Raw genomic sequence first — 54,324 nt, 5'->3', positions numbered from 1 at the left:
CATCTGCCGCCGCGTGAGGCCGCTGTCGCCGCCTATGTCGACCGGTTGCCGGACGGCGCCGACATCTCCGTGAAGACCCTCGCAAAGGTGCTCCCATACGGGCAGTGCGCGCTGCGGACCGCGTTGAACAACCTTCAGCGGGCCGGGCATCTGCGCCGGGGCAGCGAGCACGTCATCGGTTCGGCCAGCGCGCGCTGGGTGACCCGTACGTTCTTCTCCCGCACGCCTCGCGACGACGCCTGGTGGGCGGGGTTCACCAGGGGCGACGTACCGCCGGAGCAGCAACGGCCCACCCGCTCCCGGGCGTTCGTCCTGCTCGCCGCGCTCGGCCGTGCCGCACCCGCGCTGAGTCTGTCGGCGGCGGACTGTGCGGCGCTGGAGCCGTACGTCACGATGTGGTTCGCCCGGGGCGCCACCGAGGTGCAGCTGCTGCACGCGCCGACTGACGGGTTGCCGGTGCCGGTGCATCACGCGGCGGCGCTGGTCCGCAGTCGCCTGACCGCCAAAATGTCACCCGAACGGGTTGCCCCGCACACCGCACGCACCGTGCTGCGGGTCCTGGAGTGCGCGAAGTGCGGCGCACCGGGGCAGCCGGAGGCGCTGCCAGGCGGCGAGTGCGGACCGTGCCGGGGCGAGCAGGTCCCCGTACCGGCGGGCAGTCGCGGGATCCCGGCCGGCGAGGTCCGTGACCGGATGGCGGAGGTGCGGGCGGCGATGGTCTCCCGATCCGGGAGGACACGGACATGACGGTTCAGCTCACGCGCGCCAAAAGCGGGGCACGATGGTGGGGAGGAGGCGACGCCATGACCCCCAGCACCGCTGATCACGCACAGATGTCCGTCGAGGAGTTCGAGCAGCTCGCCCGGTCCGCTCCCGAGACCGTGACGCTCGAATTCATCAACGGAAAGCTGGAGGTCAAGCCGGTGCCGGACCAGATCCACGGGGCCATCGTCATGTGGCTGCTCCGGCAGTGCATGCAGCACCGCCCCGAGCTGGCCCTCTACCCGGAGCAGGGCCTTCAGGTGGAGACGTATCGGGGAGGGCGCGCCCGGGCGGACGGTGCTCTCGCACCCCTCGACCACTTCGTCGGCCAGACCGGTGAATGGGCGGCACCGGACGGCGTCCTGATGACCGTGGAGGTCACGTCGCACGACTCGGACACCGACCGGCGCGACCGCGTCGAGAAGCGCGACGGCTACGCCGCCGCCGGAATCCCTGTGTACCTGCTCATCGACCGTGACGCGGAAAAGCTGGTGGTCTACACGGACCCGCACAAGGGCGAGTACCGGAACCGCACCTCGCACGCGTACGGAGACGCAGTCGCGCTCCCTGCCCCGGTCGACATCACCCTGGACACCGACAAACTCAAGGACTACGCACTCTGAACTCCCCCGGCGTCAGGACCCGCCGACCGCGTGGACGGTGCCGTCACACCGCCCGGCGAGGATCCGGCCCCGCCGAAGGGGCGGGTGGAGCGGCACATGGCCTCGGCCCTCACCGCCCGATCACGCCGTAGGACCGCACCCGGTCCGGACACGACGTCGGCCCCCGGGACCAGATGGTCCCGGGGGCCGACGTATGTGCACTTACCGATCCGTCAGGATCAGAAGTCCATGTCACCGCCCGGCATGCCGCCCGGAGCGGCCGCAGAGGCCTTCTCCGGCTTGTCGGCGATGACGGCCTCGGTGGTCAGGAACAGTGCGGCGATCGACGCGGCGTTCTGCAGAGCGGAGCGCGTGACCTTCGCCGGGTCGATGATGCCCTCGGCGATCATGTCGACGTACTCGCCGGTCGCGGCGTTCAGACCGTGACCGACGGCCAGGTTGCGCACCTTCTCGACGACGACGCCGCCCTCGAGACCACCATTGACGGCGATCTGCTTGAGCGGGGCCTCCAGCGCCAGCTTGACGGCGTTGGCGCCGGTCGCCTCGTCACCCGAGAGCTCCAGCTTCTCGAAGACGGCGGAAGCCTGCAGCAGCGCCACGCCACCACCGGCGACGATGCCCTCCTCGACGGCCGCCTTCGCGTTGCGAACGGCGTCCTCGATGCGGTGCTTGCGCTCCTTGAGCTCGACCTCGGTCGCGGCACCGGCCTTGATGACGGCCACGCCGCCGGCCAGCTTCGCCAGGCGCTCCTGGAGCTTCTCGCGGTCGTAGTCCGAGTCGGAGTTCTCGATCTCGGCACGGATCTGGTTGACGCGACCCTGAACCTGGTCGGTGTCACCGGCGCCGTCGACGATCGTCGTCTCGTCCTTGGTGATGACGACCTTGCGGGCACGGCCCAGCAGGTCCAGGCCGGCGTTCTCCAGCTTGAGACCGACCTCCTCGGAGATGACGGTGCCACCGGTGAGGATGGCGATGTCGCCGAGCATGGCCTTGCGGCGGTCACCGAAGCCCGGGGCCTTGACGGCGACGGACTTGAAGGTGCCACGGATCTTGTTGACGACCAGGGTCGACAGGGCCTCGCCCTCGACATCCTCGGCGATGATCAGCAGCGGCTTGCCGGACTGCATGACCTTCTCCAGCAGCGGAAGGAGGTCCTTCACGTTGCTGACCTTGGAGTTGACGATCAGGATGTACGGGTCGTCCAGGGACGACTCCATGCGCTCCATGTCGGTGGCGAAGTACGCCGAGATGTAGCCCTTGTCGAAGCGCATACCCTCGGTGAGCTCCAGCTCCAGACCGAAGGTCTGGGACTCCTCGACGGTGATGACGCCTTCCTTGCCGACCTTGTCCATCGCCTCGGCGATGAGCTCGCCGATCTGGGTGTCGGCGGCGGAGATGGAGGCCGTCGAAGCGATCTGCTCCTTGGTCTCCACGTCCTTGGCCTGCTCCAGCAGAGCGGCGGAGACGGCCTCGACGGCCTTCTCGATGCCCCGCTTGAGGGCCATCGGGTTCGCACCCGCGGCGACGTTGCGGAGGCCCTCACGGACGAGTGCCTGGGCGAGAACGGTGGCGGTGGTCGTACCGTCGCCGGCGACGTCGTCCGTCTTCTTGGCGACTTCCTTGACCAGCTCTGCGCCGATCTTCTCGTACGGGTCCTCGAGCTCGATCTCCTTGGCGATGGAGACACCATCGTTGGTGATCGTGGGTGCGCCCCACTTCTTCTCAAGGACGACGTTCCGGCCCTTGGGGCCGAGGGTCACCTTGACGGCGTCGGCGAGCTGGTTCATCCCGCGCTCGAGGCCGCGCCGCGCTTCCTCGTCGAACGCGATGATCTTGGCCATGTGAAGTGGTCCTCCCGGACAGGGGTGGATTGCTCCGGACCGTGTGGCGCCCGCGACGGACGGCCTGCGTGCCTGACGGTTCCTTGCCCCGCCGGGCCTGCGGGCCTCACCGACCCGGTCCTTCTGTCACTCTCAACGTCAGAGTGCTAACGCCCAATGATTAGCACTCGACCCCTGCGAGTGCAAGCGCCCCCTTCGAGTTCGTGGATGGCGCCGGACCGTGGTGGCACGGTCGCGGGCGGGCTCCGGGACGCCTCCGGGACGCGTGAAGGGTCCGTCCCCCGGGGGGTACGGACCCTTCGTGCGTGAGTAGTGTCGTTGGCCGACCGCGCCGAGCTCAGCCGACGGCGAGCTTGACCATGTCCGCCTGCGGCCCCTTCTGGCCCTGCGAGATTTCGAATTCAACTCGCTGACCCTCTTCGAGGGTGCGGTACCCGTCCATCTGGATCGCGCTGTAGTGGACGAAAACATCCGCACCACCGTCGACCGCGATGAAGCCGTACCCCTTCTCCGCGTTGAACCACTTGACGGTGCCCTGAGCCATGCCTAACTCCCCTATTACTGGCCCTTGCACAGGACCGCACTTCGCGGACCCGGGTCAGAACTCACCCTCCGACAGGAGAGGGTGCGTGCGCCGGAACGCGTCGACCGCGGCCGAATGTATCTGCCCAACTGCCCTCTGCAACAGGTCAATCGGACGAGAATTCTGGGCATCGCCGAACGCCCGAATATGAGGAATTTATGCGATTCCAGGGCAACTCGGGCCGGACAAAGGCCACTTACGGCGCAAGGAGTTCGAACACTTTGGCTGCATCTTGTCGCGGGCGGGCGCATTCTCATATGCGGTCGGCACGGGCAGCGGAGGGGACTTCCCCACTGTACCGCGCTCAACCATGCAGAATTGCCCCCTCCGCTTAGCTTGCAGAGGGGGCAATTCCGGTAACACGTCGAAGTCGGCCGCAGGGCCGACCACGGGTCAGCAGCCGCCCGCGACCGCGGGGATGATGGAGATGCCCGCGCCGTCCGGGGTGGCCGTCTCCAGGCCGCCCTCGAAGCGCACGTCGTCGTCGTTGACGTACACGTTGACGAAGCGGCGGAGCTTGCCCTGGTCGTCCAGGACACGCGCGGCGATGCCCGGGTGGTTCCGCTCCAGCGACTCGATGACCTGGGAGAGGGTCGACCCCTCGGCCGGGACCTCGGCCTGGCCGCCCGTGTAGGTGCGCAGGATGGTGGGGATACGGACCTTGACGCTCATGTGGGTGTGCCTTCCTTACGTCTCGGGTGGTCGGGTCAGCTGCCGGCGAGGCCGGCGTCGCGGAACGCGTCCAGGCTGGGCCGGATGGTCGCGGTCGGGCCGGTCGTCGGGGCGACCGCGTCCAGCGTCTTCAGACCGTCACCGGTGTTCAGGACGACCGTGGTGAGCGTCGGGTCCAGCAGACCCGCCTCGATCAGCTTCCTCGTCACGCCGACCGTCACGCCGCCCGCCGTCTCGGCGAAGATGCCCTCGGTGCGGGCCAGCAGCTTGATCGCGTCGACGATCTGCCCGTCGTCGACGTCCTCGACGGCGCCGCCGGTGCGACGGGCGATGTCCAGGACGTACGGGCCGTCGGCCGGGTTGCCGATCGCCAGGGACTTGGCGATCGTGTTCGGCTTCTGCGGGCGCACGACGTCGTGACCGGCCTTGAAGGCCGTGGAGACCGGGGAGCAGCCCTCGGCCTGGGCGCCGAAGATCTTGTACGGCCTGTCCTCGACGAGGCCGAGGTCGATCAGCTCCCGAAGCCCCTTGTCGATCTTCGTGAGCTGCGAGCCGGACGCGATCGGGATGACGAGCTGATCGGGCAGCCGCCAGCCGAGCTGCTCGCAGATCTCGTACGCGAGCGTCTTGGAACCCTCGCCGTAGTACGGGCGCAGGTTGACGTTGACGAAACCCCAGCCCTCACCGAGCGGGTCGCCGATGAGCTCCGAGCAGAAGCGGTTGACGTCGTCGTAGTTGCCCTCGATGCCGACCAGCTCACCGCCGTACACCGCGGCCATGACGACCTTGCCCTGCTCCAGGTCGTGCGGGATGAACACGCAGGACCGGAAGCCGGCCCGGGCGGCGGCCGCGCCCACCGCACCGGCGAGGTTGCCGGTGGAGGAGCAGGAGAGAGTGGTGAATCCGAAGGCGCGGGCGGCCTCGACGGCGATCGCGACGACGCGGTCCTTGAAGGAGTGCGTCGGGTTGCCGGAGTCGTCCTTGACGTACAGACCGCCGGTGACGCCCAGTTCACGGGCGAGGTTGTCGGCCTTGACCAGCTTGGTGAAGCCGGGGTTGATGTTGGGCTTGTCCGCGACATCGGCGGGGACGGGCAGCAGCGGCGCGTAGCGCCAGATGTTGTCCGGTCCGGCCTCGATGCGCTTCTTCAGCTCGTCCGGGGAGCCGCTCGGCAGGTCGTACGCCACTTCGAGCGGCCCGAAACAGGACGCGCAGGCGAAAAGGGGACCGAGCTCGAAACGCTCTCCGCACTCGCGGCAGGAAAGTGCCGCTGCGGGGCCGAGGTCGACGGCGCCGGTGGAAGAATCGGTGCTTACTGCAACAGTCTGCGCAGCCATGATGGCGAGGCCCTTTCTCCTCATCTTCCTCGCGACGCATTTCGCCACGAGACGGAATTGGCACCTTCCCCACCTGACCTCGCGGTCGGCGGGAGGGTTGCCGGGACTTCAACGGGCCGTTCCCTCAGTCCCTCTGGATGAGCGCTATGGCACTGGATCACCGATCCAGGCATTTATTGGCGGAGGACCCCGACATGCGACGGTCATCCGCGTTGTTCAAGACTGTAACCGAAGCATCGGACGGTTGAGATGGCCGTCCGAACCGCGAGATGGATCACATACAGGGAGTGTCGACCGTGCTGGAAGAGGTCGAACGCTGGCTGGCCAGGCGTTCCTGGTCGGCAGCCGACCGCCCGCTGGACCGGCTCGTCGCCGCCAAGGGCCGGGATCCGCGGCGCGGCAGCGTGAGCGTGGTGCTGCCCGCCCTGAACGAGGAGGCGACGGTCGGCGCCATCGTCGAGACGATCCGGGTCGAGCTGATGGAGAAGGTGCGGCTGGTCGACGAGCTGCTGGTGATCGACTCCGGCTCGACGGACGGCACGGCGGAAGTCGCCCGGAAGGCGGGCGCCCGGGTGGTGCACCGCGACGCGATACTCCCCCGTGTACCCGCGCTCCCCGGCAAGGGCGAGGTCCTGTGGCGCTCGCTCCTGGTCACCAGCGGTGACATCGTCTGCTTCATAGACGCCGACCTGAGGGACTTCTCCGCGGACTTCGTCTCCGGCATCGTCGGCCCGCTGCTCACCGACCCCGGGGTGCAGTTCGTCAAGGCGATGTACGACCGCCCCCTGGGCGACACCGCGGGTCAGGGCGGCCGCGTCACGGAACTGGTGGCCCGCCCGCTGCTCAATCTGCACTGGCCACAACTGGCCGGCTTCGTCCAGCCGCTCGGCGGCGAGTACGCGGTGCGGCGCTCCCTGCTGGAGCGGCTGCCGTTTCCGGTCGGCTACGGGGTGGAACTGGGCCTGCTGGTGGACGCACTGCACACGGTGGGGCTGGACGCGCTGGCGCAGGTCGACGTCGGGGTCAGGAAACACCGCCACCAGGACGGACAGGCGCTGGGCCGGATGGCGGCCGCGATCTACCGGACCGCGCAACTGCGTCTCTCCCGGGGTCACCTGGTGCGGCCTGCGCTCACCCAGTTCGAGCGGGGCGAGGACGGATTCGTACCGCTCACGCATCCGGTGGACACGGAGGAACGGCCGCCGATGTGTGAGATCAGCGAATACGTTTCGCGCCGCGCCGCCTGACGTGGCCTGACTTCGCACGTTTGGGCGGTTCGCGATCGGGCTAGATTCCGCAACATGGTCTCCGAGCACGCGATCACGTCCGCCGCCCAGGTACTCGTCGCGTCCAACCGCGGCCCCGTCTCGTACGCGCTGCGCGCGGACGGTTCGATCGACGCCAGACGGGGCGGCGGCGGACTCGTCTCCGGACTGAGCGCGGTCGAGGACAAGCTGTGGGTCTGCGCGGCGCTCGGAGACGGGGACAGAGAGGCCGTCCGGCGCAAAATCGCCGAGCCGGGTGTACGGATGCTCGACATCGACGCCGCGGTCCACGCCGACGCGTACAACGGCATCGCGAACTCGGTGCTCTGGTTCGTCCACCACATGCTGTACCAGACGCCGCTGGATCCGGTCTTCGACGCGGAGTTCCGCCGGCAGTGGGCGTCGTTCGAAACGTACAACCGGGCCTTCGCGCAGGCGCTCGCCGAGGAGGCGGGCGAGGGCGCGGCGGTGCTGGTGCAGGACTACCACCTGGCCCTGGTCCCGGGCATGCTCCGTGAGCTGCGGCCCGACCTGCGGATCGGTCACTTCTCGCACACCCCGTGGGCCCCGGTCGACTACTACCGGCTGCTGCCCGACGACATCGCGGAGCAGTTGCTGCGCGGCATGCTCGGCGCGGACCGGGCGGGCTTCCTGACCCGGCGCTGGGCGGACGCGTTCATCGCCTGCTGCACGGAGATCCTGGGCGGCACGGGCCGGACGAGGATCGGTGTGCACGGCCTGGGCGCGGACCCGGACTTCCTGCGCCGCCGCGCGCACGAGGCGGACGTGGACGAGCGGATGGCGGTGCTGCGGGAGCAGGTGGGCGGCACCGGCCGGAAGACGATCGTGCGGGTGGACCGTACGGAGCTGTCCAAGAACATCGTGCGCGGGCTGCTGGCGTACCGGGAGCTGCTGAACACCCGCCCGCAGTGGCGCGAGCGGGTGGTGCATGTGGCGTTCGCATACCCGTCCCGGCAGGACCTGGCGGTGTACCGGGAGTACACGGCCGAGGTGCAGCGGCTGGCGGAGGACATCAACTCAGCTTACGGGACGCCCGATTGGACCCCGGTCCTGCTCCATGTGCACGACGACTTCGCACGCTCGCTGGGGGCGTACCGGCTGGCGGACGTGGCGCTCGTCAACCCGATCCGCGACGGCATGAACCTCGTCGCCAAGGAGGTCCCGGTGGTCTCCGACGCGGGCTGCGCGCTGGTGCTGTCGCGGGAGGCGGGGGCGTACGAGGAGCTGGGCGCCGACGCGATCGTGGTGAACCCGTACGACGTGTCCGCGACGGCGGCCGCCCTGCACGAGGCGCTGACACTGCCGGACGAGGAACGGGCGGAGCGCTCGAAGCGGCTGGCCGCTGCGGCGACGACGCTGCCGCCGCAGCAGTGGTTCCTGGAGCAGCTGGAGGCGCTGCGGCAGGAGTGACGCGGCCCGTCACACCTCGGGGGGATCCGACCGGAGACGGTGCGCCAAGGCCGAGAGGAACTCCACGACGGCTCCCGGGCCCGGCAGCAACAGGTCGGCGCGCTCGGCCAGTTCGGGCACTTCGGCGCTGCCGCTGCAGACCAGCAGGCCGGGGACGCCGTCGGGGCCATCGGCGCGGAGCTTCTCCACGGCCGCATAGGCCGTGAGGTCGCCCAGGTCGTCGCCGGCGAAGAGAACGGACTGGGCGTCCGTCTGCCGTACGAACTCCGTGAGCGCCACACCCTTGTCCATGCCGGGCGGTCGCAACTCCAGTACGAGACGGCCGGGTTCGACGATGAGCCCGTGCCGGGCGGCGAGCTCGCCGAGCGGGCCGCGCAGCGCGTCGAACGCGGCCTGCGGGTCGGAGGCGCGGCGGGTGTGGACGGCGAGCGCCCGGCCCTTCTCCTCGATCCAGGTACCGCGCCAGGAGCCGACCTGTTCGATCAGGCCCGGGAGTTCGGCGCGGGCCGCGGCGACGCCGGGGTGCGGGGCGGGGGCGTGGACGGTGCCGGAGACGGCGTCCCAGCGTTCGGCGCCGTAGTGGCCGAGAACGACGAGGTGGTCGAGGCCGGGGACCCCGGCGAAGCCGCCGTGCCGGACCGCGACGTCGGCCGGGCGGCCGGTGATCACGGCGACGGAGGCGACCTTCGGAGCGAGCGCGGCCAGGGCCGGGACGGCGCCGGGGTGGGCGCGGGCCTGTTCCGGGTCCGGGACGATCTCGGCGAGGGTGCCGTCGAAATCGAGGGCGACGACCGCGCGGTCGGGGCGGGCGAGGAGAGCGGCGAGGCCTTCGCGGCCGGCCGGGGTGGTGGGGGTCGGCAGAGGCTGTTCCGGAGTGCTGCCCATGGATCGAGGGTATCGGGGGTGGTGCGGTGCGGCTACGGCCGGCGACCGCGGCCAGCCTGTTCCCTTGCCGCCCCTTCCCGGAACCGGGGGCTCTGCCCCCGGACCCCCGCTCCTCGATCGCCGGAGGGGCTGGATGCACGGCGCCGCCGCAAGGTCACCGCCGCCCCCGCCGAGCCTCCCGGATCCGTCGCAACCGGTTCACCGTCACCGGGTCCTCCTCCAGTGCCCGCCGGTCGTCCAGGAGCGCGTTCAGCAGCTGGTAGTAACGCGTCGGCGAGATGCCCAGGCCCTCCCGGATCTCCCGCTCCTTCGCCCCCGGGCCGGGCCACGAGCGCCGTTCCACGGCCAGGACCGCACGCTCCCGGTCGGAGAGCCCGGTGCCGGGGTGGCCGGCGGGGCTGTCGGCAGGGGGCTCCGCTTCGGCGGAGCCGTCGTCGGGGGCAGTCATATGAGCCAACATATCGCCCGCCTCCGAACCCGCTACCCGGCCACCCGCTGCTCCGCGTCCTCCGCCTTCGACGCCTCCGCCGAGATCGAACCGAGCACGGCGGCCGGGTTCTGGTGGCTCCACCTGTGCCGGCGCGCGCGGTGTGGCCGCAGGCGACGCGGTGGAACTTCTCCTGGGTGGTCCGGTTGTCCGCGCTGGTGTGCCCGCAAGGGAGCAGTGATCCCACAGCATCTCGTCGAGTTCCCGCGTCCGACCCGCGGTGGGCCGCATGAGGAACGTGTGCGCACGGATCATCCGGCCCACCCCCTTCCGGTCCAGCTCGCCTCGTGCGGTGGGCCGGCCACGAGCACGAAACCATGCACGGGCATGTGTGCGCGGGTGCGATTCCCCACCCCTCGCCCGATCGAGCGACCCACCGGGCCCACGCCGACACGCTCCGACGACCCCACTGTCGCGCAGCGTGATCCTGACTCCCTGAGCCCGGCAGAGGGCCTGGTCGAAGGCGCGGCCCGGGGCCCGGTCAGGCGCTTTGCCGTGATTTTGTATGGGTGCTCAACAAACAACAATAGTGGACTAGACCTATCGGGGGTCCTCGGGCGAAACTGTCTCCCGTGAAACACGTCATCGCCCTCGATGTGGGCGGCACCGGAATGAAGGCCGCACTGGTCGGGGCCGACGGGACCCTGCTCCACGAGGCTCGGCGCGCGACCGGCAGGGAGCGCGGACCCGACGCCGTCGTGGAGTCGATCCTCGCCTTCGCCGCGGAACTGCGCGCCCACGGAGAGGAACACTTCGGCGAGAGCGCCGTCGCGGCCGGTGTCGCCGTGCCCGGCATCGTCGACGCGGAGAACGGGATCGCGGTCTACGCCTCGAACCTGGGCTGGCGCGACGTCCCCATGCGCACCCTGCTCGGCGAGCGGCTCGGCGGTGTACCCGTCGCGCTCGGCCACGACGTCAGGACCGGCGGCCTCGCCGAGGGCCGGATCGGCGCGGGCAGGGGCGCCGACCGCTTCCTGTTCGTCCCGCTGGGCACCGGCATCGCCGGAGCCATCGGCATCGCGGGCACCATCGAGGCGGGCGCGCACGGGTACGCGGGCGAGATCGGGCACATCGTGGTCCGGCCGGACGGTCCGGACTGCGGGTGCGGACAGCGCGGCTGCCTGGAGACCCTCGCGTCCGCCTCCGCCGTCAGCCGTGCCTGGGCCGCCGCGTCGGGGGACCCGGAGGCCGACGCCGCGGACTGCGCGAAGGCCGTCGAATCGGGCGACCCCGCGGCCGTACGGGTATGGCAGGACGCAGTCGACGCCCTCGCCGCCGGGATGGTCACCGCGCTGACCCTGCTGGACCCACACATGCTCATCATCGGTGGCGGCCTCGCCGAGGCGGGGGAAACCTTGTTCGTACCACTCCGTGCGGGCGTCGAGGAACGTGTCACGTTCCAGAAGCTGCCCGACATCGTCCCGGCGGCCCTCGGGGACACCGCCGGATGCCTGGGTGCAGGACTGCTCGCCTGGGATCTTCTCTCCACGGAGGTATCCGCCTGATGGCCGCACGCGCAGACAGCACGGTTCTCGCCGGGGCCCAGGTGGTTCTTCCCACCGGTACCGTCGAGAACGGCCGGGTGGTCGTCGAGGGCACTCGGATCACCGGGAGTCCGGCGGAGGGCGCTCGCACCATCGATCTGACCGGCCACTGGGTCGTCCCCGGCTTCGTCGACATGCACAACCACGGCGGTGGCGGCGCGTCCTTCACCTCCGGCACCGTGGACGAGGTGCTCACCGGCGTCCGCACCCACCGCGAGCACGGCACCACCACCCTGGTCGCCTCCACCGTCACCGGCGAGATGGACTTCCTCGCCGAGCGGGCCGGCATCCTCTCCGAGCTGGTCGAGCAGGGCGACCTGGCCGGGATCCACTTCGAGGGCCCGTTCATCTCGCCGTGCCGCAAGGGCGCACACAGCGAGAAGCTGCTGCGCCACCCGGACCCGGCCGAGGTCCGCAAGCTGATGGACGCGGCGCGCGGCACCGCGAAGATGTTCACGCTCGCCACCGAACTGCCGGGCGGCATCGAGTCGGTGCGGCTGCTCGCCGAGCACGGCGTGATCGCCGCGATCGGGCACACCGACGCGACGTACGAGCAGACCGTCGAGGCGATCGACGCGGGCGCCACCGTCGCCACCCACCTGTTCAACGCGATGCCGCCGCTCGCCCACCGCGAGCCCGGCCCGATCGCCGCCCTCCTGGAGGACGAGCGGATCACCGTCGAGCTGATCAACGACGGTACGCATCTGCACCCGGCCGCCCTGGAGCTGGCGTACCACCACGCGGGCGCCGCGCGCGTCGCGCTGATCACGGACGCGATGGACGCGGCCGGGTTCGGCGACGGCCTGTACCAGCTGGGCCCGCTCGCCGTCGAGGTCAAGGACGGCGTCGCCCGGCTCGTCGAGGGCAACTCGATCGCGGGTTCCACGCTCACCCTGGACACCGCGTTCCGCCGGGCCGTCACACTCGACCGGATCCCGGTCGAGGACGTCGTCCGGTCCATCTCCGTCAACCCGGCACGGCTGCTCGGCGTGTACGACAAGGTCGGCTCGCTGGACCCGGGCAAGGACGCGGACCTGGTGGTCCTGGACGCGGACTTCGCGCTCAAGGGCGTCATGCGCAAGGGCGAATGGGTCATTGAGCCCGACCTCGGTTGATTTCACCCATTCTTGACAGTGAGCCGAATACGTAACGAAGAGACAGCGGTTGGCCCTGAGGTCTGGGCCGACCGCTTGCTCTTTGGCATGATCGCTTCGTCAACAGCAGGGAAAGCGCGTTCTGGCAAGGGATCCGCGCTCCGGCACGGATCGAAGGGGTGACCGAGGTGATCCTCACGGTCACACTGAACACGGCACTCGACCTGACGTACGGCGTTCCGGCGCTGGTTCCGCGCACCAGCCACCGCGTCGGTGACATCTCCGAACGCCCCGGCGGCAAAGGACTCAACGTCGCCCGGGTACTCTCCGCACTCGGCCACGAGACCGTGGTCACCGGCTTCGCCGGAGGCGCCACCGGAGCCGTACTCCGCGGTCTCCTGGCGGACCTCCCGCCGCGCGACGCACTCGTCCCCGTCGCCGGGAACACCCGCCGCACCATAGCCGTCGTCGACGCGTCCACCGGCGACACCACCCAGCTCAACGAACCCGGCCCGCTCGTCAGCGCCGACGAGTGGGCCGCCTTCCTCGCCACATACGAGAAGCTCCTCGCCGACGCGGACGCGGTCGCACTCTGCGGCAGCCTGCCGCCCGGCATCCACGTCGGCGCCTACGCCGAACTGGTCCGCCTCGCCCGCGCCGCCGAGGCCCCCGTCCTCCTCGACACCAGCGGCGAACCGCTGCGCCGGGGCATCGCCGCCCGCCCCGACCTGATCAAGCCGAACGCCGACGAGCTCGCCCAGCTCACCGGCTCCCGCGACCCGCTGCGCGCCACCCGTGACGCCCGCCGCCGGGGCGCGCACGGCGTGGTCGCCTCGCTCGGCGCGGACGGCATGCTCGCCGTCACACCCGAGGGCACCTGGCGGGCGGCGCCGCCCGACCGGGTCGCGGGCAACCCCACCGGAGCGGGCGACTCCGCGGTGGCCGGGCTGCTGTCCGGACTCGTCGAGGGACTGAGCTGGCCGGACCGCCTGCGCAGGGCTGTGGCACTGTCGACGGCGACGGTGCTGGCACCGGCGGCCGGGGAATTCGACCGGACGGCGTACGAGGAGCTGCTGCCGCGCGTCGGCATCGAGGAACAAGCACCGGCGGTCTGAGCGACGCGGAACCAGCCCGCACCGCGCGCCCGGCACCGTCCCGGACCACCCAGCACCATCCCGCACCACACGAAGCCTCAGGGGTCAGCATGCCGCTCGTCAGCACCGGTGAACTCGTCTCGGCCGCCCAGGCCGACGGACGATCGGTCGCCGCCTTCAACGTCATCACGCTGGAGCACGCGGAGGCCATCGCCGCGGGCGCGGAGCGCGCCGGGGCGCCCGCCGTCCTGCAGATCTCCGAGAACGCCGTGAAGTTCCACGGCGGCCGGCTCTCCGCCATCGCCGCCGCGACCGCCGCCGTCGCCCGCGCCTCCGGTGCGCCGCTCGCGCTCCACCTCGACCACGTCGAGTCCGTGGAACTGCTGCACCAGGCGCACGCCGAGGGCTTCGGCTCGGTGATGTTCGACGCCTCGAAGCTGACCTACGAGGAGAACGTGCGGGCCACGGCCGACGCGGTCGCCTGGGGCCACGAGCGCGGGATCTGGATCGAGGCAGAGCTGGGCCGGGTGGGTGGGAAGGAGGGCGAGACCCCGCTCGACGCCCACGCCCCCGGCGTCCGGACCGACCCGGCCGAGGCCGCCGCCTACGTCGCGGCGACCGGCGTCGACGCGCTGGCCGTCGCGGTCGGCTCCTCGCACGCGATGACGGAGCGCACCGCCGCCCTGGACCACGCCCTGATCGGCCGGCTCCGCGACGCGGTCCCGGTCCCGCTGGTGCTGCACGGCTCCAGCGGTGTCCCGGACGAGGAGATCCGCCGGGCGGTCGCCTCCGGCATGCGCAAGATCAACGTGGGTACGGCGCTGAACACGGCGTTCACCGGCGCGGTGCGCGCGTACCTGGCCGAGAACCCGACGGGCGTCGACCCGCGCACGTACCTCGTCCCGGGCCGCGAGGCGATGGCCACGACGGTGGCGGGGTTCCTGAACCTGATGGGCTGACCTCCTCCGTACACGGAAAAGAACCCGGCCCCCCTCACCCGAAGGTGAGGGGGGCCGGAGTGCGTCCGGGGACGGTCAGCGCTGCACGTGACCGGCCTTCAGCGACAGCTGGTCCAGGTTGGCGTCGCACTGGTCGCCCTCGTTGCACGAGATCATCAGCGTGTTCGGGCCCTTGTTGAGGTTGACGTAGGCGAACGTGGTCGTCCAGCCCTTCTCCAGGTCGCCCTCCGGGGCGTGCGCGAAGTTCGTCATGTTGATCGAGCGGGGAGCCTCGGCGTTCACCGTCAGCGACGTCTTGGCGTCCTTGCCGGGCACGCCGTACGTCACGAACAGCGTGTACTCGCCGGCCGACGGCACGTCGACCGACCAGGTCGCGGACCTGCCGACCTCGTTCAGATTGATGTACTGGCCGTTCGCGCTCTTCGCGCCCTTGATCGAGTTGTCGAGCGTGGCCGTGCCGCCGAGCTTCAGCGTCGCCGCGTCCTGCTTCGGCAGCTCCGCCGGGGCCTCGGAGGACGTGTCGGACTGCTTCGGCTTCGGGGACTCCTCGACCTGACCGGCGGGACCGGCCGAGGTGGAGGCCTCGTTCTTCTTGTTGTTGTCCTTGCCGCTGTTCGTGATCATCGCGACGCCGATGCCGATGAGCACGACCGCGACGACTGCGATCGCACCGATCAGCAGGCCCTTGGTGTTCGGACCGCCGTTGCCGGGACCGCCGCCACGGCCGCGGCCGCCCTGCACCGGGACGTGCGCGGTGGGACCGCCGCCGGGGTACGTCTCGGGGGCGGCGTACTGGGCGTTCGGCCGGCCGTACTGCGCCTGCTGCTGCCCGCCGTACGGCTGCTGCTGCGGCACCTGCTGCCCGTACTGGCGCTCGCCGACCGTCCGCACCTGGTTGTACGAGGTTCTGGGCACGCCGGGCTGCGAGCCGGGACCCGGGTAGCCGTAGCCGCCCTGCCGCGGCGGCTGAGCGCCGGACGCCTGTCCGTCCTCGTACAGGTAGCCGAACGGATCGTCGTCCTCGGGTGTGCTTGCGCCGTTGTTCCCGGCCGTCATCCCTGGGTCACTCCTCACCATGTCGCCAGCCGTCGCCGAATATCGCCAGCCGTCGCCGACCGGCCGAGCCTACCTCGAACGGAGCACACCAAGAATTGCCGTCGGCCTTCGGGGTGCCGTAACGGGACCTGCGGGGAGTACGGGAACAGACCTTCCATGAACGTCAGCCGGCCCTGCGGTGAACCTTCGACCGGGACCGCTTCTCCACATACATCCGCTGGTCGGCGGAGCGCAGCACCTCTTCGGCGGTCATGCCGCAGCCGGCCCAGCCGATCCCGAAACTCGCCCCGACGCGCACCGCACGGCCATCCACCCGAATGGGGGGAATGATGACGTTACGCAACCGTACGGCCAGGTCCGCGGCGTCCGCGGCGCCGAGCCCGTCCGCGAGGACGACGAATTCGTCACCCCCGAGCCGGGCGACGGTGTCGCCGTCACGCACGCAGATGGTCAGCCGCCGGGCTACCTCGATCAGTACGGCGTCGCCGGTGTGGTGCCCGAAGCGGTCGTTGATGGACTTGAAGCCGTCGAGGTCGCAGAAGAGGACCGCGAGTCCCTTCGTCCCGTCGTCCTGCTCACTGTCGGGCGCCACCGCGTGGACATGGTGGTCGTACGGGCCGCCGCCCGCCACCACGTCCGCGTCGAAGCCGTCGGCCCGGAAGCCGTGCGTCCGGGCGTCCTCGACGTCGCCGTACGCCGCGTCCAGCGCCTCCACGGCGGTGGCCGCCGTCGTCGAGTGCGGACGCTCGCAGAGCCGGGCGCTGAGCCGGGCGCGCAGCTCCGCGCTGTTGGGCAGGCCGGTGAGCGCGTCGTGCGAGGCGCGGTGCGCGAGGTGCAGCTCGTGGCGCTTGCGCTCCTCGATGTCCTCCACATGGGTGAGGAGGAAGCGGGGTCCGTCGGCGGTGTCCGCGACGACGGAGTTGCGCAGCGAGACCCAGAGGTAGGTGCCGTCCCGGCGCCCGAGCCGCAGCTCGGCGCGGCCGCCCTCGGCGGACGTGCGCAGCAGGGTGCCGATGTCCTCGGGGTGCACGAGGTCGGCGAAGGAGTGGCGGCGCAGGACGGAGGCGGGGCGGCCGAGGAGCCGGCACAGGGCGTCGTTGGTGCGCAGCAGCCGGCCGTGCTGGTCGCCGCCCATCTCGGCGATGGCCATGCCGCTGGGGGCGTACTCGAAGGCCTGGCGGAAGGATTCCTCGCTGGCCCGGAGCGCCTGCTGCTCCCGTTCGAGCCGGACCAGGGCACGCTGCATGTTTGCTCGGAGCCGGGCGTTGCTGATCGCAATGGCCGACTGGGACGCGTACATCTGGAGAGCCTCGCGGCCCCAGGCGCCGGGGAGGCGGCCGTTGCGCGGGCGGTCGACGGACAGGACGCCGAGGAGGTCCTGGCCGCCGCCGGACGCGTACATCGGGGCGTAGAGCCGGTCCTGCGGATGCCACTCGTCCTCGAAGCGGGGCTCGGGACCCTCGGTGTGCCACTGCGGTACGTCGTCGTCGAGGAGGACCCAGCCGTCGGTGTGCGGTATGAAGCGGAGCTCGTCCCAGCTCTCGCCCATGGAGAGCCTGCGCTCCCAGGAGTCGCGCGAACCGACGCGGCCGGTGATCAGGGCTTCGGCGGCGGCGTTGCCCGCGAACGCGGCGACGACGAGGTCACCGTCGGGACGGACGAGGTTGACGCAGGCCAGCTCGTATCCGAGACCGGCGACGATTCCGTCGGCCACGGTCTGCAGTGTGTCGGCCAGGCTCCGCGCCGTGTTGAGATCGGCGACGGCCTGATGCAGCTGCCGCATCGTCGCTAGACGAACGTACGGCTCCGACTCGGCCTCCATTGTTCGCACTCCCCGAGACCTCGACAGCACTCCAGGTTTCATATCGACGTACTTGTTCGCAGTGCCACCGCCACTGAATCACAGTGAGCTGTGCACCCGGTACACAGGGTCAACAAATATTGCTTCCTGTGACTCAAGTCACAACACGCGGTGAAGGGTACCGAGTCGGCCACGGAAGAGGTCCGTCCTCTTCTTGAACGCAAATCTGTGCGTCGCGCGGCGTCGCGCGTCATTGCATCGTGCCGTGGCGGTCCGACCTCATGGGGCCGGAGTCCTAGGACCCGGCTGGTCCCCTGGCCCGATGCGACCGCACACGGGCAACGACTAGCGTGCCCGTGTGTTGCAGACGAAACCCCCCACCCCGCGGACCGAGCCCATCCCCCATGCTGAAGGGGTGAGCAACGAGGAGTTCCGCGGTGCCCTCGCCCGGCTGGCCGCAGGCGTGGTCCTGATCACCGCCCAGGAGCCGCCGCTCGACGAGAACGGGCGCGGCGAGGACGTGGGGATGACGGCGACCGCCTTCATGTCCGTGTCACTGGACCCGCCCCTGGTCCTGGTGAGCCTGCGCAACGGCTCCCGGATGGACGACCTGCTGGACGAGCAGCCGTTGTGGGCGGTCTCCGTGCTCGCGGAGAGCCAGCGGCACGTCGCGGGACGGTTCGCGATGAAAGGCCGGATCAGCGACCGGCTGCTGTTCGACGACATCCCCTACGTACGGGGAGAGGTGTCGGGCGCGCCACTGGTCGGCGGCGCCCTCGCCACGCTGGAATGCCGCACGGAGCAGCGGGTGCCCGCGGGCGACCACACGCTGGTGATCGGGCGGGTGGTGAGTGCGGCGCTGCCGAGCGCGGACGGGGGGCCGCTGACGTACTTCCGGGGGCGCTACCGGCAGCTGGGCTGACCGGGCGTCACCGGCGCCCGGTCGGGGCCGGAGCGGATCGCTGGTGCGCCCCGGCCGTCACGGCCGGGGCGCCGCCTACCAGTCGCGGCCGGAGCGGCCGCGCTTCGTGTCGCCGCGCTGCTTCTTCTCGCGCAGCCTCCGTTCGTTGATCCCGCGCGGGATCCTGGTCCTGCGGCGCGGCTTGGGGGGCGGCGCGGTGGCTTCGGCCAGCAGGGCGGCGAGACGGACGAGTGCGGTCTCGCGGTTGCGCCACTGGGAGCGGTGCTCCGACGCCCGTACGGTGACCACGCCGCCCACCAGCCGGCTCTCCAGTCTCTGGAGGGCCCGCTCCTTCCACACCTCGGGAAGCGACTCGGTCGCCGCGAGGTCGAAGCGCAGCTCCACCTGGGAGTCGCTGGTGTTGACGTGCTGACCGCCGGGTCCGGAGGACCGCGAGAAACGCCACATGAGTTCGGCCTCCGGCAGGGAGACCGAACCGCGGATGACATGGGGCCCGGACATGACACCCATGTTCCCTGGCCGGGGACCCGTTCGTCACCTCCTTTTGCCGCACCCGGCCGTCGGCCCGGCTGCGAATCGGGTAAAGAAAGTAAAGAGAGCAGGAACCTCTCGGTCCTCCGCCTGCGTTATGACGGGTGACGGTAGCTTCGTGAACGCACGAAGTCCGCACACGACGATGAAAGGGACTTCCCATGGCAGTAAGCCTGTCCAAGGGCGGCAACGTCTCGCTCACCAAGGAGGCCCCGGGCCTGACCGCCGTCACGGTCGGCCTCGGCTGGGACGTCCGTACCACCACCGGCACCGACTTCGACCTCGACGCCTCGGCGATCGCGGTGAACGCGGCGGGAAAGGTCGTCTCCGACGGCCACTTCGTCTTCTTCAACAACAAGTCGACGCCGGACCAGACCATCGTCCACACCGGTGACAACGTCACGGGCCAGGGCGAGGGCGACGACGAGCAGATCAACGTCAACCTGGCGGGCCTCACCGCCGACGTCGACAAGATCGTCTTCCCGGTCTCCATCTACGACGCCGAGACGCGCAGCCAGAACTTCGGCCAGGTGCGCAACGCGTTCATCCGCATCCTCAACCAGGCCGGCGGCGCCGAGATCGCCCGCTACGACCTGAGCGAGGACGCCGCCACCGAGACCGCGATGGTCTTCGGCGAGCTGTACCGCAACGGCGCGGAGTGGAAGTTCCGCGCGGTGGGCCAGGGATACGCCTCGGGTCTGCGCGGCATCGCGCAGGACTTCGGCGTCAACCTCTGACGCAGAGCCCCAGGGCCTGAAGGCCCGAACAGCGGGAGCCCCCGGCCGATTGTTTTCGGCCAGGGGCTCCCGTTCGTCCGTCTGCCGTCGGCCATCCGCCACAGCGCCGACGGCCTTATGACGCATATCGGATGACGATCCCTCGTCAACGGACAAGATCCGGTCAAATCCTTGACGCGCCCCTGCCAATGGGGGCGGCATCGGTGTCACTCTCACCGCACTCCCCTCACGGAGCTCACGGATCGAGTGAAGGAGAACGAGTGAGAACCACTCTGCGTGCCGCCGCCCTTGCCGCAACCGCCGCGATGATCGTCGTCGGCGTACAAACAGGTTCGGCCGGTGCGGCCCAGGACCGCGCGTCCGGGACCACCGCCCTGCCGCTCAGCGCGTCCCAGCGGGTCTCGGCCCTCAAGGAGGCCCAGGCCGGGGCCGCCTCGACCGCCGCGAAGATCAAGCTCGGCGGCAAGGAAAAGCTCGTCGTCCGCGATGTGATCAAGGACGCCGACGGCACGGTTCACACCCGATACGAGCGCACCTACGACGGACTGCCCGTCCTGGGCGGCGACCTCGTCACCCACACCCGTAAGGACGGTTCGCTCAAGGGGGTTTCCAAGGCCACCGGCGCCGCCATCGCCGTCCCGTCGACGACCGCCGCACCCGCCGCCGAGGCCGGTGCGCGGAAGGTGATCTGGGCCGCCACCGGCAAGCCGACGCTCGCGTACGAGAGCGTGGTCAAGGGCGTTCAGGACGACGGGACTCCCAGCGAACGCCACGTCATCACGGACGCCACGAGCGGCAAGGAGCTCTACGCGTACGAGGCCATCGAAACCGGGTCCGGCACCAGCCAGTACAGCGGCACGGTGAACCTGGGCACCACGGCCTCCGGGTCCGGCTACAACCTGACCGACGGCGGTCGCGGCGGCCACAACACGTACGACCTGAACGGCGGCACCGCCGGCACCGGGACCCTCTTCACCGACGCCGACGACATCTGGGGCAACGGTCTCGCGACCAACCGTCAGACCGCCGCCGTCGACGCCCACTACGGCGCCGCCGTGACCTGGGACTTCTACAAGAACGTCCTGGCACGCAACGGCATCGCGGGCGACGGCAAGGCCGCGTACTCCCGGGTCCACTACGGCAACGCGTACGTCAACGCGTTCTGGTCGGACAGCTGCTTCTGCATGACGTACGGCGACGGCTCGGGCAACCTCAAGCCGCTCACCTCGCTGGACGTCGCCGGACACGAGATGAGCCACGGCCTGACCGCGGCCACCGCGAGGCTCAACTACAGCCGCGAGTCCGGCGGTCTCAACGAGGCGACCAGCGACATATTCGGCACCTCGGTCGAGTTCTACGCGGGCAACAGCAGCGACGTCGGCGACTACCTCATCGGCGAGAAGATCGACATCCGCGGCAACGGCACCCCGCTGCGCTACATGGACAAGCCGAGCAAGGACGGCGCCTCCGCCGACTCCTGGTCGAAGACCCTCGGCCGGCTCGACGTCCACTACTCGTCCGGGCCCGCCAACCACTTCTTCTACCTGCTGTCCGAGGGCAGCGGCGCGAAGACCATCAACGGGGTCTCCTACAACTCCCCGACCTCCAACGGCTCCACGATCACGGGGATCGGGCGCGACAAGGCCATTCAGATCTGGTACCGGGCCCTCTCCACCTACATGACGTCGACCACCGACTACGCCGGGGCGCGGACCGCGACCCTGAAGGCGGCGACCGATCTGTACGGGACGGGCAGCGCGGAGTACGCGGCGGTCGCCGCCGCCTGGTCCGGAATCAACGTGAACTAGCCCCCGCCTCTGAGGTTCCCGGAGCCGGTCAGCCCTCCGTGGCGGGCCGGCTCCTGCCGTACAGCCAGGTGTTCCACAGGTCCGTCAGATCCAGACCGGTCGCCTTCTCCACATAGGCGGTGAAGTCGGCCGTCGACGCGGTGCCGTACCGGTGCGCCTTCGTCCAGCCCCTGACGAGGGCGAAGAAACGCTCGTCGTCGTTCACCGCCTGCCGGATTCTGTGGATCACCATCGCCCCGCGCCCGTACACGGGCGACTTCGAGATGTCCGCGGCCGTCGGCGGATCGGCGGGCGGGAAAGCCCAGTTGGCGTCGCTCGCGAAGGCACGGTCGAAGCTGTCCTGGACGGGAACGCCCTCCTTGTCCGCCTCCCACAGCCACTCCGCGTACGTCGCGAAGCCCTCGTTGAGCCACATGTCGCGCCAGCTCTCGGGCGTGACGGAGTCCCCGAACCACTGGTGGGACATCTCATGGACGAGGAGCCCGATGTCCGGCGGGCCGGGGAAGAACGGCCGGTTCTGGGTCTCCAGCGCATACCCGGCGTCGTTCGCGCGGTCGACGATCGCGCCGGTCGAGGAGAACGGATACGGGCCGAAGCGCTCGGCCTCCCACCGCACGACCTCGGGGATCCGGGCCAGGGTCCGGGCGCTCGCCGCCGCCGACTTCGGGTCCACGGCCGTGAACACCTTGATGCCGTCGGGGGTCGTCGACGCCTTCGTGTCGAAGTGCCCGATGGCGAGCGTCGCGAGATAGGTCGCCATGGGCGCGGCGGTGTGCCAGTGGAACGTGGTGGTGCCACCGGAGGTCCTCCGGGACGTCAGCTCGCCGTTGGACACGGCGGTCAGGCCCTTGGGAACGGCGACCGTGAGGTCGTAGGACGCCTTGTCGCTCGGATGGTTGTTGCCGGGGAACCAGGCCATCGCACCGACCGGCTCACCGAGCGCCACCGATCCGTCCGCCGTCCTCAGCCAGCCCTCCTTCGACTTGTCCGGGTCGGTGAGGGTCAGCGGGAAACCGGAGTAGCGGACGACCGTACGGAACGTCCTGCCCTTGTGGAGATGGCTCCCCACCTCGGCGTCGGGGCGCAGCGTCAGTTCGTGGGCCGCCCGGTTGACGGCGGCCGGGCGCCCCTCGACCTGCGCGGACTCGACGGTCAGCCCGGCCAGGTCGAGATTGAAGGCGCTGAGGTCCTGAGTGGCGCGCGCGGTGATCACGGCAGTGCCGCGCAGGTGCTGGGCGGCCGGGTCGACATCGAAGGTGAGGTCGTAGTGGGTGACGTCGTACCCGCCGTTGCCGGCCTTCGGGAAGTACGGGTCGCGCAGACCGGCGGCGCCGGGGGTGCCCTCCACACCGCCGGTGCAGGCGGTGGCGAGGGAGACGACCATGGTGGTGACGAGGGCCAGGATCAGAGCGGTGGGGCGCACACCGGTGATCCTATGTGCGGAATGTCGGTTTGGCGGATCGGCGGATGTTCACCTCGGGTCCTTATTCCGCAGCAGCGCCGCGATCTCCGCGAACCCGCGCCGCTCCGCGTGTTCCAGCGCCGTCACCCCGTCACCGTCCGCCAGACCGGGGGTCGCCCCCGCCGCCAGCAGCAGTTCGACGATCTCCTGGTGCGCCCGGCCGCCGTCGCCCAGGATCACGGCCTCCAGCAGGGCGGTCCAGCCGAGCCGGTTGACGTGGTCGACGTCGATGTCCGTGAGGCGGAGCAGCTCCCGTACGTAACCGGCATGGCCGCGCTCGCTCGCCGGGATCAGCGCGATGCCGCCGAACCGGTTACGGAGCTTCAGGTCGGGACCGGCCGGCAGCAGGGTGCGCAGCATCGCGACGCTGCCGGTGACGCCGGTCGCCAGCCAGGGACTGTCCTCGCGCCGGTCCTGCGCATCGGGGTCCGCGCCCGCCTCGACGAGCAGCCGGGCGAGCTCGACATGGTCGCCGTGGACGGCGAGGAGCAGCGGGGTACGCCCCTCCTCGTCGCGGACGTCGACCCGGACGCCGCCCTCGATCGCGGTGCGTGCGGCATCGGCGTCACTGGTGCGCGCTGCTCGGAGCAGGTCGTGATCGAGGGCGTTCATCCGTGGTCTCTCCTGTGCTGTGGTCGGCTGTGCTACTTCGCGAGTGCGGCGACGCCCGCCTGGGCGAACTTCTCGTCGAGGTCGCCGCTGGGGGCACCGGCCACTCCGATGCCGGCCACCGGTGCACCCTTGACCTGCACCGGGGCGCCGCCCGCGAGGAACAGGGTGCCAGGGATGTCCTTCAGGTTCGGGGCCTGGGCCAGACGGCCGGCGAGCACGGAGGTGGGGGCGTTCCAGGAGACGGCGGTGTACGCCTTCTTCTCGGCGGACTCGTACGCCTGCGGGCCGGAGCCGTCGCCGCGCAGCGTCACGACGGTGTTGCCGTTCCGGTCGACGACGGCGACCGCCACACGCTGGTTCTCCTTCTCGGCGGCGTCGAGGGCGGCGCGCGCGGCCTCGGTGGCGGCGGCCACGGTCAGATGGGTGGTCTGCTGGAGGTTCCGGTTCGCCGTGTCGGCCGTGACGGCGGCGGCAGGGGCGGCGGCCGGGGCGGAAGCGCTCGCGGACACGGCACCGAAGGTTCCGGCACCGAGCGCGGCGGCGGCGACGGCACCGGTGAGGACACGGGTGCGCAGCGACATCCCGTATGCGCAGCCCCCTGCCGACGCTCACCGACCGCGAACGCGACATCCTGGGCCAGCTGTCCCGGGGCCTGGGCAACCGGGACATCGCCCGGGCCCTGTTCATCAGCGAGGCCACGGTCAAGACACACCTGGGCCGCATCTACGGCAAGCTCGGCGTCGACACCCGCGCGGGCGCCGTGTCCGTGGCGAAGGAGCAGCGGCTGCTGCCATGAGCCGGGGCTGCCGCGGCGAGGACCGCCGCGGGCGGCCGGCGCCCGCGGTCGCGGCGGCAGCGGGGCAACCCACCGCTCCGGCGTCGACGCACCCCCGGGCATGACACCATCGAACTGTGCTCGACATCGGCTACTCCCTCTCCCGACGCTTCCCCGATCCCCCGCAGACCGACTACCGCCGCGCGGACGTCCACGCCCTGCGGCACGACCTGTTCTCCGGGGACGTCTACCTCGCGGACACCAAGGCGGACCGCGAAGTATCCACAGCCTGGGGATGGGTGCCCGTACTCGACTTCGCCTGGGCGCTCTGCGACATCGTCGAGCAGATCGACCAGGACCCCCGCGGCAGCCGCTCGCACCGGCGGCAGTTCGCCGAGCTGGACTTCACCGAGTCGTCCGACCGGATGCTCTTCGAGCGCCGCTTCGGCTGGGTCGATGTCGAAGCCGACTGGATGCCCGGCGACGAGCCCCCGCTCACCTTCAGCCACTCCCTGCTGCGCCGCGAGGCCCGCGACTTCCTGCACGACCTGATCGCGGACCTCGCCGACATGCACGAGGGACTCGCCGACAACCCCGCGATCTGGGACCTCCAGGCCCGCTTCCCCCGCGTCTGACGAGCGGGTCCGGCGAAACCGGCTACGCCTCCACCCGCACCCCGATCTGCGCCGCGAACGCCGGGGCCAGTTCCATCAGCTGCGCCGGGCTGATCACCGCCCCCGCCAGTCGCTCCACCCCACGCGCGATGTCGAGTTCGGCGGCCGTCCGCAGGTCCACCGACTCCATCCGTACGGAACTGAAGTCGACCCGCTTCAGCACACAGTCCCGGAACTCCACCCGTACCAGCTGCGCGTCCCCGAAGTCCGGCTCGGACAGCACGCAGCCCTCGAAGACCACGTCCTTCAGCCGTGCCTTGCGCAGATTCAGATAGTCGATCTTCCCGCCGCGCACATGGACCCGCTCCAGCACCGCGCCGTGCAACTGCACCCCGCCGAGGCGCGCGTCCACCACCTCCACATCGCGCAGCGACGCCCCCGCGAGATCGGTGCCCACCCCCCGCACCCCCGTCAGGACCGAGTCGATGAAGCGGGCCCTGATCAGCTCCGTGCGGTCGAACACGCACCCTTCCAGCGCACAGTCCATGAACCGGGCGCCCGGACCCGACTCGTCCGTGAGGTCCGCCCCCTCGAACCGCACACCGTCGTAGTCCCCGTCCGGCTCCAGCCCCTCCCCGTCGTACGGAACGAGCGGCGGCAGCCGCACCTCCGGCCGTCGCGCCGCCGCCACGGCGTCCTTCCCGCCACCACGCCTGCTGTTACGTGCCATGGACCCATCGTGACCCACGCCACTGACAGTGCCCCCGCGCCGATGTCATACCCGAGCCCCTGCGGACGTCACCTCCTCGTCATCGTTCACGACGACGAGGAGTCAGGAACACATGCAGCACATCCACATCATCGGCGGCGGACTCGCCGGGTTCACCGCGGCGATCACAGCCGCCGAGTGGAGGCCGCCGTGCTCGCGCCCGGAACGAACGGCCGGCCGCGGCCGACCCGTCGGGCGCTTGACCTCGAGCGAGGTCGAGGTCGGAGGGTGAACCCCGAAACAGCCGGTCGACCCAGGGAGCCCCGCCATGCACGCCGTCCTCGGCCCGGCGATGGCACAGAAGGCGGGCGGCCTGCGCGTCCTCGAGGAACGCTCGCTCGCCGAAGCCGCCGCGGGCCGCCCGCGTCCCGCCGTCCAGCGCTTCCCGCTCGCCGAGGCGGCCGCCGCCCACCGCGCCCTGGAGACGCGCGGCACGATGGGCAAGGTCGTCCTCGTCCCATAGGAGCGCTCGTCCCATAGGAGCGAAGGTCAGCCGCCGAGCTTCGCCAGCGCCCCGTCCGTCAGCCGGTACACTGTCCACTCGTCCTGCGGCCGCGCGCCCAGCGACTCGTAGAACGCGATGGACGGGGCGTTCCAGTTCAGCACCGACCACTCCAGACGCTCGTACCCCCGCTCCACACAGATCCGCGCCAGCTCCGTCAGCAGCGCCTTGCCGTGCCCGCCACCGCGCCGGCCGGGGCGTACGTACAGGTCCTCCAGGTAGATGCCGTGCACCCCGCGCCACGTCGAGAAGTTCAGGAACCAGAGCGCGAAGCCCACGATCTCCCCGTCCTCGTCCGACTCGGCGATGTGCGCATAAGCGGCGGGCCGCTCACCGAACAACGCCTCATGCAGCTGCTCCTCGGTGGCGTTCGCCTCGTGGAGCGCCTTCTCGTACTCGGCGAGTTCGCGGACCATGGAGTGGATGACAGGGACATCGGCAGCAGTAGCGGTACGAATCATGGGGGCAGCGTAAGCAGCCGCCGCCCACCGGCTTCCCTCTGCCCCCGGCCCAGCAGCTGCCGGGCGATCTCCGCCTGCTCAGGCCCCAAACGGCTCTCCCCGTCCGTCACGTCCCAGATGCTGTTCTGCAGCGCCCGCCCCAGCGTCCAGGCGCGCGCCCGCTCCCGGTCAAGACCGAGGACCTCCGTCATCAGATCGAACCGCCACCGCACCGCCGACGCGTCGAACCGGTTGTGAAGGGCGGGCATCAGATCGAAGCCGGGGTCCCCGGCCAGCGGTTTCGGGTCCAGGGCGACCCACTCGTGCGCCCGGCCCTCCTCCGCCCGTCCCGCCAGGATGTTGTCGTAGTGCAGGTCCCAGTGGAGCAGCCGGTCCCCCGGCTCGCCCGCCACCTCCCGTACCGCCGCCGCACAGTCCACCAGCAGCCGCCGCTCCTCCGCGTCCGCCAGCCCCGCCACCGCCCGCTCCAACCCGTCAAGCATCCGCTCCACGGCATCCCCCAGCCTTCGCAGCCCGTCCGGCGCCGGTACGGATGTCAGCCGGGCCAACAGCCCCGCGAGCACCTCCACCGCCGCCCGCTCGTCCGCCACCGCCGACAGCGGCCGTCGCTCGTCCAGCCGTTCCAGCAGCATCGTGCCGGTCCCGGCGTCGTGGCCGAGCAGTCCCACCGCCCCCGCGCCCGCCTCGCCCCACACGCGCAGGGCGACCGGCTCCCCCGCCGTCTCCTCGTCCGGCTCCTGGAGCTTCAGCGCCGCCCGCCGGCCGTCCGACGTGCGCACCACCGGCAGCACCAGCGCGCACATCCCGTGCATCGCGGCCCCGTCGAGCCGCAGCCCCCACTCGCCCAGGAACCGGTCCGCGAGTCCCGGGAGCGCGGCCAGGAACGCCCGCCCGGCCTCGCCGTCGTACTTGGACCGGGTGGCGATCAGCGCGTCCGGAATGTCAATCACGCACCCGATCGTAGGCCCGTGCGTCAATCGGTTATGCCCCCCAGCAGCCCGGCCCCGCCCACGAACCCGCTCTCCCTCCCGACGCGCACCCTGCGCGCCGTCCGCTTGTGGATCCGGAGCGCGCCCGGCACGTACGTCTGGCTGACGATCCTCTTCGTCACCACCGTCGTGGTGCATCAGATGTCCCCCGACTTCGAGGAGGACTTCCTGCGTCAGCACTCGACCAACATCCACGAACTCGTCCGCGACCCGGTACGCGTCCTCATCTCCAGCGCCTTCTGGATCGACGGCGGCAAGTGGTTCCCGTACGCCTTCCTCTTCACGGTCTTCCACGCCCCCGCCGAACGCTGGCTGGGCACGCTGCGCTGGTTGGCGGTTGCCGCGCTCGCGCACGTGCTGGCCACCCTCGTCAGCGAGGGTGTCCTCGCCTGGGCCGTCCGCCACGGACAGGCACCCGTCTCCGCGGTCAACACCTTGGACGTCGGAGTCAGTTACGCACTCGCGGGCGTCGTCGCCGTTCTCACCTACCACGCCCCCCGACCGTGGCGGTACGTGTACTTCTTCGCCGTCCTCGTCGTCTACGGCGTCCCCCTCGTCACCGGCCGCACCTTCACCGACCTCGGCCACATCACCGCCGTCCTCATCGGCCTCGCCTGCTATCCGCTCACCCTGGGGAGGACGAAACCGCCCCCGCGCAGTAACGTCCCGCCACACAGGAACTCGGCTTCACACGGACAAGCAGGGGCAACATGAGCACCGGCAGCACGGTCAACGGCAGAATATCGTTCTGGTACGCGGACCAAGGCACGCCCGTCCCGCGCGAGCCCCTGCCCGGCGACACCACCACGGACGTCTGCATCGTCGGCGGCGGATACACCGGACTCTGGACGGCGTACTACCTCAAGAAGGCCGTCCCCTTCCTGAACATCACCGTCCTCGAAGCGAAGTTCTGCGGCTACGGCGCCTCCGGCCGCAACGGCGGCTGGCTCTACAACGGCATCGCGGGCCGCGACCGCTACGCGAAACTCCACGGCCACGACGCCGCCGTCCGCCTCCAGAAGGCGATGAACGACACCGTCGACGAGGTCGTACGCGTCGCCGCCGAAGAGAACATCGACGCCGACATCCACCAGGGCGGCGTCCTCGAAGTGGCCTACACACCGGCCCAGCTGGCCCGCCTCAAGGACTTCCACTCCGTCGAGATCGCCTTCGGCGAGACCGACCGGGTCCTGCGCGGCGCCCGCGAAACCGCCGAACGCATCCGCGTCACCGGAGCGGTCGGCTCCACATGGACGCCGCACGGCGCCCGCCTGCATCCGGTCAAACTCGTCAAGGGGCTCGCCGACGCCGTCGAGGCGCTCGGCGTCACCATCCACGAGTCGACCCCCGTCACCGAGATCAAGCCCAAGCACGCCCACACCCCGTACGGCACCGTCCGCGCCCCGTACATCCTGCGCTGCACCGAGGGCTTCACGGCCAACCTCAAGGGCCAGAAGCGCACCTGGCTCCCGATGAACTCCTCGATGATCGCCACCGAACCGCTCCCGAAGCCGGTCTGGGACACCATCGGCTGGGACGGCCGTGAAACCCTCGGCGACACGGCCCACGCCTACATGTACGCCCAGCGCACCGCCGACGACCGCATCGCACTCGGCGGCCGGGGCGTCCCGTACCGCTTCGGCTCAGGTGCCGCCCACTTCAACGACACAGCGCGCACCCAGCCCGCCACCATCGAGGCCCTCCGCGAGATCCTGGTCCGCTTCTTCCCCACCACCGCGGGCGCCCGCATCGACCACGCCTGGTCCGGCGTCCTCGGCGTCCCCCGCGACTGGTGCGCCACGGTCACCCTCGACCGCTCCACCGGACTCGGCTGGGCCGGCGGCTACGTCGGCTCCGGCGTCGCCACCACCAACCTCGCCGCCCGCACCCTGCGCGACCTGATCCAGCAGGACTCCGGTCAGTCGGGTCCCACCGACCTGACCACCCTCCCCTGGGTCAACCACAAGGTCCGCCGCTGGGAGCCGGAACCCTTCCGCTGGATCGGCGTCCACGGCATGTACGCGGCCTACCGCACCGCGGACCGCCGCGAACTCACCTCGGCCGGAGCCACCACCGACCCCATCGCGAAGGTGGCGGACCGGCTGGCTGGACGGCACTGAAAACATTCGTCATGGCCGGTGGTCTGGTAACGGGCCCACCTGCCGTTCGGCCGGCCGACGATAATCAGCGAAGCGCGGGTCGTTGACCCCGCGAAGTCACGCCGGAAGCTCGACCGGGCTCGCCAGACCACCTCGCTGCTGATGGGCGTTCCGTCCGCCGGCCTCGTCGTCGACGCGCGGCTCAACGAACTCGACTACGGACAATTCGAGGGCGGCCCTTTCCTCGACTACGCCGTCTGGCTGGACGCCCATGGAGCCGATGAGCGCCCGCCCGACGCGTCCGAGTCCCAGCGCGAGGGCATCCGGCGGATGCTCACCCGGGGTGCTCTCCGCCGGCGAGCACCCCGGTCCCAGGGTGCTCGTCGGCCACGGACTGATGGTCTCCGTCCTCCTCTGGTACCGCGAGCGCACCGAGGGGGAGCCCATGCCGCTGTTCCTTCCCGAGGCCCCGTACGTCGAACCGATCGCCATCTCCGACGACGAGCTGCCCGTTCTGATCACCGCCCTCCTGGACGATCTCGATTCGGGCATGTGCGAAAAGATCACCGGCGCCGGTGGCACGGCCATATTCCGGATCAGCGAGGGGCAGGCGGTTGCTACCGTCGATTCGGTATCCCCATCCCATTCGCTGGATAAAAAGGATCTTCCTCATGCATGACGCCCGCGCCCTGATCGAAATGGGTGCCGAAGCTGTTCGTCGGCTCGCTCGTCGCGGCTACTCCCTGGACCTGTCCGAGCTGGAGTCCCTCCAGTCCCGGCGTAACCAGAACATCCGCTCTGCCGACGAGCTGCGGGCGGAGTCCAAGCGGGTGGCGAGCGAGGTCCAGCAGACCGCGAAGCAGGGCGGGGACATCGGCAAGCTGAAGGAGCACGCCCGCGAGCTGAAGGACCAGATCCGCGAGATCGAGGCCGGGCAGGAGGAGATCGAGGCCCAGCTCCGTGACCTGCTCCTGAGCATCCCGAACCTGCCGGACGACTCGGCCCCGGACGGTGACTCCGAGGAGTTCGCCATCGAGGTACGGCGCGTCGGCACGCCCCCCGCGTTCACCTTCGAGCCGAAGGACCACGTCGACCTCGGCGAGGCCACCGGCATCCTCGACTTCGCCCGGGCGACGAAGCTGTCCGGCCCCCGCTTCGCGGTGTCGCGCGGGTCCGGCGCGGCCCTGGAGCGCGCCCTGGCCACGCTCTTCCTCGACATCCACACCCGTCGGCACGGGTACGTCGAGCACTCCGTGCCCTTCCTCGTCACGCGCAAGACGATGACCGGCACCGGCCAGCTGCCGAAGTTCGAGGAGGACCTGTTCAAGACAAGCGTGGCCGACCGCGATCTGTTCTTGATCCCGACGGCCGAGGTCCCGCTGACCAACCTCTACGCCGACGAGATCATCCCGCCGGCCGAGCTGCCGCTGGCCATGACCGCCCACACCCCGTGCTTCCGCTCCGAGGCCGGCTCGTACGGCCGGGACACCCGCGGCCTGATCCGCCAGCACCAGTTCGCCAAGGTCGAGATGGTCAAGATCGTCGACCCGGAGACGGCGGACGTCGAGCTGGAGACGATGGTCGGCCACGCCGAGGCGTGCCTGAAGGAGCTCGGCCTCGCCTACCGGGTCATCAAGCTGCCCGCCGGGGACACCGGCTTCTCCGCCCAGCTCACCTACGACATCGAGGTCTGGATCCCGAGCCAGAACACGTACCGGGAGATCTCCTCGGTCTCCAACTTCGGCACCTTCCAGGCCCGCCGCGCCAACATCCGTACCCGAGGCGAGGACGGCAAGCCCAAGCTCGTCGCCACCCTCAACGGCTCCGGCCTGCCCGTCGGCCGCACGCTGGCCGCGCTCCTCGAACAGTGTCAGCAGGAGGACGGCTCGCTCGTCCTTCCCGAATCCCTCTTCCCGTACCTCGGCTTCCGCCGGATCAAGGCGGACGGAACACCGGAGGCATAACGTGCTCGTCGGCGTCTGCGATTTCCCTGGTAGCCACGCCTTTCCGCCCGCCGGCTACGGCGGGATCGAACAATGGCTGTGGGCGGTCGCCGTAGGCGCCCGGGCCGCAGGCGCCGACGTACACCTCCTCGGGCCGGGCTGGCTCGCGGACCTGGAGAACGACTGGGTCCGCAAGCCGGTCCGCCTGGAGGACATCACCCCCGGATCGCTCGCCGAGCGCGACGCCCGCGACACCAAGTACGACCTCTTGGTCGTCGGGCACGAGTACCCCTCGCTGCCCGCCTGGACCCGCACCTGGAACGCGCTGGACTGCGACGTCGCCACCTTCCAGCACTCCCCGGTCTTCCAGCACACCACCACCGCCTTCGACGGCAGGCGCTCCCGGCTGTACTGCTACTCGCCCGAGATGATCGAGCGGTACGCGGGCCACCGGCCGATCCCCGAGTTGGCCGTGCACCTCGGCCTCGACGAGGAGGAACCGCCAGCGACCGCCGGACGCGACCTCGTCTGGCCCGGCCGCGTCGACACCGAAAAGGCCCCCCACCTGGCCGTCCGCGCCGCCCAGATCCTAGGCCGCCGCATCCGCGTCGTCGGCCCGGTGATCAGCCCCAACAGGGGATGCCGCTCGTGTCTGCGCACGTGATCGCTGGCCCCGAGGTGACTCAGGGACGCAGGGTCGTGTCGAGGTAATCCTGCACCGGCTCGAACAGCCCATACGGCACGTACTGCGGGATCTCGGCGTGCGCGACCCAAGCGAGCTCGGCCAGTTTTCCCACTCCGGCCTGGCTCGGCCATGTACGTAGTCGTGCACGAACTGCTCATGCTTCTGCCAGCCGTGCTCGGGGATCCAGTAGCCGGTGCGACCCTTGGCGGGAAGAGTGACGATGGGGGCGTCGACGTCGCCCCACAGCGGGATCCACGACGGTCTCGGCACGGGAATTTCCCGAATCGTGCTGCGGGGGCGCCGTGGCACGGAAGGCGAGCCGCCGGAGGGGTCGATCCTGTAGAGGGGTGTCTGGGGCACCCCAGGCTGATAGCGCTGCTTCGCCGACTCCGGGCACTGCCCTACTCGCCGGTCGGCACGAGGATGGGCGAGCACCTTTCCGCTACGCCTGTCGATCCGTATGACACCGCCGCAGAGCCGACACTGGCCCTTCTCAGTGGGGGAAGTGGGCAAAGCGTTCCCTTCGCGCAGAGAGACTGAACGCTCTGATGGATTCAGGCCCTTCGGACGCAGCAGGCCCAGCGTAGGCGTGAAGTCCATTGATGGGCGTCGAGTTGGAGATGTCGGACTGACGGTGGCCGACAGCGCAGGCAGGCGACGCTTCTCCCCCTATCGACGATGGTGAAGCTGGCGCGCGCCGGGGACGTCGACCTTCGCAGGGCCCTGGGGGTATGGGGATGCCGGGTGGCGGCTTGAGTAGACGCAGTCGTACGGCGGCGGGCGGCTGCGGCACGGGCGTTGGGTGCGGGGTTGCGGCTGGTGTGCTGGATGCGCGTGATCAGGACGCGGTCGGGTTGGCGGGCGGTGGTCAGTTCGCGTTGGGCGGCGGCCTCCTTGAGGAGCTGGTGGGGTTGGTGGCCGCGGGCTTCGGCGTCGGTGAGGACGGTGGCGAGGGCCAGCCAGGTGGGGTCGGTGAGGATGCGGTCGGCAGCCTCAAGGCCGCCCAGGCCGATCTCGACCACGTCCGCGCCCTCCTCGGGCTTGCTGACGCCGACGACCCCGAGGGCGTCCAGCTGATCGCCGAGATGCCGGCCGGGGTCAGCCACGACAAGCTGCCTCTTCCTGACGTGGAGGAGACGAGGCGGCGCCTCAAGGCCGGCCAGGATCTCGTGGGCAGCCTCACCGTGAGCAAGTGGCTGGACCGGTGGCTCGCGGGCAAACGCATCCGGAAGTCGGGCGTCAGCCGCTACGAGACCGACGTGCGCGTGCGCCTCAAGCCCCGTATCGGGGAGCGGCGTCTCGACCGGCTGCGTGTCAGCCACCTGAGCGAGATGTTCACCGCCATCGCCGACGCCAACGCCGAGATCCTGGAGCAGAACGCCCAGCGGCGCGCGGCGGTCGAGGAGTTGGCGGCCATCCCGTGGAAGGGCGCGGAGAACCGTGCTCGCCGCAAGGCCATGAAGGCGGCGATCGATGCCATGCCGCCCTCCCGTCGTGTCACTGGGCCTTCCACACGCCAGCACATCAAGGCCACGCTCCGCGGGCGACCCTCCGCTCACGCATCGCTCACGCAGGCCCTCCTACGGCACCCCAACCACGTGCCCCGCCACGCCCCCTACGCCAGAAAACCCCAGGTCACGGGCTATGTGACCTGGGGTTTCTCCGAGCCCCCTGTCGGATTCGAACCGACGACCTACGCATTACAAGTGCGTTGCTCTGGCCAGCTGAGCTAAGGAGGCATTCCGGAGCAGTGTAACCAATGTCGCGCCCAGCACCGGCAGATAATTTCGCGATCCTCGAACTACTGACAGATTCGAAATGGCCGGGTAGCGTCGCTGAGGATTCACCCAAGTGGACCAGACCACTCCCTACTCGGATCGTCCGGCACGTTCCTGCCGGTGGAGGAGAAGATTCAGCATGGCCAGTGTCACGTTCGACAAGGCGTCCCGCGTCTACCCCGGCTCCACCAAGCCCGCCGTGGACCAGCTCGAGATCGACATCGCGGACGGTGAGTTCCTCGTCCTCGTCGGTCCTTCCGGTTGTGGCAAGTCGACCTCCCTGCGCATGCTCGCGGGTCTCGAGGACGTCAACGGCGGCGCCATCCGCATCGGTGACCGCGACGTCACGCACCTGCCGCCGAAGGACCGGGACATCGCCATGGTGTTCCAGAACTACGCGCTCTACCCGCACATGTCCGTCGCGGACAACATGGGCTTCGCGCTGAAGATCGCCGGTATCAACAAGACCGAGATCCGGGCGAAGGTCGAAGAGGCCGCCAAGATGCTGGACCTCACCGACTACCTGGACCGCAAGCCGAAGGCGCTCTCCGGTGGTCAGCGTCAGCGTGTCGCGATGGGTCGCGCCATCGTGCGTGAGCCGCAGGTCTTCCTCATGGACGAGCCGCTGTCGAACCTCGACGCCAAGCTCCGTGTCTCCACCCGTACGCAGATCGCGTCGCTCCAGCGCCGCCTCGGCATCACGACCGTGTACGTCACGCACGACCAGGTCGAGGCCCTCACCATGGGTGACCGCGTCGCGGTCCTCAAGGACGGTCTGCTGCAGCAGGTCGACTCGCCGCGCAACATGTACGACCGCCCGGCCAACCTCTTCGTCGCCGGCTTCATCGGCTCCCCGGCCATGAACCTGGTCGAGGTCCCGATCACCGACGGTGGCGTGAAGTTCGGCAACAGCGTCGTCCCGGTCTCCCGCGAGGCGCTCACCGCCGCCGCGGGCAAGGGCGACACCACGGTCACGGTCGGCATCCGCCCGGAGCACTTCGACATCGTCGAGCACGGTGGCGCCGCCGCCAAGTCGCTCTCCAAGGACAGCGACGACGCCCCGGCCGGCCTGGCCGTCTCGGTCAATGTCGTCGAGGAGCTGGGCGCCGACGGCTTCGTCTACGGCTCCGCGCGCGTCGGCGGTGCGGACAAGGACCTGGTCGTCCGCGTCGGCGGCCGCGCCGTGCCGGAGAAGGGCACCACGCTGCACGTCGTGCCGCGCCCGGACGAGCTGCACGTCTTCTCGACCTCGACGGGTGAGCGTCTCACCGACTGACGTCACACACGCCGTACGACGGCCCCGCACTCCTCGTGGTGCGGGGCCGTCCGCGTACCGAAGCTCGTGTACGGGTTTGCGCCCGGGTGTCCGGCATCTTCGACAAATACCCTGGTACTTCGGTCATTTCGCCGGCGGTCGTCAACGCGGGATTCGAAAAACATCCTCGAACCATCCCCCGCAGGGGTGACGCAATGTCGCGACATCATCACCGCCCGCTACGCTCGCTGCGTGACCCACACCGCGCGCCGCATCGGCCGAACTCTCGCTCTCGTCCTGCCCGTCGTCATGGTCCTCTCCGGGACTCTCGCGGTCACCCGTGTGCCGTGGGCAGCGCACAACTCCGAGTCGCGGGTACTCACCGCGTCGGCTCGGACCGTATCGACGCACGCCGTGTCGCGCGCCCCGCAGGACGTCCTGCGCGACCGGCTGCTCGCGGAGCTTCAGGAGAAGGACCCCGGTGTCGCGCTGACGGAGCTCCAGCGCGCCGTCGAGGGACGCCCTTCGCTCGCCCGGCACTGCATGTCGATCGCCAGGGCGCTGGGCCGCGCCGCGGTCGAGCAGTACGGTCCGACGCGGGCGCACCGGTTCTCCCGCCCGGTCTGCGACACGTCGTTCGCCTCGGGTGTCGCGCAGTTCAGCTGACCGGCACGGTGCGGGCGCGGCCTATCGTGCCTGGCATGCATACGTATCCGACGCAGGCCGTGATCCTGGCGGGTGGCCAGGGATCGCGGCTGCGCCCGTACACCGATGACCGCCCCAAGCCGATGGTCGAGATCCCGGGCACCGGGACCCCGATCATCGGCCATCAGCTTTCCTGGCTGGCCGCCGAGGGCGTGACCGATGCCGTCGTCTCGTGCGGTCGTCTGGCCGAGGTGCTCCAGGAGTGGCTCGCGGAGGCCGTCCTGCCGCTCCGGGTGACCACGGTGGTGGAGTCGGAGCCGCTGGGCCGCGGCGGCGGCCTGAAGTACGCCGCCGCGCGGCTGCCGGATCCGTCGGAGCCCTGGTACGCCACCAACGGCGACATCTGGACCCGTTTCTCGCTGCGTGAGATGGCCGCGTTCCATGCGGAGCGCGATGCGACCGCCACGCTGGCTCTGGCCCGTCCCCGTATCCCGTGGGGTGCCGTGGAGACGGACGCGTTCGGGCACATCACCGACTTCATCGAGTCGCCGCCGTCCCCGTATCTGATCAACGCGGGTGTGTACGTCTTCTCGCCGGCGTTCACTGCGCTGCTGCCGGAACGCGGCGACCATGAGCGGACGACGTTTCCCCGGCTGGCCCGCGAGCGGCGGCTGGCCGGGTACCCGTTGCCGCTCGGCGCGTACTGGCGGGCCATCGACACGGCGAAGGATCTGGCGGCGGCGGCGAAGGATCTGGACGGCCCGTAGCGCCGCGACAGTACGGCGGGCATGCGCAAGGGGCGGTCACCGGAAACTCCGGTGACCGCGCCTTGCGCATGGCGTGCGGTTCAGCCGAGCAGGCCGCCGATCGGGTTGCGGCCGCCGCCCGAGGTGCTGCCGGACGTCGAGCCTGTGGAGCCGCCGTCGGTCGAACCACCGCCGGTGGAGCCGCCGCCGGTGCCGGTGGAGCCGGAGGAGCTCGGTCCGGCGCTGGTCGTCGGGGGCTGCTGCGGGGTCGTCCGCTGCGGGGACTGCTGCCCGGTGCCCTGCGTCTGGCTGGGCTGTCCGGCGCCGGCGGCCTGGCCGGACTCGCGGACGCTGTCCGTGCCGGGCGTGGACGCCTGCGCGGAGGGCGTGGCCGTAGCGCTGGAGCGCGACGGGGAGGGCTTCTGCCGGGTGGGGCTGTGCGAGGCCCTGCCCTTGCCCGACTCCTGTGGGAGCGGGGAGCCGGGGAGCTGGTTGGTGGGGTTGTCGTTGGGTCCGGGCACGGTGACGACCTCGGAGGAGCGGACGGCGCCGCCGAGCATCGAACCGATGAGCAGGGTGAGCCCGACGACGACGGTGGCGACGGTGGCGCCGCGGCGCAGCACGCGGCGGCGCAGGTCCCAGATGGCGGAGCGCGGGCCGAGCCTGCGCCATGCCTCGCCGGCCAGGCGTCCGTCGACGGAGTAGACGGGGGCGCCTGCGATGACGAGCGGGCTCCACGCCGCGAGGTAGATGATGTCCGGCGTGTCGTAGACGGCGACGGTCCGCCAGCTGACGGTGACCAGCAGAGCGGCGGAGAGCAGGGCGCCGACCGAGGCGGCGACCCGCTGCCAGAGGCCGAGGACGGTGAGGACGCCGACGACGACCTGGAGGAAGGCGACGGTGAGTCCGGCGCCGACCGGGTGCGAGAGTGCGAAGTCCCGCAGCGGTTCGGCGAGTCCCCACGGGTGCAGCGAGGTCAGCCACTTGACCATGGAGCCGCGCTCGCCGCCGTCGAAGTAGACAGGGTCGCAGAGCTTGCCCATGCCTGCGTAGACGGAGATGAAGCCGAGGAACACCCGCATCGGGAGGAGTACGACCCCGAGGTTCATCCGGCGTCCGGGGTAGTACGCGTGCCGGACGCTGTCGGCGCCGTGCCGCTGCGACGTGGTCCCGATGGTCTCGTCGAACTCGTCGTCCTCGTAGGGCTCCTGGTCGTACGGACCGGTGTCGACGGTGTCGTAGGCGCCGACCGCCTGCCGCATCGGGGGCAGCAGCGGGCCTCTGCCGTGGCGGCCGCCGGACCGGTGGGGGGCGGGGATGACGGGGGTGGGCTGGGTTTCGTCCAGGCGCGGGATGACCTGGGTGGCGCCCGAGCCGCCGTCGAACTCGGCGCCGTACGGGCCGTACCCGCCGTCGAGGCCGACCGTGGTGGAGTTCCGTACGGCCTGGAGGAGTCCGGTGGCGCCGGGGTCGCCGGGGGCGGACTTGCCGCTCCACACGACGGGCGAACGCCTGCCGCGCCCTGCCCCGCTGCCGCCCATGGCGGGGACCCCGGCGGCTCCTGCGGGGGCGGCGCCGCGCAGCCGTCCGCGCCGGGCGGGGGCGAGCTGCACCCGGAAGCTGGCGTGGTTGACGATGACCTGCGCTGGGTCGCAGTGCACCTTGGCCATGCTCAGGGCGGGTAGTTCGTCGAACCGAGGCGTTCTGGTGTCCACACTCATCTAACCGAGTGATGTGTGATTAGGACACTGCCTTGACGGCCCCGATGTGTCCGAGACCCGTCAACAGGCCCCGGCGACGCGGGGGCCGGGGTGCACGCGGCGGTCGGCGCCGCCGTGTCCGCCGAGGTCGGAGACCTGCGCCGCCGTCCGGTGGCGCGCCTCCCGGACGGGGCCGGTCCCGGGCCCGTCCGGGAGGCGTTCCGGTCAGCCGCGGCGCCGAGCCGCCTCGTACAGCACGATGCCCGCGGCGACGCCTGCGTTCAGCGACTCCGCGCCGCCCGGCATCGAGATGCGGACCCGGTAGTCACAGGTCTCGCCGACGAGACGTCCGAGGCCCTTGCCCTCACTGCCGATGACGATGACGACCGGACCGCCGAGGGCGTCCAGGTCCTCGACGGTGTGCTCGCCGTCCGCGGCGAGGCCGACGACGGTGATCCCGGCCTTCTGGTAGCCCTCCAGGGCGCGCGTCAGGTTCGTCACCCGGGAGACCGGCGTACGGGCCGCCGTGCCCGCGGAGGACTTCCAGGCGCCCGCCGTCATCCCGGCCGCACGGCGCTCCGGCACGACCACGCCGTGGCCGCCGAACGCGGAGACGGAGCGGACGATCGCACCGAGGTTGCGCGGGTCGGTGACGCCGTCGAGGGCGACGATCAGCGGGTCCTCGCCGTTGTCGTACGCGGCGGCGGTGAGGTCCTCCGGGTGCGCGTACTCGTACGGCGGGACCTGCAGGACGAGGCCCTGGTGGTTCAGGCCGTTCGTCATCCGGTCGAGCTCGGGGCGCGGCGCCTCCATCAGGTTGATGTTGCCGCGCTGGCCGGCGAGCTGGAGCGCGTCGCGCACCCGCTCGTCGTTGTCGATGTACTGCTGGACGTACAGAGTGGTCGCCGGGACGCCGTCGCGCAGCGCCTCGTAGACCGGGTTGCGGCCCACGACCATCTCGGACGTGCCCTTGGCGCCACCGCGCCGCGGGGCGGGCCGACGAACCGCGGCCTGCTTCGCCTGGGCGTTGGCGATCCGGTTCTTCTTGTGTCCCTTGCGGGCGGAGGCGGGCGGCGTCGGTCCCTTGCCTTCGAGACCACGGCGTCGGTTACCGCCGCTGCCGACCTGCATGCCCTTCTTGTTGGACGTGCGGCGGTTCCTGCGCTGGCTGTTCCCGGCCATGACCTACCTGTTTCGTTGCTTCAGACATGCGTATGTAAGTGAAAGTGTGCCGCCCGGGGCGCCGGGCGGCACATGGGCGGACTACTGGCGCGGGCCGAGCGTCCACCGTGGGCCCGTCGGACTGTCCTCGATGACGAGGCCCGACTGGTTGAGCTGGTCGCGGATGGCGTCGGCGGCGGGCCAGTCCTTGCGGTCGCGAGCCGACTGGCGCTGGTCCAGGACGAGGTGTACGAGCGTGTCGACGACCCCGTGCAGATCCTCGCCGCGGCTGCTCTCGCCCGCCCAGTGTTCGTCGAGCGGGTCGAGGCCGAGGACACCGAGCATGGCGCGGACCTCCGCGAGCCTGGCGACTGCCGCTTCCTTGTCGTCGGCGGCGAGCGCGGAGTTGCCCTGACGGACGGTGGTGTGGACGATCGCGAGCGCCTGCGGGACGCCCAGGTCGTCGTCCATCGCCTCGGCGAACGCGGGCGGCACCTCGGAGGCGGCCACGACCTCGCCGCCCGCCTTCTCGATGACCCGCTGGATGAAGCCCTCGATCCGCGCGAACGCGGACTCCGCCTCGCGCAGTGCCTCCTCGCTGTACTCGATCATCGACCGGTAGTGCGGGGTGCCGAGGTAGTAGCGCAGCACGATGGGGCGCCACACCTTGACCATCTCGCTGACGAGCACCGAGTTGCCGAGCGACTTCGACATCTTCTCGCCGGACATGGTGACCCAGCCGTTGTGCACCCAGTACTTCGCGAACTCGTCGCCGTAGGCCTTCGCCTGGGCGATCTCGTTCTCGTGGTGCGGGAAGATCAGGTCGATGCCGCCGCCGTGGATGTCGAAGGCGGTGCCGAGGTATTTGTGCGCCATGGCGGAGCACTCCAGGTGCCAGCCGGGGCGGCCGCGGCCCCACGGGGTCTCCCAGCTGGGCTCGCCCGGCTTGGTCGCCTTCCACATCGCGAAGTCGCGCTGGTCGCGCTTGCCGGTCTCGCCCTCGCCGGACGGCTGGCGCAGGTCGTCCAGGTCCTGGTTGGAGAGCTCCAGGTAGCCGGGGAACGACCGCACGTCGAAGTAGACGTTGCCGTCGGCCTCGTAGGCGTGACCGCGCTCGATCAGGCCGCGCATCATCTCGATCATCTCGGTGATGTGGCCGGTGGCGCGCGGTTCGTAGGTGGGCGGCAGGCAGCCGAGGGCGTCGTAGCCGTCGTTGAACGCGCGCTCGTTCTCGTACCCGATCGACCACCAGGGGCGGCCCTGCTCGGCCGACTTGCTGATGATCTTGTCGTCGATGTCGGTGACGTTCCGGATGAACGTGACGTCGTAGCCGCGGTAGGCGAACCAGCGGCGCATGATGTCGAAGTTCAGCCCGGACCGGATGTGCCCGATGTGCGGGGCGGCCTGCACGGTCGCGCCACAGAGGTAGATCGAGACGCAGCCCGCTGTGAGCGGGACGAAGTCACGGATCTGCCGGGCGCTGGTGTCGTACAGGCGAATAGTCACCCCTCAAGGGTAGTGGGCCCGCACCTGTGCGCAGTGCCCCCTTGGGGTCGGCGGAAAAACTTCGTGTTGTCGGCGCCCGAAACTGGCCACCGTCTTTGTCCTCGATCGCCGGACGGGCTGGATTTTCGGCGCCGCGCCCCGCGGCGGGGCCCCTCCGGGGCGTCTCCTCGGAACCGGCGCGGAAACCGGCAACGCGAGCGAACCCGGCACGTGCGCCAGTCCCTGCGGGGACCCCCCTGCACGGCCCCACCCACGCATCACTCGCGCCCGCGACCCGGCGGTCGTGACAGGAGGGCACACCGGGCCGCTGACGCGCGACGGCCGGTCCGGGGCCGCGCAGGGGAGTCCCCGCAGGCCGACGAACAAAGACCCGGGCTCCCCCGCCTACCCGCCGAACGTTCGTCGTTCGAGGAGACACCCCGGAGGGGCCCCGGACCACCCCCGGGACAGGCGACGGTGCCACCACGGGCCGGACGCACACCTCGAGCCCGTCCGGCGATCAAGGACGGAACCACCCACCCCGGACCGGGGGCACCGCACCACGCGACGCCCAGGAGCCCCGCCCAGGGGCCCCGCACGCGGTCAGCCCACCCGGTAGACCAGCGCCGTCGCGAGCCCCGCGAGCCCCTCCGCACGGCCCGTGAAACCGAGCCCGTCCGATGTGGCGGCCGAGAGCGAGACCGGGGCGCCGACCGCCGCCGACAGCACCTTCTGTGCCTCGTCGCGCCGCTTGCCGATCTTCGGTCGTACGCCGATGACCTGTACGGCGACGTTCCCGATCTCGAACCCCGCGGCCCGTACGATCCGCGCCGCCTCGGTCAGGAGCGTGACGCCCGCGGCGCCGGACCACTCGGGTCGCCCCGTCCCGAAGTGCTGCCCCAGGTCGCCGAGCCCGGCGGCCGAGAACAGCGCGTTGCAGGCGGCGTGCGCGACGACGTCGGCGTCGGAGTGGCCGGCGAGGCCGGGGCCCTCGCCCTCCCAGAGCAGGCCCGCGCACCACAGCTCGCGGCCCTCCTCGAAGGCGTGGATGTCCGTGCCGATGCCGACCTGCGGAATCACCGGCGCGTGCTCAGAACCCATCGTTCGCCCTCCTGCGTGCGAGAACCGCTTCGGCCAGCACCAGGTCGAGCGGTCGGGTCACCTTGAAAGCCTCTTCGTGCCCGGGTACGACCACGACGGGCACCCCGAGCTGTTCGACCATGCCCGCGTCGTCGGTCGCGCCGTCGCCGTCGACGGCGACGGTCTTGTGGGCGCGGACCAGGGTGTCCCGGTCGAAGCCCTGGGGGGTCTGCACGGCGCGCAGCCTGGCCCGTACGGGCGTGCCGAGCACCGGCTCCGGCTCGCCGGGCGTGCCGGGCTCGACCTCCTTGACGGTGTCGGCGAGCGGCAGCGCGGGAACGACGGCGGGCGCACCGTCGCGTACGGCCTCGATCACCGCGTCCACGGTGTCGACCGGCACCAGCGGGCGTGCCGCGTCGTGGACGAGAACGGCGGAGATGTCCTCGGGGAGCGCGTCGAGGCCGAGCCTGACCGATTCCTGGCGGGTGTCGCCGCCCGGCACGACGAGGTAGTCGGTGCGCTCGGGCAGGGCGTGTTCGTCCAGCAGGTTCTTGACCTCGGGCGCGCCGTCCGGCGGAGCGACCACGACGACGAGGGAGACGGACCGGGACGCCGCCATGGCCCGTACCGCGTGGATGAGCATGGGCGTGCCGCTCAGCGCACGGAGCGCCTTGGGGGCGCCCGGGCCGAGCCGTACGCCTCGGCCGGCGGCGGGAATCACCGCGGCGGTGCGGTACGGACGCGATTGATCAGACATCGGTTGCACTCCGAAGCATCAGCATGTTTGTTTCCACGGCCGACATGGGTATGGCCACAAGCGAGCCGGGCGCGACGCCTTGACTTGACCGGGACCCTTTCCGTCATCCGGTCGAGCTCGGGCAAACCGCAGCGGCTGCGCGGGGTGGGCTTCACAAGATCGCGAGCAAAGTATCGATGGGGTAGCCGGATCCGAATCCGGACATGCCGCAGCGCCCGACGACACACCGTGAATACGGCTGGTCAGCGGGCACCGCGGCACATTTATTTGCGACCGGTGCGATCCGGGTCAGGACGCGAGAACCTCGTCGAGCAGAGCCTCGGCCTTGTCTTCGTTCGTGTTCTCCGCGAGAGCGAGCTCACTCACCAGGATCTGGCGAGCCTTGGCGAGCATCCGCTTCTCACCTGCGGAGAGTCCGCGCTCACGCTCACGACGCCACAGGTCGCGCACGACTTCGGCGACCTTGATGACATCGCCGGAGGCGAGCTTCTCCAGATTTGCCTTGTAGCGCCGGGACCAGTTCGTCGGCTCTTCGGCGTACGGTGCGCGCAGCACCTCGAAGACCCGGTCCAGGCCCTCCTGCCCGACTACGTCGCGCACGCCCACGAACTCCGCATTGTCTGCCGGGACACGAACCGTCAAGTCGCCCTGGGCGACCTTGAGCACCAAGTAGGTCTTGTCCACGCCTTTGATCTGGCGAGTTTCGATAGCCTCGATCAGCGCGGCCCCGTGATGGGGATAGACCACGGTGTCGCCAACCTTGAACGTCATGTGACAGGTACCCCTTCCGTGGCTATCAAGAGTAACACGAGAACAGCTTCTCCTGAATGGCGTTTTCGCAGGTCAGGGCATATCTCGGGGCTTGACAACAGCAACACGAACGTGCTGCGGAAGGGATCGGGAAGGCGGTATTCGCAGGTCGGAGCCACTGTGCGGGTGGAGTGAAACACGTGCGTCACATACCCCCGAACCCCCTCCGAAGTGGTCGAACGTCCCGGTTTGCCGGATTCCAGATGGTGAACTTTCCGTACTCCGTTCGGAGATCGATCACCCGTACGGAGGTAAGTGCCGACGGCCAATAAAATTGATCAGCCGCCGGGGTCGCGGAGATTATGCGCAAGGAATGCGTCACGATCGCAGGAATTGATCAAGCCTGTTATGTGAACAGCGTACGAATCGCGGGGGCGGGGCGGTGGGCCGGCGGACCGGGGGCGCGACCGCGGGCACAGGTCGTGATGCCCGGGGGCGGTAGGGGCGGGTCGGGTGCGGGGCGGGGACGGAGGCTCGGTAACCTAAGCCCGCTGACACACCCTTAGGGCGGCTTTACGCCGCTCGCCCCTCCCGTCCGTGAAGTCCGTACGTTCAAGGAGTTGCCGCAGCCGTGAGCCGCAGCCTTCGACGCGGCGCCCTTGCCGCCACTGCCATCGTGATCTCGATCGGCGCACTGTCCGCGTGCGGTGCCGGCAATGACGCGCAGACGCTCGAAATCGAGCCGGACAGCGCTGCCACCACCATCGGTGACATCCAGATCCAGAACGCGAACGTCGTCACCCAGCCGGAGCGCAACGCCGCGGGTCCGGCCGTCGTCACCGCGACGCTGTTCAACAACGGTGTCGCACGGCAGACGCTGGACGCGATCACCCTGCCCGGCACCGGCGCCACGGTGAAGCTGCACCCCGCCACGGGTGCGGGACCGATCGTCGTCCCGGCCGGCGGCAGGGTCGTCCTCGGCGGCAAGGGCAATGCCGCCGCCGTGATCGAGAACGGCCGCGAGGCCGGGCAGAGCGGCAACGTGCAGTCGGTCGTCTTCAAGTTCAGCAGGACCGGCGATGTCCCGCTCGGCGTGTTCGTCGTGCCGGCCAGCGGCTACTTCACCGGCTTCGGCCCGAGCTCGCTGCCGGCGGTGCCGTCCGAGACGCCCGCGACGACGCCGTCCGGCTCCGCGACGCCCGGCGCGCCGTCGGGCAGCCCGTCCGGGTCGGCGAGCGGCGCGGCGGGCCCGACGGACGCCGCGTCTGCTTCGCAGTCGGCCGGCTGACGCCACGGATACGCACGACAAAGGCGCCTCCCGAGCCGGAGGCGCCTTTGTCGTATGTGCTCCGCCCGGCCAGCTGCCGTACGGGCCCGGGTTTACGGCTCGAACTTGTAGCCCAGGCCCCGCACCGTCACCAGGAAGCGCGGCGCCCCCGGGTCGGGCTCGATCTTGGCGCGCAGGCGCTTGACGTGGACGTCGAGGGTCTTGGTGTCGCCCACGTAGTCCGCGCCCCAGACGCGGTCGATCAGCTGCATCCGGGTCAGCACCCGGCCCGCGTTGCGCAGCAGCATCTCCAGCAGGTCGAACTCCTTGAGCGGGAGGTCGACCTTGCCGCCGGAGACCGTGACGACGTGGCGGTCCACGTCCATCCGGACCGGGCCCGCCTCCAGGGCGGCCGGGGTGACCTCCTCCGGCTCTCCGCGGCGGCGCAGCACCGCGCGGATGCGGGCGACGAGCTCCCGCGAGGAGAAGGGCTTGGTCACGTAGTCGTCGGCCCCTATTTCCAGGCCGACGACCTTGTCGATCTCACTGTCCTTGGCCGTGACCATGATCACGGGGACGTTGGACCTGCTGCGCAGCTGGCGGCAGACCTCGGTACCGGGCAGGCCCGGCAGCATCAGGTCGAGAAGGACGAGGTCGGCGCCGTTGCGCTCGAACTCGTCGAGCCCGTCGGGGCCCGTGGCCGCGATCGCGACCTCGAAGCCTTCCTTGCGGAGCATGTAGGACAGGGCGTCGCTGAAGGATTCCTCATCCTCGACGACTAGCACTCGGGTCACGGAAGGACCTCCGGGGCAGGGAATGGTTCGAGAGTGTCGGGGTCGGCGGTTCCGTAGGTCCCGTCGTCACCGTTGACGATGAGCGGTCCGCCCGATGTGCGGTCTCGGTCCCGTACGGCGCCCGCTTCGGGCAGCCGCAGGGTGAAGGTGGAGCCCTGACCCTCCGAGCTCCAGACCGTGACCTCCCCGCCGTGCGAGGCGGCCACATGTTTGACGATGGCGAGGCCGAGACCAGTGCCACCGGTGGCCCGTGAGCGGGCCGGGTCGACGCGGTAGAAGCGTTCGAAGACCCGCTCGCGGTCCTTCTCCGAGATGCCGATGCCCTGGTCGGTCACGGCGATCTCGATCTGGTCCCCGCCCGGTACGGCCAGGCGCCTCGCGGCGATGCCGACGCGGGTGCGGGCGGGGCTGTAGTTGACGGCGTTCTCGACGAGATTGCCGAGCGCCGCGGCGAGCTGGCCGCGGTTGCCCCAGATCCGGAGCTCCGCGGTGCCGCCGGAGGCCATGGTGATCTGTTTCGCGCCGGCCTGCTGCCGGCAGCGGTCGACGGCCTCGGCGACCAGTTCGTCGACCCGGACCGGCTCGGCGTCCTCCAGCGGGTCGTCGTTCTGCACCCGGGAGAGGTCGATGAGTTCCTGTACGAGGTTGGTCAGGCGGGTCGCCTCGATCTGCATCCGGCCCGCGAACCGCTCGACCGCCTCCGGGTCGTCGGACGCGTCCATGACGGCTTCGGAGAGCAGCGAGAGTGCTCCCACCGGGGTCTTGAGCTCATGGCTGACGTTGGCGACGAAGTCCCGTCGTACCGCTTCGATACGGCGGGCCTCGGTGAGGTCCTCGACCAGCAGGAGCACCAGCCGGGAGCCCAGCGGGGCGACCCGTGCCGACACCGCCAGCGCCTCGCCCCGGCCCGTACCGCGCCGGGGGAGGTCCAGTTCGACCTGCCGTATCTCACCGTCCCGGCGGGTGTCCCTGGCCATGTGCAGCATGGGTTCGACGGCCAGCCGGCCGCCCCTGACCAGTCCCAGTGCGTACGCGGCGGAGCTGGCCTTGACGACGCTGTCGCTCTCGTCGAGCACGACCGCGGAGGAGGAGAGCACGGAGAGCACCGTGTCGACCCCCGGGGGCAGTGCCCCGTTGCTGTCGGGCCGCAGGGACGTGCGCGTGGGTTTCTTCTGGTCGCGCTCGCTCCAGCGGAACGCCAGCATCGCGATCACACCGGTGCACAGCCCGGCGATCGCTGCAGCTGCGGCGACCGCCGCGTTCACGTCCATACGTCAAGGTTAAGCGGGTGCGGCGGCGCTCTCCCAGCCGTCCGGGGGCGTACTCGAACACTCGTCGCCCAGAGTTCACCGAGGAGCAAGGGCTGGTTCACTTGGTCGGCCGGATCCGGACGCGTAGGGCCCACAGGGTGAGAGCGTGGGGTTCAGATCTGGCCCCGGCCTTAGTGAGGACTGGAGAGGGACTTCCATGCGTGACGCTTACCACGAGGAACTCGACTCGATCGGAGAGGGCCTGGTCGAGATGGCCCGGCTCGTCGGGTCGGCGATCGGCCGGGCGACGACGTCCATGCTCGACGCGGACCTCAAGCTCGCGGAGAGTGTGATCGCCGCGGACCAGAAGGTCGACGACCTCCAGCACGACCTGGAGGCGCGGGCGATCGCGCTCCTCGCGCGCCAGCAGCCCGTGGCGACGGATCTGCGGATCGTGGTCACGTCGCTCCGGATGAGTGCCGACCTGGAGCGCTCGGGCGACCTGGCCCAGCACGTGGCCAAGCTGGCACGGCTGCGCTTCCCGCAGTCGGCGGTGCCGCACGACCTGCACGCCACCATTCTGGAGATGGGGCAGCTGGCGCAGCGCCTGATGGCCAAGGCAGCCGAGGTGATCATCACGAAGGACGTCGACCTGGCGCTCCAGCTGGAGCAGGACGACGACGAGATGGACCTGCTGCACCGCACGCTGTTCCAGCACCTGATGGACGACCGCTGGAAGCACGGCATCGAGACCGCCGTCGACGTGACGCTGCTGGGCCGTTACTACGAGCGCTTCGCCGACCACGCGGTGTCGGTCGCCAAGCGGGTCGTCTACCTGGTGACGGGCGAACACGCGGACGACATCCAGAATGCGGCGTCGGTCGAGAGTGCGTAACGGGTAAGGGGCGGCGCGTTTTGCGCGGGTGTGCCTTGGATGCGCCGTCCATGCGCCGTTGATGGGGCGGCCGGAGTGGGCATGAATGGGGTGGGGCGGCAGGCGGTACACCTGGTGGTAACGCCCCGCTCGTACGGCGTTGTCGGGCGTACGGCCCTGCCGTACGCCTGGATGTACGTCCTTGAGGAGGAACGATGGCCGACTCCCCCACGACCGACCCGCAGCAGGAGACACCCGCTGAAGTGGTCCATCTGACGGTGCTCGGTGCCTGCGGCTGCGGTTCGGGCTGTGGGTGCGGCTGCCAGTCGGGCGGGCCGTGCCAGTGCGGTGGCTGACTGAGGCTGCCCAAAGCGCCACCGGACCGGCGCCCCGCTGCGGGGCGCCGGTCCGGTGGCGTTCTGGGCAGTGCCGTTTCACGCGGTGACGGGCTCCGGGGCGCAGCGGGTACGGGCCACCGTGTGGCCGACGGCGCCGATCAGCAGCACCACCACCGTGCCCAGGGTGAAGACCTCGAACGACAGCCGGGACACGCCCCACACCTCGTGGAAGTCGTACGGAATGCCGAGCACCGGTTCGAAGTCGGCGCGGCGACCGGTGTGTTCGCGCTCACGGGAAGCGCGGCCGGTGTGGCACGGAACCTGGTGGCGCTGGAGGACGGGTACGGGCCGCACATCGTCAGCCGGAACACACAGCTGACGCCGGGGGAGGCGCAGCGGCTGATCCTGGGGTACGCGAGGGCCGCGACGGGCCGCGCGGAACTGTGAGGGTCCCCGGGATCGAGCGGGCGCCGGGTCCTTGCGCCCGGGTCGAGCAGGACATCAACGGCCGCGCGGAGCCGTGACGGGGCGAGGCGGTGCGGCCCCGCCCCGTGACTCCCTCAGCCCCGCCCCGCGATCAGCCGTTCCCGCTGGACCGGGTCGGCGGCGACCGCGGCGGCGGTCAGGGCCATCGCCGCGGCCCCGTCCAGCACCGCACGGTCCGCGGCCGCGCCCACGCAGTGCGCCGCGAACTCCTTCTGGTGGTTGACGGCAGGCAGCGAACCGATGCCCAGGTACGGGTGGATGGCGGGCAGCACCCGGGACACGTTGCCCATGTCCGTGGAGGCCCGGTTCATCCGCGCGGCGGGCGTCCCGGTCTCGAAGCGCCGGCCCAGTTCCGTCGCCGTACGCCGGTACGTCGCCAGCAGTTCCGCGTCATTGCGGAACTCCGAGTACGGGCGGCTCTCCGGCTCGATCTCCAGCTCGCAGCCGGACGCCAGAGCCCCCGCCTCGAAGCACCGCTCGACCCGCGGCTGGAGTTCGGCGAGCTGTTCCAGGGTGTCGGCGCGTACGTACCAACGCCCCTCCGTCAGCTCCGGGATGGCGTTCGGGGCCTCGCCGCCGCGCGTCATCATGCCGTGCACCCTGGTCCGCCCCGGCAGCTGCTGACGCAGCAGTCCGATGGCGACCTGGGCGACGGTGAACGCGTCGGCCGCGTTGCGCCCCTGCTCCGGGTAGGCCGCCGCGTGGGCCGCCTTGCCGTGGTAGCGCACCTTGAGATGGGCGACGGCGAACGGGTCCGCCTCGGCGACGTCCACCGGCCCCGGGTGCACCATCATCGCGGCGTGCACCCCGTCGAAGGCGCCGCGTTCCAGCATCAGGATCTTGCCGCCGCCGCCCTCCTCGGCCGGGGTGCCGAAGACGGTGAGGGTGAGCCCCAACTCGTCGACGAGGGTTGCCAGTCCGGCCGCGGCGCCGACCGCGGCCGCCGCGATGATGTTGTGCCCGCAGGCGTGGCCGAGGCCGGGCAGTGCGTCGTACTCGGCGCAGATGCCGAGGTGCAGGGGCCCGGATCCGAGGGTGGCGGTGAAGGCGGTGGGCAGACCGGCCGTCCCCGGCCGGACGTCGAAACCGAGGTCGTTCAGCGCGTGACCGACCCAGCGGGCCGCCCTCTCCTCCTCCCACGCCACCTCGGGGTGGGCGTGGATGCGGTGGCTGAGGGCGAGCAGCTCGTCGGCGACCTCGGCAACTGCCGTGCGTACGGGTTTCATTCGTCCCCCGGTACGCCGTACGAGGGTGCGTCGCCGGGGGCGAGTGCGCGGCGTACGTACGCATCGGCCTGCGGCTCCCACACCGTCCACAGCGTGGCGAGTTCGGCGACCGGATCGCCGTCCGTCCAGTCGACACGGAGGTCGGTCACCGGCCAGGCGACCTCGTCGGCGACGAGCAGTCCGGCCGAGCGGACGGGCCCCTCCTCGCCACCCGCCGCGGCGCCGGCGGCCAGCGCGTCCACCAGGCGCCGGCCGAGCGGGGCGGCCGGGTCGGCGGCGAACGCGTCGAGCATGGCCTGCGGGACTCCGGGGCCCGACAGGAGGTTCCCGGCGGCGACGGCGTCCGGGCCGACGGCCTCCGCGTACCGGCCGAGCGCCCGCGCCCCCGAGTACACGGCTCCCGGACCATGAGCCCCGACAGCCGTCAACTGCCGGTATTCCACGCAAGGTTCCGTGACGACGACCTCGCGCACGGCCGCGGTCGCCGAGCCGCCCTCGCCCAGCAGGTCGAGCAGTCGGGTGCCGAGCCGCGGATCGGTGACGTTCTGCGAACAGACCGCGCCGACGCCCGCCCGCACATGGGCGCAGCGCGCGGCCACGGCGGGCGAGGAGGAGGTGACGGCGACGCCGAACTGTCCGGTCCGGGTGCAGCGGGCGGCGATCGAGAAGGTCACCGATCCCCCTTGGCCCGTACGGCGGCGGCTTCCGCCCGCCGTTCGGCCGGGATCACCGCGGTGACGTCGATCTCGACCAGCCACTCCGGGCGGGCCAGCGCGGAGACGACGAGCCCGGTGGAGACGTAGTGCACGCCCTTCAGCCACCGCCCCATGGTCCGGTAGACGGGTTCGCGGTAGCGGATGTCCGTCAGATAGACGGTGATCTTGACGATCTCGTCGAGCCGGCTGCCGCACTCGTCGAGCAGCATGGCGATGTTCGCCATGGCCTTCTCGGCCTGGGCCGCGACATCTCCGACGCCGACGTTCTCGCGGGTGTCGAGGTCCTGGCCGATCTGCCCGCGCAGATAGACGGTGCCGTCGGCGACGACGGCCTGCGCGAGATCGTTGGAGAGGTCCTGCTCGGGATATGTGTCGGCGGTGTTGAAGGACCGGATCCGGTCGTGCACGGGGCTCACTTGGCGGACCTCCCCAGCGAACCGAGCACGTTGTCGGAGAGCCCGGCCGCGTCCTTGACCAGGTCGAGCGGGCCGTCCCAGTCGAAGTTGCGGTAGACGGCGCCGAGGTGGGCGAAGGGCGGCGACTGCGCGAACAGCTGGAAGGTCAGCCGGTGCCCCGCGTAGTCGGAGTTCAGCAGGTCACGGGCGTACGCGAGAAGCTTGCGGCGGTCCTCGGCGACCCAGTGCTCGTTGATCGAGTAGAACTTGTCCAGCCACGGCTTGGTGTCCGGGTGGTCGAACGACGCCTTGTCCGGGGTGATGCAGATCTGGCCGCCGCACAGCTCACGGGCGATGTGCATCATCTCGTGCAGTTGCGAACAGGCCAGTACCCGGCCGGTGTAGAGCAGCGACTGGTTCGGCATGAGCAGCCCGCCGGGGCTGGGCTCGGCCATCGCGATCGCGGCCGTGAGGTGCGCGTTGATGCCTTCGCGGTAGCAGGCGAGGGTGGCCAGCTTCTCCTGGACGGCCTGCTGCTTCTCCAGACCGGTCTGCTTCACGTTCCACAGCGCGGCGCCGATCATGAGGTCCGCGAGCCGCAGATTGCGCTGGGTGAAGGCGAAGGCGCTGTAGCGGTGCAGGGTCGCGCGGATGAAGGTGGCGGCCTTGGTGTCCCGGTAGAAGAGGACGTTCTCCCAGGGGATCTCGACGTCGTCGAAGACGACGAGCGTGTCGACCTCGTCGAAGCGGTTGGAGACCGGATAGTCCTCGATCGGCTTGGCGCCGGCGAAGCCCGTACGGCAGATGTACTTCAGACCGGGGGCACCCATGTCGAGCATGAACCCGAGTGCGTAGTCGGAGAGTTCGGAGTCGCCCCAGTTGGCGATCGTCGGCTTGGTGAACGCCTGGTTGGAGTAGGCGGCGGCCGTCTCGTACTTGGCTCCGCGCACCACGATGCCGTTGTCCGTCTCCCGCACGACGTGCAGCAGCATGTCCGGGTCCTGGTCCTGCGGGCGCTTGGAGCGGTCGCCCTTCGGGTCGGTGTTGGCGGAGACGTGGAACGGGTCGCCGTAGCAGGCCAGGTCGATGTGGCGCTTGACGTTCTCGGCGTACGTCGGGTTGATGGCGTTCAGGACGTCCTGGCCGTCGATCAGCGACCAGACCTCGCCGATCGTCTCGTCGCCGACGCGGGTGACGACACCGCCGACATCGCTGAGCACGGCGTCGGTGGCGGCGCGCTTGGCGTCCCAGTCCTCGCGGGTCCGCGGCGGCTTCTGCTGCACGGCGTTGACCTCGCCCGTCTCCGGGTCGGTGTACGCCATGGTGTCCCGGGTCGCCGGCTCGTGGGCCATGTCGTAGATCCGGGCGCGGATGTCGACGAGCGGCTTGAAGGCAGGGTGCGCGGGGACGTCCGCGACCTTCTCGCCGTTGATCCAGACGTCGCGTCCGTCGCGGATCGACTCCCGGTACTGCTCTCCGGTGCGGATCATCTCCGTACTCCTTCTTCGGTGCGGGTGGTCACAGGGGGCGGTGCGCGCCGTACGTACGGGCGTGGTGGACGAGCGGGCGGGCCGTCGTGGAGACGGCGCTGGCGAGGACGGCGCCGAACAGGACCCGGTGCGTGCCGGAGACGACGGCATCGGTGAGCCCGCAGTCGAAGGCGGCGGCGGCGTCGCGCAGCAGGGGCGACCCGGTGGTGTGCGTGTCCCAGTCGGCGCAGCCGAAGTCGTACGGGGCGGTGGCGGTTCCGGGACCGGGCCGACCGGCGAAGACGTCCGAGACATGCGCCTGGCCGAGACCGAGGACGCTGACGGCGAAGTGGCCGTTGCGGACGGCGGCCGCGGCGAGCGGGCTGCGCTCGTTCACGCAGACGAGCAGCGACGGCGGGTCGGCGGTGACGGAACACATGGCGCTCACGGTCTGGGCGAACCGGCCGGCCGGACCGTCGGTCGTGACGACGGTGACACCGGTCGCGGCATTGCCCATCGCGGCGATGAAGTCGGCGCGGTCGGTGGCCGGTTGGACCGGGTGGTGCGGAGCGATCGTCATGGGCTGCGGCCTCCCCTGGAGTGGTGCGGTCCTGGTGGTTGACCACTATGGGAGGGCAGCCCGTCATCCGTACAGCAGATCTTTCAGCTCTATTGCATAGATTTTCCAGATGCAGGGATGTTGTCGGAGGTCAGCCCCGCAGCGCCTCCCGGCACACGGCGGCGAACGCCTGCGCCCGGCCGGTCAGCCGGACGCCCCGGAGCCCCGCGAGGACCACCGGCAGCGCGGGCAGATGGTCGGCCAGGGGCAGGTCGACGACGCGGGCGCCGTCGTACGTGCGGTCGTGCGCCGGCCGCTGGTTGAGCAGCGCCCAGCCCTGTCCGGCCGCGACCAGCGCACGTACCGTCTCGTAGCTCCTGGTCCGGTGGCGCACCCGCGGCTCCCCGCCCGCCTTGGCGACGACCGACTGGAAGTAGTCCCGGCTGACCGGCAGGTCGAGCAGGATCATCGGCTCCTCGGCAAGGTCCGCAAGGCGCGCCGAACCGCTCCCGGCCAGCCGGTGCCCCTCCGGGACCAGGGCGTAGGGCGGGGCCATCGCCAGCACCTCGCGCTCGATGTCGTCGTCCAGCTCCAGGTCGTACAGGAGCGCCAGCTCGCACTCGCCGGTCCGCAGGCTCTCCTGGAGCGCGGGGGTGTCCCCCTCGTGCACCTCGATCCGCACCGCCGGATGGTTCTCGCCGAACTCCCGCAGCAGACGCGGCAGATAGAACGGGGCCAGGGTCTGGAAACAGCCCACGGCCAGCTCGCCGACCAGGTCCGAGCCGAGGCTGCGGGCGGACTCGGCGAGCTCGTCGGCATGGGTCAGAAAGCCACGCAGCTCATGCAGGAACCGCTCCCCCGCCCCGGTCAGCGAGAGTCCCCTGGCGTGCCGGCGGATCAGCAGCTGGACCCCGAGCTCGCGCTCCAGATGGGTGACGGCCGTGGAGACCGCCGACTGCGACACGTTGATGCGCTGCGCGGCGGCGGTCATCGAGCCGAGCTCGGCGGCGGCGAGGAAGTACCGAAGCTGTACGAGGGTGAAGTTCGCGTCCTTGGCCATGACCGGATTCTGACCCCTGGCCGGACCGGTTGCATCAATAAATCCGATGCAACTGCTGCGAAATCACTATTTGACCGCTGACTGAAACCGTTCGAGACTCACCGACCACCCGCACCTGTACGCCATGGAGTCCGCCTCACCCCCGTTCCCACCCCCGTCCCCAGGGAGTCCGCATGCCCGGTCCCGCAGA

General features: G+C 70.5%; 55 protein-coding genes, 1 tRNA gene, 5 pseudogenes and 1 riboswitch (2 of these 62 cut by a window edge). Of the genes and pseudogenes, 27 read left to right on the top strand and 34 right to left on the bottom strand.

The window, feature by feature from the left end; all coding sequences use genetic code 11:
* On the bottom strand, positions 1 to 3 hold the start of the coding sequence (locus AB0I23_RS18990) for a YncE family protein (protein ID WP_359110571.1). The gene continues 1,947 nt to the left of window position 1, outside the view; only the first 3 of its 1,950 coding nucleotides appear in the window; the start codon lies at positions 1 to 3; its stop codon lies beyond the left edge, outside the window.
* Here AB0I23_RS18990 and AB0I23_RS18985 point away from each other — a divergent pair, their 5' ends adjacent.
* Positions 4 to 747: a hypothetical protein gene (locus AB0I23_RS18985; protein ID WP_359110643.1), complete on the top strand. Its 744-nt coding sequence runs from the start codon at positions 4 to 6 to the stop codon at positions 745 to 747.
* Between the two features lie 56 nt (positions 748 to 803).
* Positions 804 to 1,385: a Uma2 family endonuclease gene (locus tag AB0I23_RS18980; RefSeq protein WP_359110570.1), complete on the top strand. Its 582-nt coding sequence runs from the start codon at positions 804 to 806 to the stop codon at positions 1,383 to 1,385.
* A gap of 218 nt (positions 1,386 to 1,603) precedes the next feature.
* Here AB0I23_RS18980 and groL read toward each other — a convergent pair whose 3' ends face one another.
* The 4 genes from groL to thrC all read right to left on the bottom strand — a co-directional run bounded on the left by groL (position 1,604) and on the right by thrC (position 5,818).
* Positions 1,604 to 3,226, bottom strand: coding sequence for a chaperonin GroEL (groL, locus tag AB0I23_RS18975; protein ID WP_359110569.1), 1,623 nt, complete (start codon positions 3,224 to 3,226; stop codon positions 1,604 to 1,606).
* A 337-nt stretch (positions 3,227 to 3,563) separates the two neighbouring features.
* Positions 3,564 to 3,770: a cold-shock protein gene (locus tag AB0I23_RS18970; RefSeq protein ID WP_003967346.1), complete on the bottom strand. Its 207-nt coding sequence runs from the start codon at positions 3,768 to 3,770 to the stop codon at positions 3,564 to 3,566.
* 432 nt (positions 3,771 to 4,202) lie between these two features.
* Positions 4,203 to 4,481, bottom strand: coding sequence for a MoaD/ThiS family protein (locus AB0I23_RS18965; RefSeq protein ID WP_266730791.1), 279 nt, complete (start codon positions 4,479 to 4,481; stop codon positions 4,203 to 4,205).
* A gap of 35 nt (positions 4,482 to 4,516) precedes the next feature.
* Positions 4,517 to 5,818: a threonine synthase gene (gene thrC / locus AB0I23_RS18960; RefSeq protein WP_359110567.1), complete on the bottom strand. Its 1,302-nt coding sequence runs from the start codon at positions 5,816 to 5,818 to the stop codon at positions 4,517 to 4,519.
* Between the two features lie 17 nt (positions 5,819 to 5,835).
* Positions 5,836 to 5,962: riboswitch (SAM riboswitch) on the bottom strand.
* 152 nt (positions 5,963 to 6,114) lie between these two features.
* Here thrC and AB0I23_RS18955 point away from each other — a divergent pair.
* Both AB0I23_RS18955 and AB0I23_RS18950 read left to right on the top strand, forming a co-directional pair.
* Positions 6,115 to 7,065 (top strand): glucosyl-3-phosphoglycerate synthase, encoded by a 951-nt coding sequence (locus AB0I23_RS18955; RefSeq protein ID WP_359110641.1) that lies wholly within the window; start codon positions 6,115 to 6,117, stop codon positions 7,063 to 7,065.
* Positions 7,066 to 7,119: 54 nt separating this feature from the next.
* On the top strand, positions 7,120 to 8,514 hold the full coding sequence (locus AB0I23_RS18950; protein ID WP_359110565.1) for an alpha,alpha-trehalose-phosphate synthase (UDP-forming): 1,395 nt from the start codon (positions 7,120 to 7,122) through the stop codon (positions 8,512 to 8,514).
* A 9-nt stretch (positions 8,515 to 8,523) separates the two neighbouring features.
* Here the strand turns inward: AB0I23_RS18950 and otsB are convergent, their stop codons facing one another.
* Positions 8,524 to 9,399 carry a trehalose-phosphatase gene (gene otsB / locus AB0I23_RS18945; RefSeq protein WP_359110563.1) on the bottom strand — a complete coding sequence of 292 codons (876 nt, stop codon included), beginning with the start codon at positions 9,397 to 9,399 and terminating at the stop codon, positions 8,524 to 8,526.
* Positions 9,400 to 9,553: 154 nt separating this feature from the next.
* Complete coding sequence (locus AB0I23_RS18940) at positions 9,554 to 9,847, bottom strand: DUF3263 domain-containing protein (protein ID WP_359110561.1); 294 nt, start codon at positions 9,845 to 9,847, stop codon at positions 9,554 to 9,556.
* A 611-nt stretch (positions 9,848 to 10,458) separates the two neighbouring features.
* Here AB0I23_RS18940 and AB0I23_RS18935 point away from each other — a divergent pair.
* The 4 genes from AB0I23_RS18935 (at position 10,459) to AB0I23_RS18920 (ending at position 14,577) form a co-directional block, all read left to right on the top strand.
* Positions 10,459 to 11,391, top strand: coding sequence for an ROK family protein (locus AB0I23_RS18935; protein ID WP_359110559.1), 933 nt, complete (start codon positions 10,459 to 10,461; stop codon positions 11,389 to 11,391).
* Complete coding sequence (nagA, locus tag AB0I23_RS18930; RefSeq protein WP_359110558.1) at positions 11,391 to 12,545, top strand: N-acetylglucosamine-6-phosphate deacetylase; 1,155 nt, start codon at positions 11,391 to 11,393, stop codon at positions 12,543 to 12,545. Before AB0I23_RS18935 ends, nagA begins: the two co-directional genes overlap by 1 nt.
* A gap of 167 nt (positions 12,546 to 12,712) precedes the next feature.
* Positions 12,713 to 13,639 carry a 1-phosphofructokinase family hexose kinase gene (locus AB0I23_RS18925; RefSeq protein ID WP_359110639.1) on the top strand — a complete coding sequence of 309 codons (927 nt, stop codon included), beginning with the start codon at positions 12,713 to 12,715 and terminating at the stop codon, positions 13,637 to 13,639.
* Between the two features lie 89 nt (positions 13,640 to 13,728).
* Positions 13,729 to 14,577: a class II fructose-bisphosphate aldolase gene (locus tag AB0I23_RS18920; RefSeq protein ID WP_359110556.1), complete on the top strand. Its 849-nt coding sequence runs from the start codon at positions 13,729 to 13,731 to the stop codon at positions 14,575 to 14,577.
* A gap of 75 nt (positions 14,578 to 14,652) precedes the next feature.
* Here the strand turns inward: AB0I23_RS18920 and AB0I23_RS18915 are convergent, their stop codons facing one another.
* Both AB0I23_RS18915 and cdgB read right to left on the bottom strand, forming a co-directional pair.
* A complete protein-coding gene (locus tag AB0I23_RS18915) occupies positions 14,653 to 15,633 on the bottom strand; it encodes a carbohydrate-binding protein (RefSeq protein ID WP_359110554.1) in 981 nt (326 codons plus the stop codon).
* 163 nt (positions 15,634 to 15,796) lie between these two features.
* Positions 15,797 to 17,455, bottom strand: coding sequence for a diguanylate cyclase CdgB (gene cdgB, locus AB0I23_RS18910; RefSeq protein WP_359110552.1), 1,659 nt, complete (start codon positions 17,453 to 17,455; stop codon positions 15,797 to 15,799).
* A 394-nt stretch (positions 17,456 to 17,849) separates the two neighbouring features.
* Between cdgB and AB0I23_RS18905 the strand changes: the two genes are divergently transcribed.
* Positions 17,850 to 18,356: a flavin reductase family protein gene (locus AB0I23_RS18905; protein WP_359110551.1), complete on the top strand. Its 507-nt coding sequence runs from the start codon at positions 17,850 to 17,852 to the stop codon at positions 18,354 to 18,356.
* A 75-nt stretch (positions 18,357 to 18,431) separates the two neighbouring features.
* Here AB0I23_RS18905 and arfB read toward each other — a convergent pair whose 3' ends face one another.
* Positions 18,432 to 18,857, bottom strand: a complete 426-nt coding sequence (gene arfB, locus AB0I23_RS18900; protein WP_359110549.1) for an alternative ribosome rescue aminoacyl-tRNA hydrolase ArfB — start codon at positions 18,855 to 18,857, stop codon at positions 18,432 to 18,434.
* A gap of 191 nt (positions 18,858 to 19,048) precedes the next feature.
* Here arfB and AB0I23_RS18895 point away from each other — a divergent pair, with 191 nt between their 5' ends.
* Positions 19,049 to 19,624, top strand: coding sequence for a TerD family protein (locus AB0I23_RS18895; protein ID WP_037692840.1), 576 nt, complete (start codon positions 19,049 to 19,051; stop codon positions 19,622 to 19,624).
* 305 nt (positions 19,625 to 19,929) lie between these two features.
* Complete coding sequence (locus tag AB0I23_RS18890; RefSeq protein ID WP_359110637.1) at positions 19,930 to 21,432, top strand: M4 family metallopeptidase; 1,503 nt, start codon at positions 19,930 to 19,932, stop codon at positions 21,430 to 21,432.
* 28 nt (positions 21,433 to 21,460) lie between these two features.
* On the opposite strand, the gene AB0I23_RS18885 is transcribed toward AB0I23_RS18890, so the two are convergent.
* The 3 genes from AB0I23_RS18885 to AB0I23_RS18875 form a co-directional block, all read right to left on the bottom strand.
* Complete coding sequence (locus AB0I23_RS18885; RefSeq protein WP_359110636.1) at positions 21,461 to 22,816, bottom strand: M1 family metallopeptidase; 1,356 nt, start codon at positions 22,814 to 22,816, stop codon at positions 21,461 to 21,463.
* Positions 22,817 to 22,903: 87 nt separating this feature from the next.
* Complete coding sequence (locus AB0I23_RS18880) at positions 22,904 to 23,506, bottom strand: ankyrin repeat domain-containing protein (RefSeq protein ID WP_359110547.1); 603 nt, start codon at positions 23,504 to 23,506, stop codon at positions 22,904 to 22,906.
* Positions 23,507 to 23,538: 32 nt separating this feature from the next.
* Positions 23,539 to 24,087: a GlcG/HbpS family heme-binding protein gene (locus AB0I23_RS18875; protein WP_359110545.1), complete on the bottom strand. Its 549-nt coding sequence runs from the start codon at positions 24,085 to 24,087 to the stop codon at positions 23,539 to 23,541.
* Between AB0I23_RS18875 and AB0I23_RS18870 the strand changes: the two are divergent.
* Both AB0I23_RS18870 and AB0I23_RS18865 read left to right on the top strand, forming a co-directional pair.
* Positions 24,087 to 24,302, top strand: a pseudogene (locus AB0I23_RS18870) (response regulator transcription factor); the annotation flags it as partial. The gene AB0I23_RS18875 and the pseudogene AB0I23_RS18870 sit on opposite strands and share 1 nt — an antisense overlap.
* A gap of 116 nt (positions 24,303 to 24,418) precedes the next feature.
* Positions 24,419 to 24,916 carry a hypothetical protein gene (locus AB0I23_RS18865; RefSeq protein WP_359110542.1) on the top strand — a complete coding sequence of 166 codons (498 nt, stop codon included), beginning with the start codon at positions 24,419 to 24,421 and terminating at the stop codon, positions 24,914 to 24,916.
* A gap of 22 nt (positions 24,917 to 24,938) precedes the next feature.
* Here the strand turns inward: AB0I23_RS18865 and AB0I23_RS18860 are convergent, their stop codons facing one another.
* A complete protein-coding gene (locus AB0I23_RS18860; protein WP_359110540.1) occupies positions 24,939 to 25,625 on the bottom strand; it encodes a pentapeptide repeat-containing protein in 687 nt (228 codons plus the stop codon).
* A gap of 313 nt (positions 25,626 to 25,938) precedes the next feature.
* Between AB0I23_RS18860 and AB0I23_RS18855 the strand changes: the two are divergent.
* Positions 25,939 to 26,127, top strand: a pseudogene (locus AB0I23_RS18855) (zinc-binding dehydrogenase); the annotation flags it as partial.
* Between the two features lie 26 nt (positions 26,128 to 26,153).
* On the opposite strand, the gene AB0I23_RS18850 reads toward AB0I23_RS18855, so the two are convergent.
* The gene (locus AB0I23_RS18850; protein WP_359110538.1) at positions 26,154 to 26,627 is read right to left on the bottom strand and encodes a GNAT family N-acetyltransferase; all 474 of its coding nucleotides are present in this window, start codon (positions 26,625 to 26,627) and stop codon (positions 26,154 to 26,156) included.
* The gene (locus AB0I23_RS18845; protein ID WP_359110537.1) at positions 26,624 to 27,577 is read right to left on the bottom strand and encodes an aminoglycoside phosphotransferase family protein; all 954 of its coding nucleotides are present in this window, start codon (positions 27,575 to 27,577) and stop codon (positions 26,624 to 26,626) included. Before AB0I23_RS18845 ends, AB0I23_RS18850 begins: the two co-directional genes overlap by 4 nt.
* A 33-nt stretch (positions 27,578 to 27,610) precedes the next feature.
* On the opposite strand from AB0I23_RS18845, the gene AB0I23_RS18840 reads away from it, so the two are divergent.
* The gene (locus tag AB0I23_RS18840) at positions 27,611 to 28,330 is read left to right on the top strand and encodes a rhomboid-like protein (protein ID WP_359110634.1); all 720 of its coding nucleotides are present in this window, start codon (positions 27,611 to 27,613) and stop codon (positions 28,328 to 28,330) included.
* Complete coding sequence (locus AB0I23_RS18835) at positions 28,327 to 29,736, top strand: NAD(P)/FAD-dependent oxidoreductase (RefSeq protein ID WP_359110536.1); 1,410 nt, start codon at positions 28,327 to 28,329, stop codon at positions 29,734 to 29,736. The genes AB0I23_RS18840 and AB0I23_RS18835 overlap by 4 nt, the downstream gene beginning before the upstream one ends.
* A gap of 96 nt (positions 29,737 to 29,832) precedes the next feature.
* Here the strand turns inward: AB0I23_RS18835 and AB0I23_RS18830 are convergent, their stop codons facing one another.
* Positions 29,833 to 29,988 (bottom strand): hypothetical protein, encoded by a 156-nt coding sequence (locus AB0I23_RS18830; RefSeq protein ID WP_359110535.1) that lies wholly within the window; start codon positions 29,986 to 29,988, stop codon positions 29,833 to 29,835.
* A 70-nt stretch (positions 29,989 to 30,058) separates the two neighbouring features.
* On the opposite strand from AB0I23_RS18830, the gene AB0I23_RS18825 reads away from it, so the two are divergent.
* Genes AB0I23_RS18825 through AB0I23_RS18815 form a run of 3 tightly spaced genes read left to right on the top strand, consistent with a single transcriptional unit; the run spans position 30,059 to position 32,322 of the window.
* The gene (locus AB0I23_RS18825; RefSeq protein WP_359110534.1) at positions 30,059 to 30,394 is read left to right on the top strand and encodes a hypothetical protein; all 336 of its coding nucleotides are present in this window, start codon (positions 30,059 to 30,061) and stop codon (positions 30,392 to 30,394) included.
* Positions 30,387 to 31,679: a serine--tRNA ligase gene (serS, locus tag AB0I23_RS18820; protein WP_359110533.1), complete on the top strand. Its 1,293-nt coding sequence runs from the start codon at positions 30,387 to 30,389 to the stop codon at positions 31,677 to 31,679. The genes AB0I23_RS18825 and serS overlap by 8 nt, the downstream gene beginning before the upstream one ends.
* A 1-nt stretch (position 31,680) precedes the next feature.
* The gene (locus AB0I23_RS18815; RefSeq protein ID WP_359110532.1) at positions 31,681 to 32,322 is read left to right on the top strand and encodes a hypothetical protein; all 642 of its coding nucleotides are present in this window, start codon (positions 31,681 to 31,683) and stop codon (positions 32,320 to 32,322) included.
* A 19-nt stretch (positions 32,323 to 32,341) separates the two neighbouring features.
* Here AB0I23_RS18815 and AB0I23_RS18810 read toward each other — a convergent pair.
* Together AB0I23_RS18810 and AB0I23_RS18805 are read right to left on the bottom strand one after the other, a co-directional pair.
* A pseudogene (locus tag AB0I23_RS18810) lies at positions 32,342 to 32,461 on the bottom strand (NUDIX hydrolase); the annotation flags it as partial.
* A gap of 645 nt (positions 32,462 to 33,106) precedes the next feature.
* A pseudogene (locus AB0I23_RS18805) lies at positions 33,107 to 33,332 on the bottom strand (mobilization protein); the annotation flags it as partial.
* On the opposite strand from AB0I23_RS18805, the pseudogene AB0I23_RS18800 reads away from it, so the two are divergent.
* A pseudogene (locus AB0I23_RS18800) lies at positions 33,333 to 33,884 on the top strand (site-specific integrase); the annotation flags it as partial.
* Positions 33,885 to 34,008: 124 nt separating this feature from the next.
* Here AB0I23_RS18800 and AB0I23_RS18795 read toward each other — a convergent pair.
* Positions 34,009 to 34,082: transfer RNA gene (locus tag AB0I23_RS18795), tRNA-Thr, on the bottom strand.
* A 178-nt stretch (positions 34,083 to 34,260) separates the two neighbouring features.
* On the opposite strand from AB0I23_RS18795, the gene AB0I23_RS18790 reads away from it, so the two are divergent.
* The 3 genes from AB0I23_RS18790 (at position 34,261) to AB0I23_RS18780 (ending at position 36,788) form a co-directional block, all read left to right on the top strand.
* The gene (locus AB0I23_RS18790) at positions 34,261 to 35,397 is read left to right on the top strand and encodes an ABC transporter ATP-binding protein (RefSeq protein ID WP_359110531.1); all 1,137 of its coding nucleotides are present in this window, start codon (positions 34,261 to 34,263) and stop codon (positions 35,395 to 35,397) included.
* Between the two features lie 231 nt (positions 35,398 to 35,628).
* The gene (locus tag AB0I23_RS18785; RefSeq protein ID WP_359110530.1) at positions 35,629 to 36,042 is read left to right on the top strand and encodes a hypothetical protein; all 414 of its coding nucleotides are present in this window, start codon (positions 35,629 to 35,631) and stop codon (positions 36,040 to 36,042) included.
* A gap of 35 nt (positions 36,043 to 36,077) precedes the next feature.
* On the top strand, positions 36,078 to 36,788 hold the full coding sequence (locus AB0I23_RS18780) for a nucleotidyltransferase family protein (RefSeq protein WP_359110528.1): 711 nt from the start codon (positions 36,078 to 36,080) through the stop codon (positions 36,786 to 36,788).
* Between the two features lie 80 nt (positions 36,789 to 36,868).
* Here AB0I23_RS18780 and AB0I23_RS18775 read toward each other — a convergent pair whose 3' ends face one another.
* From AB0I23_RS18775 to AB0I23_RS18750, 6 genes are all read right to left on the bottom strand, one after another.
* Positions 36,869 to 38,488: a DoxX family membrane protein gene (locus AB0I23_RS18775; RefSeq protein ID WP_359110526.1), complete on the bottom strand. Its 1,620-nt coding sequence runs from the start codon at positions 38,486 to 38,488 to the stop codon at positions 36,869 to 36,871.
* A gap of 204 nt (positions 38,489 to 38,692) precedes the next feature.
* Positions 38,693 to 39,649 (bottom strand): 23S rRNA (guanosine(2251)-2'-O)-methyltransferase RlmB, encoded by a 957-nt coding sequence (rlmB, locus tag AB0I23_RS18770; protein ID WP_359110524.1) that lies wholly within the window; start codon positions 39,647 to 39,649, stop codon positions 38,693 to 38,695.
* A gap of 81 nt (positions 39,650 to 39,730) precedes the next feature.
* Positions 39,731 to 41,134, bottom strand: coding sequence for a cysteine--tRNA ligase (cysS, locus tag AB0I23_RS18765; RefSeq protein ID WP_359110522.1), 1,404 nt, complete (start codon positions 41,132 to 41,134; stop codon positions 39,731 to 39,733).
* A gap of 582 nt (positions 41,135 to 41,716) precedes the next feature.
* On the bottom strand, positions 41,717 to 42,214 hold the full coding sequence (gene ispF, locus AB0I23_RS18760) for a 2-C-methyl-D-erythritol 2,4-cyclodiphosphate synthase (RefSeq protein ID WP_037692876.1): 498 nt from the start codon (positions 42,212 to 42,214) through the stop codon (positions 41,717 to 41,719).
* Positions 42,204 to 42,950 (bottom strand): 2-C-methyl-D-erythritol 4-phosphate cytidylyltransferase, encoded by a 747-nt coding sequence (gene ispD, locus AB0I23_RS18755; RefSeq protein WP_359110520.1) that lies wholly within the window; start codon positions 42,948 to 42,950, stop codon positions 42,204 to 42,206. The genes ispF and ispD overlap by 11 nt, the downstream gene beginning before the upstream one ends.
* A 288-nt stretch (positions 42,951 to 43,238) precedes the next feature.
* Positions 43,239 to 43,721 carry a CarD family transcriptional regulator gene (locus AB0I23_RS18750; RefSeq protein WP_006380568.1) on the bottom strand — a complete coding sequence of 161 codons (483 nt, stop codon included), beginning with the start codon at positions 43,719 to 43,721 and terminating at the stop codon, positions 43,239 to 43,241.
* A 610-nt stretch (positions 43,722 to 44,331) separates the two neighbouring features.
* Here AB0I23_RS18750 and AB0I23_RS18745 point away from each other — a divergent pair.
* Positions 44,332 to 44,988 (top strand): DUF461 domain-containing protein, encoded by a 657-nt coding sequence (locus tag AB0I23_RS18745; protein WP_359110518.1) that lies wholly within the window; start codon positions 44,332 to 44,334, stop codon positions 44,986 to 44,988.
* 92 nt (positions 44,989 to 45,080) lie between these two features.
* Here AB0I23_RS18745 and AB0I23_RS18740 read toward each other — a convergent pair whose 3' ends face one another.
* Together AB0I23_RS18740 and AB0I23_RS18735 are read right to left on the bottom strand one after the other, a co-directional pair.
* On the bottom strand, positions 45,081 to 45,761 hold the full coding sequence (locus AB0I23_RS18740) for a response regulator transcription factor (protein ID WP_030977814.1): 681 nt from the start codon (positions 45,759 to 45,761) through the stop codon (positions 45,081 to 45,083).
* Positions 45,758 to 47,032 (bottom strand): sensor histidine kinase, encoded by a 1,275-nt coding sequence (locus AB0I23_RS18735; protein ID WP_359110515.1) that lies wholly within the window; start codon positions 47,030 to 47,032, stop codon positions 45,758 to 45,760. The genes AB0I23_RS18740 and AB0I23_RS18735 overlap by 4 nt, the downstream gene beginning before the upstream one ends.
* Before the next feature lie 196 nt (positions 47,033 to 47,228).
* Between AB0I23_RS18735 and phoU the strand changes: the two genes are divergently transcribed.
* Positions 47,229 to 47,906 carry a phosphate signaling complex protein PhoU gene (phoU, locus tag AB0I23_RS18730; RefSeq protein WP_037692885.1) on the top strand — a complete coding sequence of 226 codons (678 nt, stop codon included), beginning with the start codon at positions 47,229 to 47,231 and terminating at the stop codon, positions 47,904 to 47,906.
* Positions 47,907 to 48,448: 542 nt separating this feature from the next.
* Positions 48,449 to 48,670, top strand: coding sequence for a hypothetical protein (locus AB0I23_RS18725; RefSeq protein ID WP_359110513.1), 222 nt, complete (start codon positions 48,449 to 48,451; stop codon positions 48,668 to 48,670).
* 113 nt (positions 48,671 to 48,783) lie between these two features.
* Here the strand turns inward: AB0I23_RS18725 and AB0I23_RS18720 are convergent, their stop codons facing one another.
* From AB0I23_RS18720 to AB0I23_RS18695, 6 genes are all read right to left on the bottom strand, one after another.
* Complete coding sequence (locus AB0I23_RS18720) at positions 48,784 to 49,935, bottom strand: M20 family metallopeptidase (protein WP_359110511.1); 1,152 nt, start codon at positions 49,933 to 49,935, stop codon at positions 48,784 to 48,786.
* On the bottom strand, positions 49,932 to 50,609 hold the full coding sequence (locus AB0I23_RS18715; RefSeq protein WP_359110509.1) for a DUF1028 domain-containing protein: 678 nt from the start codon (positions 50,607 to 50,609) through the stop codon (positions 49,932 to 49,934). The genes AB0I23_RS18720 and AB0I23_RS18715 overlap by 4 nt, the downstream gene beginning before the upstream one ends.
* Positions 50,606 to 51,067: a RidA family protein gene (locus AB0I23_RS18710; protein ID WP_359110508.1), complete on the bottom strand. Its 462-nt coding sequence runs from the start codon at positions 51,065 to 51,067 to the stop codon at positions 50,606 to 50,608. Before AB0I23_RS18710 ends, AB0I23_RS18715 begins: the two co-directional genes overlap by 4 nt.
* Positions 51,064 to 52,536, bottom strand: coding sequence for a 4-hydroxyphenylacetate 3-hydroxylase family protein (locus AB0I23_RS18705; protein WP_359110506.1), 1,473 nt, complete (start codon positions 52,534 to 52,536; stop codon positions 51,064 to 51,066). Before AB0I23_RS18705 ends, AB0I23_RS18710 begins: the two co-directional genes overlap by 4 nt.
* A 28-nt stretch (positions 52,537 to 52,564) precedes the next feature.
* Entirely contained in the window at positions 52,565 to 53,095 is a 531-nt protein-coding gene (locus AB0I23_RS18700) for a flavin reductase family protein (RefSeq protein WP_359110504.1), read from the bottom strand.
* Between the two features lie 130 nt (positions 53,096 to 53,225).
* A complete protein-coding gene (locus AB0I23_RS18695; protein ID WP_359110501.1) occupies positions 53,226 to 54,134 on the bottom strand; it encodes a LysR family transcriptional regulator in 909 nt (302 codons plus the stop codon).
* Positions 54,135 to 54,307: 173 nt separating this feature from the next.
* On the opposite strand from AB0I23_RS18695, the gene AB0I23_RS18690 reads away from it, so the two are divergent.
* A protein-coding gene (locus AB0I23_RS18690) for a purine-cytosine permease family protein (protein ID WP_359110499.1) crosses the window boundary here: on the top strand, positions 54,308 to 54,324 show its start. 1,423 nt of this gene lie beyond the right edge of the window; 17 of the gene's 1,440 nt are visible here — the first part of the coding sequence; its start codon is at positions 54,308 to 54,310; its stop codon lies off the right edge, out of view.

The organism is Streptomyces atratus (assembly GCF_040655115.1).
Classification (GTDB): Bacteria; Actinomycetota; Actinomycetes; order Streptomycetales; family Streptomycetaceae; genus Streptomyces; species Streptomyces atratus_D.
The sequence above is the reverse complement of the archived record's forward strand: the minus strand, read 5'-3'. Positions and strand labels throughout refer to the sequence as shown.

What these genes read in the sequence shown, in the direction of transcription:
- AB0I23_RS18735 (WP_359110515.1), bottom strand. Translation starts at nt 47,032, where the DNA reads ATGGACGTGAACGCGGCGGTCGCCGCAGCTGCAGCGATCGCCGGGCTG.
- cdgB (WP_359110552.1), bottom strand. Translation starts at nt 17,455, where the DNA reads ATGGAGGCCGAGTCGGAGCCGTACGTTCGTCTAGCGACGATGCGGCAG.
- AB0I23_RS18840 (WP_359110634.1), top strand. Translation starts at nt 27,611, where the DNA reads ATGCCCCCCAGCAGCCCGGCCCCGCCCACGAACCCGCTCTCCCTCCCG.
- ispF (WP_037692876.1), bottom strand. Translation starts at nt 42,214, where the DNA reads ATGGGTTCTGAGCACGCGCCGGTGATTCCGCAGGTCGGCATCGGCACG.
- AB0I23_RS18850 (WP_359110538.1), bottom strand. Translation starts at nt 26,627, where the DNA reads ATGATTCGTACCGCTACTGCTGCCGATGTCCCTGTCATCCACTCCATG.
- AB0I23_RS18890 (WP_359110637.1), top strand. Translation starts at nt 19,930, where the DNA reads ATGATCGTCGTCGGCGTACAAACAGGTTCGGCCGGTGCGGCCCAGGAC.
- groL (WP_359110569.1), bottom strand. Translation starts at nt 3,226, where the DNA reads ATGGCCAAGATCATCGCGTTCGACGAGGAAGCGCGGCGCGGCCTCGAG.
- AB0I23_RS18705 (WP_359110506.1), bottom strand. Translation starts at nt 52,536, where the DNA reads ATGATCCGCACCGGAGAGCAGTACCGGGAGTCGATCCGCGACGGACGC.
- AB0I23_RS18860 (WP_359110540.1), bottom strand. Translation starts at nt 25,625, where the DNA reads ATGGCACGTAACAGCAGGCGTGGTGGCGGGAAGGACGCCGTGGCGGCG.
- AB0I23_RS18830 (WP_359110535.1), bottom strand. Translation starts at nt 29,988, where the DNA reads ATGGGCGTCCAGCCAGACGGCGTAGTCGAGGAAAGGGCCGCCCTCGAA.
- AB0I23_RS18965 (WP_266730791.1), bottom strand. Translation starts at nt 4,481, where the DNA reads ATGAGCGTCAAGGTCCGTATCCCCACCATCCTGCGCACCTACACGGGC.
- AB0I23_RS18980 (WP_359110570.1), top strand. Translation starts at nt 804, where the DNA reads ATGACCCCCAGCACCGCTGATCACGCACAGATGTCCGTCGAGGAGTTC.
- rlmB (WP_359110524.1), bottom strand. Translation starts at nt 39,649, where the DNA reads ATGGCCGGGAACAGCCAGCGCAGGAACCGCCGCACGTCCAACAAGAAG.
- serS (WP_359110533.1), top strand. Translation starts at nt 30,387, where the DNA reads ATGCATGACGCCCGCGCCCTGATCGAAATGGGTGCCGAAGCTGTTCGT.
- nagA (WP_359110558.1), top strand. Translation starts at nt 11,391, where the DNA reads ATGGCCGCACGCGCAGACAGCACGGTTCTCGCCGGGGCCCAGGTGGTT.
- arfB (WP_359110549.1), bottom strand. Translation starts at nt 18,857, where the DNA reads ATGTCCGGGCCCCATGTCATCCGCGGTTCGGTCTCCCTGCCGGAGGCC.
- phoU (WP_037692885.1), top strand. Translation starts at nt 47,229, where the DNA reads ATGCGTGACGCTTACCACGAGGAACTCGACTCGATCGGAGAGGGCCTG.
- AB0I23_RS18895 (WP_037692840.1), top strand. Translation starts at nt 19,049, where the DNA reads ATGGCAGTAAGCCTGTCCAAGGGCGGCAACGTCTCGCTCACCAAGGAG.
- AB0I23_RS18920 (WP_359110556.1), top strand. Translation starts at nt 13,729, where the DNA reads ATGCCGCTCGTCAGCACCGGTGAACTCGTCTCGGCCGCCCAGGCCGAC.
- AB0I23_RS18790 (WP_359110531.1), top strand. Translation starts at nt 34,261, where the DNA reads ATGGCCAGTGTCACGTTCGACAAGGCGTCCCGCGTCTACCCCGGCTCC.
- AB0I23_RS18695 (WP_359110501.1), bottom strand. Translation starts at nt 54,134, where the DNA reads ATGGCCAAGGACGCGAACTTCACCCTCGTACAGCTTCGGTACTTCCTC.
- AB0I23_RS18940 (WP_359110561.1), bottom strand. Translation starts at nt 9,847, where the DNA reads ATGACTGCCCCCGACGACGGCTCCGCCGAAGCGGAGCCCCCTGCCGAC.
- AB0I23_RS18700 (WP_359110504.1), bottom strand. Translation starts at nt 53,095, where the DNA reads ATGACGATCGCTCCGCACCACCCGGTCCAACCGGCCACCGACCGCGCC.
- AB0I23_RS18950 (WP_359110565.1), top strand. Translation starts at nt 7,120, where the DNA reads ATGGTCTCCGAGCACGCGATCACGTCCGCCGCCCAGGTACTCGTCGCG.
- thrC (WP_359110567.1), bottom strand. Translation starts at nt 5,818, where the DNA reads ATGGCTGCGCAGACTGTTGCAGTAAGCACCGATTCTTCCACCGGCGCC.
- AB0I23_RS18915 (WP_359110554.1), bottom strand. Translation starts at nt 15,633, where the DNA reads ATGACGGCCGGGAACAACGGCGCAAGCACACCCGAGGACGACGATCCG.
- AB0I23_RS18750 (WP_006380568.1), bottom strand. Translation starts at nt 43,721, where the DNA reads ATGACGTTCAAGGTTGGCGACACCGTGGTCTATCCCCATCACGGGGCC.
- AB0I23_RS18780 (WP_359110528.1), top strand. Translation starts at nt 36,078, where the DNA reads ATGCATACGTATCCGACGCAGGCCGTGATCCTGGCGGGTGGCCAGGGA.
- ispD (WP_359110520.1), bottom strand. Translation starts at nt 42,950, where the DNA reads ATGTCTGATCAATCGCGTCCGTACCGCACCGCCGCGGTGATTCCCGCC.
- AB0I23_RS18970 (WP_003967346.1), bottom strand. Translation starts at nt 3,770, where the DNA reads ATGGCTCAGGGCACCGTCAAGTGGTTCAACGCGGAGAAGGGGTACGGC.
- AB0I23_RS18880 (WP_359110547.1), bottom strand. Translation starts at nt 23,506, where the DNA reads ATGAACGCCCTCGATCACGACCTGCTCCGAGCAGCGCGCACCAGTGAC.
- AB0I23_RS18875 (WP_359110545.1), bottom strand. Translation starts at nt 24,087, where the DNA reads ATGTCGCTGCGCACCCGTGTCCTCACCGGTGCCGTCGCCGCCGCCGCG.
- otsB (WP_359110563.1), bottom strand. Translation starts at nt 9,399, where the DNA reads ATGGGCAGCACTCCGGAACAGCCTCTGCCGACCCCCACCACCCCGGCC.
- AB0I23_RS18775 (WP_359110526.1), bottom strand. Translation starts at nt 38,488, where the DNA reads ATGAGTGTGGACACCAGAACGCCTCGGTTCGACGAACTACCCGCCCTG.
- AB0I23_RS18835 (WP_359110536.1), top strand. Translation starts at nt 28,327, where the DNA reads ATGAGCACCGGCAGCACGGTCAACGGCAGAATATCGTTCTGGTACGCG.
- AB0I23_RS18720 (WP_359110511.1), bottom strand. Translation starts at nt 49,935, where the DNA reads ATGAAACCCGTACGCACGGCAGTTGCCGAGGTCGCCGACGAGCTGCTC.
- AB0I23_RS18885 (WP_359110636.1), bottom strand. Translation starts at nt 22,816, where the DNA reads ATGGTCGTCTCCCTCGCCACCGCCTGCACCGGCGGTGTGGAGGGCACC.